This is a genomic window from Glaciecola sp. HA4-3, assembly GCF_055693685.1.
On record NZ_CM146340.1, the window covers coordinates 2,567,844 to 2,622,500 of the forward strand.

A 54,657-nucleotide genomic window follows, 5' to 3' on the forward strand; every position below is an offset into this window, starting at 1 on the left:
TGCCCTTTATAATACAAGTCGCTTAATTCTAATTCGTATAGCGCAACAAGCTCACCATCAAGGCTATAACGACTTAATTTGCCGTCGCGGTGAGTGATAAAGATTTCTTGTAATGGCGATACTTCAATTGCCCAGCTTGCTGGCATATCATCAATAAAGGCCTCTAGTGACATGCTATTATTTGAATTGTTAGTTAAAACGCCCTTATCTTCGACGCTTTGTGCTTGGCTTAAGGGAAAGACTAACAAAAGAGTCAAAAAGCATAAAATTAATACAGCCCTATTCACATCAAAGTCCTTAAATGAATTTTGGATAAATATACATCACTATATGATACATAAATTGGCACAATTAAGTTTGCTATTGTAATGTACTACGAGTAATTATTAAGCTTAATTGATACACTTATCGTATATATACCACATAGCAAAACTAACAATATAGTAGTGACATATGCCACATAATGAACAGCACAATTCAGGCCAACACTTTTCAAAAGTCCAATTGCTTATCCACTTTATTTGCGCAAGTGCTATTGCCTTTTTAGCGGCTAGTATGTTCCATTCGCAGCAAGTGATTGCTGCACTGACCGCAATCGATATTACAGTTGGATTATCTGATAGAGTGTCTATGACCTTCGCCGATATTGTTGGTTTATTGCCAACCTATGGCGCCATTATTGCAATCGGCTTTTTGATTGCTTTTAGCATCACTTTTTGCTTAAAAAAATTTACACCTGCTAAGTCTTTTCATTTGTATACCCTTGCTGGTGGCATAGCAATATTGGTTATTTTAATTGCGATGCAACCTATCTTAGGTGTTGAACTCCTTGCAGGCGCTCGCTCAACGACTGGATTTGCTTTGCAAGTGTTAGCAGGCGCAATAGGTGGATTTTGTTTTGCGCACCTTCGTAGAGCAAATTATCAAAAAGTTAATCTGTAGCGATCTAGGCTCCATGGCAAAACCAAAAGAAGTATTAGCGGTGTTGATGGTCGAACTACATAAAATATGATGATCCCAATTTGTAAATATGGTGTTAAATAGTAGTACTAAATACCTTTTACTTTTTGATGGAGCATTATATGTCTCAGGCTCACGAGCTTATCCCTTCGCATATTCATAGTCTTGCTGATTATATAGAAGATATATTCAAAAAATATACTGACTTACCCGCATACAATGCAATTGGGCAGACCAAAACGTTTAGCGAAATGGAAGCCTTATCGGGTAAGTTCGCCAACTATTTGCTTCATCATACTAACTTGCAACTACAGGCGATAGAATCGCTATCCAATTGCCTAATCTTATTCAGTTTCCAATAGCTGCTTATGGAGCACTTAGAGCCGGAATGGTTGTGGTCAACACAAACCCACTGTATACCCCAAGCGAGATGAAGCATCAATTTAATGATTCGGGTGCCAAGGCCTTGGTTATTTTAGCGGACTTCTTACCCAAACTTGACGCGATTAAAGACGATATTAAACTTGAAGATGTTATCGTAACCAGCGCTACGCAATTGTTAGATAACAAAGAAGTAGAGGGTGACTATCCTTGTTTTGCTAAAATATTCGCTATAATGCAAAGTAGTGATATTCCAAAGCGTCCTGAGACAAAGTGGGATGACCCTTGTGTATTGCAATATACCGGCGGTACAACTGGTGTGTCAAAAGGTGCTGAACTGAGCCATCAAAATGTCTTTGTTAATAGTATCCAAACGCTCAATAGACTTGGAAAAGCTTTTAAAGAAGGTGACGAGTTGGTTGTATGTCCTCTTCCCCTTTACCATATTTATGCGTTTTCAGTATGCATGATTACCTTTTTCGCAAAAGGTGGCATGGTACTGTTGATTCCAAACCCGCGTGATATTGATAGTTTTGTGCAAACCATTAAGCCACATAAATTTACTGCTTTTGCTGGCATCAATACTTTGTTCATGGGCCTTTGCCAACACCCAGAATTTAAACAATTAGATTTTTCTCGCCTTGATTTAACAATGAGTGGTGGAACCGCGCTTACATCAGGAGCAGCACAACTTTGGGAAGCGACAACTAAATGCAGTGTTACCGAAGGATACGGCCTTTCTGAAACGGCGCCTGTGTTAGCATTTAACTTACCTTAGTGAAGAACAATTAGGTACTGTCGGCCCTGCGTTATCGCACACTGATATTAAAATTCTAGATGCCAATGACCAAGCCTTGCCACAAGGTGAAGAAGGCCAAATTGCTGCCAAAGGCCCCCAAGTAATGAAAGGATATTGGCAAAGGCCGGACGAAACGGCAAAGGTCATGACTGACGATGGTTATTTTAAAACTGGTGACATAGGTCTAATTACCCCTGAGGGCGCGGTAAAAATTGTTGACCGATTAAAAGATATGATCATTGTTTCGGGCTTTAACGTTTATCCAAATGAAATTGAAGAAGCACTTTGCAAGCATCCAAAAGTCTTAGAAGCGGCAGTAATTGGTAAGCCCGACGATAAGACCCAAGAACGAGTTTGTGCATTTATCACAGTGAGCGAGCCTGTTAGCGATGAAGAACTACAAAAGCACTGTTCACAAACACTCACCGGCTATAAAATACCAAAAGAATTTAATACCATCGATGAACTACCAAAGTCCACCGTAGGCAAAATTCTGCGTCGTGAGTTACGATAATAAAATAAAGGAAGTAAAATGTTTTCAATAAAAGTAGAGCGCACCATTAATAAGCCAATCGAGGCGGTGTTTGAGGCGCTTACTGATCATGAAAATTATGAGCAATTTAAGGGGGTGGACCAATCTCGCCTTCTTACCCATGGCCATGAAGATAAAAATGGCTTAGGTGCAATCAGAGAAATAAAAGCTTCAAACTCTGTATTGCATGAGGAAATTGTCGCATATGACCCCCCAAATATGTTCGCGTACTCTATTACCTTTTCAAGCCCGCTTCCTTATGCAGATCAACGTGGTGAAGTAAGGTTGGTTGAGGATGGCGGAAAAACTCATGTAACTTGGGAATCAAAAGGTCGAATTACCACTCCCATTTTAGGTAAATGGTTTTATGATAAACAAATTCAAAAACATGGTGCGCGAGCTTTTGGTAGCATTTTAAAATTTATTGAAAACAGTGAATAGTGACTTGGTAATTCTTCAGCTAAAAATAAAAACGGTAATTGTATGCATATAGTATGTGCGCATTGTGGTGCGATTAATCGTATCCCTAAAAGTAAAAACCATCTTGATGCAAAATGCGGTAAGTGTGCTCAAAGTGTCTATTGTGGTGCGCCCGTCAACTTAGACGATAAAAACTTCTTTAGATACATAGAGAAAAATGACCTTCCGATTATCGTCGACTTCTGGGCTGACTGGTGTGGTCCATGTAAGGCAATGGCGCCTGTCTTTGAACTGGTTTCAAAACAATCTGACGGCCTTTTATTTGCCAAGGTTGATACACAAGATGCGCAGCAAGTTTCAGCAGAAGCTAACATTCGTTCAATTCCTACCTTGATATTTTTTCATCAAGGGGAAGAGCTTGACAGAGTATCCGGCGCCTTGCGAGAACCCCAACTGAAGCAATGGATTATGCAATGTCTAGGGAGAGGCTCGCTCAAACCGTAAGCCAATCGCAGTTCTATTTTTAAAGCCTTTCCAATATGTATGTTCGGGACGAAGTTTGCCATTTTCATCTACCGACCAAATTCCTTTGTTAGCAATAGGAATTAGCGTTAAATAGTCTATTGCTCTATCAGCGCTTATTACGCTGTCTGTGAACGCTAATTTACCGCCCTTTAGATGCTGTGATAACCAAGCTGTCACAAAGTGTTGAGATATATTATTCATCCTGACACTGTCCCAAACAGGGTCGGTATAATGATCACTGACGTGAATACCAATTTCAGGATCAAATACGAAAGATTCGACAGGTGCAGGCATCGGAGCGCCAGCACTATGCATTGCATTTTCAAAACTCAACAAGGCTCGCTTACTGTTAGTCAATTGCTCAAATATAGCTTTCACGCCATTTTCATAGCCTGAAACGTCATCTTTAGTTCCACTAACAAGCAGCGTCGGTAAAGTTAGATTAGATAAGCCTTTTTTTGTCCATAGTTGATTATTCTTTCCCCAAGGTGCAAAGGCTATTACCGTTTTAATTCTATCATCTGGCCTTTTCGTTTGAAGGTGCTTTTGAGTATATTGAGATAGTAATGAAAACGGCGGAGCAAACGGCGCGTCAATCAAATCTTCGTTAAGATATGCTCCTGCGGTAATTAATGCACCATATCCACCCATTGAATACCCAATAATTGCGGTGTTTTCGGTATCCACTAGGTTAAATAAGAATGATTCTGGGTCATTACTTCGCTTAGCAATAATGTCAAGAGTAGCCTCTTGATCAAGAGTACGATTTAACAAGGTTGAAGTGAAACTTGCTAATGTGCGATAGGTTGAGTCAGTATGGTCGATAGACGCGACTACATATCCTTTTGACGCAATATTTTCCGCTAAATGCGCCATTAAAAAGCGATTACTAGGGTAGCCATGGGATATAATGACAAAAGGAAAAGAAGCAGTGCCTACCGCTTTAAGTGGCTCAGCGTCTCTTATCGCTTTTCCATGAAGTGATATGACTTGTTTAGCATCTCGCATATAAGCAGAATAAGTTTGCGAACCGACTGAGTCTTCTCTGGCTGGATACCATATCTCTAGTGTCAAAGGCCTGTCGTATATTGGCAGCGATTCAGCTTGCGTCGTCTCGTTAATGCTAAGTACATCTACTTGGCCTTTATTGACAAAATCAAGTGTTTGTACACCCACTGAATACTTTCCATATGCCGCTAGCAAGGGAGCATCGGGTCGTTGAAATGAAATATCATTATGTATTTTACTATTGCTTATCTGAGTACTTTGCAGATGCACGTTAGCGACGCTTGCCACGTTAGCAGAGGCTATAAGTAATAATAAACCAATACCCGTATTCGCGCCTAGACCGAATTTTTTCTGCGTATTTTGCATATTGATTTTTTACCTTGTGAGTTTATTTATTGATACTTATGTTAATGATAGTGCATTGCCAACATCACACTAATACACCAAACTTAAACAAGCAGTGTTCACCCTTTTGCATTTTGTGCCATTGCTCATTAGTGGTTAGTGGTTGAGTACTAATCACCGTCACAATATCGTTTGGCGTCGTTTCTTTTTGGAAATCTACCGTCATTTCAGCATCTATCAAACTTGCTTTTCCAAAAGGCGCTCTTCGTGTAATCCAATGTAAATTATTAGTGCAATATGCCTGTAAATAGACGCCATCTGTTAACATCATATTGTATACGCCAAGCTCACGAATTGTGTCACATAGGGTCGCGATGTATGAAAACACAGGCTTCATATTATTTGGCTTAGCTTTTCCAAACTTTTCAAAAATGCTATCTAAAATCCAACAAAAAGCGCGCTCGCTATCAGTGTTTCCAATGGGAATATGGTATTTGATTGGCAAGGCCTTGGTATAGCCGCTTAGCTGGCCATTATGCGCAAATGTCCAGCTCTTTCCCCATAACTCTCGTGTAAAAGGATGTGTGTTTTCAAGACACACCGCTCCTCTATTAGCTTGTCTGATATGGCTAATGACCGTTTTACTTTTTATAGGATAGTCTTTAATGAGTTTAGCAATTACCGAGCTACTGCTAGGATGCGCGTCCTTAAAGTTTCGACACCCTTTACCTTCATAAAATGTAATTCCAAAACCATCTTTGTGTGGTCCAGTTCTTCCTCCACGCTCCATTAAGCCGCTAAAACTAAAACAAATATCAGTAGGCACATTTGCACTCATGCCTAACAGTTCACACATAGCTATTTCCTCGTATTTTATGTCTTATACAATATTCATTGAAATGGGCAAAGTACAGCATTACGGTGAAAATAATGTTTAATAGCGCATTAATAACTAGTACTGTCACTAAATATCACTCATTTATTTTCTAAGTATCCGTAGATTCTCACAAAGCATTAAAAGTTAAATCTACTACTTGTCGAAAAACAGTGAAGTTAATAATACGCTTATTTGTCTTCGTGATTCCATTGACAAAAATCATCACTTACCTTAACTTATGTCTTATATAAGACTTATAAATAATAGTAATGTGAGTGTAGTCATGTCAGAAAAAACGAAAAGTATACCAAGCGTCGGTTTTGGCTTGTGGAAAATTGCTAAGGAAGATTGTGCACAAGCAGTTTACCAAGCAATAAAAGCAGGTTATCGCCACCTCGATAGTGCGTGCGACTACGGCAATGAAATTGAAGTTGGCACTGGTATCAAAATGGCCATTGATGATGGTTTGTGCACACGAGAAGATTTATGGATCACCTCAAAACTTTGGAATACTTTTCATGCAAAAGAGCATGTTGAACTTGCTTTGCAAAAAACCCTCTCAGATTTACAACTTGAATATCTTGATTTGTATTTGATTCATTTCCCTATTGCGCAAAAATTTGTGCCTATTGAAACCCGTTATCCTCCTGAATGGATTTTTGATCCAACGAGTGAATCGCCACAGATGGAGCGTGCACCAGTGCCATTAAGCGAGACATGGAAAGCTATGGAAGCGCTATACGAAAAGGGCTTATGCAAACAAATAGGTGTGTGTAACTATAACTCAGGGCTGCTTCATGACTTAATGTCATATGCAACTATCAAACCCAGTATGCTCCAAATTGAGAGTCACCCGTATCTTTGCCAAGAAAAGCTAATTAGACTTGCGAAAGATTATGGATTACAAGTTACTGCCTTTTCTCCTTTGGGCGCTTTATCTTATCTTGAACTAGATATGGCAGGCGCATCAGAATCTGTATTGGAACAAGCCGTGGTTAAACGCGCTGCACAGCGACTTGGTAAAAGCCCTGCCCAAGTGGTTTTGCGTTGGGGAGTGCAACGAGGCAATGCCATTATTCCTAAAACAACACGCCCTGAACGTTTAGTTGAAAATATCAGTTTATTTGATTTTGAACTTAGCGAAGAAGAGATGGAGCAAATAAATGCGTTAAATAGCAACCGCAGATTTAATGACACTGGCGAATTTTGTGAAGCTGCATTTAATACCTTCAACCCAATTTATGATTAGGAGTATATTATGAGCCAAACTGCTTTAGAATTTGTCGACGTTCCCATGCAATTAACATGCGATGATTCTGTATTTCCAAGTGTAGTACTCAATAGCGAAGGCTTAAAAAATGCGCAAGAGTGTGAAAATTGGATTCAGACTCATCAAGACGTCTTAGAAGAACGACTAAGGGAATCTGGGGCAATATTATTTAGAGGGTTTCCTTTAGATTCCGCCGAAACATTCGACCAGTTTTCAGCGGCTTTTAATTATCCTAATTTTACCTACAAGGAATCTTTGTCAAACGCTGTTAGGATCAACTTTACCGAACGCGTGTTTACAGCCAACGAAGCCCCTAAGGATGTTGAGATATATCTACATCACGAAATGGCCCAAACCCCTATATCACCCAGCAAGCTCTTTTTCTTTTGTAAAAGCGCTGCTGAAACAGGCGGCGCAACGCCAATATGTCGCTCAGATATGCTATTTAAATCTTTACAAGAAAAAGCACCAGAACTGGCACAACAGTTTGAACAAAAAGGTCTTAAATACACAACTCAAATGCCAGCAGAAGATGACCATCAAAGTGGTCAAGGAAGAAGCTGGAAAAGTACTTTGAGCGTTAACAGTCAGCAAGAAGCAGAAGACAAACTTCGTGAGCTTGGCTATGCATGGGAATGGGTAAATGGACAAGACCTAAGGGCAACGACCCCCGTTTTACCTGCGGTTGTAAGACTTAAGAATGGAAAAAAAGTATTTTATAATCAATTGATTGCGGCATATATGGGCTGGAAAGGTGTTAAAGAAAACCCAGCCAGTGCAATTACGTTTGGTGATGGCTCACACATAAGTGCACAATCGCTAGAATTGGTGGCATCGCTAGCCGCACAATATACTTTTGATTTACCTTGGCAAGATGGTGACGTTGCATTGGTTGACAATTATATGGCAATGCATGGTCGTAAACCCTTTTCTGGAGAGCGCAAGCGTCAGGTATTAGTCGCGTTGGCGATGGATTAAGGCTTTGAGTGCCTTAAAGCAGTCCGCAGTATACAAAGATATCTTGGATATTCTTCCGGGTATTGCAGTGTCTGTTGTTGTTGGTCTAGCAGCACTGTTCTTAAGCGAACACTATGGCGCGCCAGCAATGTTGTTTGCCTTGCTTTTGGGCATCGCCATGTCGTTTATATATCAAGATACAAAATGCAAGGCAGGCATCGACTTCACCGCATGTCATATCCTTAGAATCGGCGTAGCATTATTGGGTTTGCGTATTGCCTTTAATGATTTGGCTACTATGGGATGGAAGGTTGCCATATTATTAGTGCTAGCGATTGGTTCCACTATTTTGTTAGGAATTGTACTTGCAAAAGCAATGGGATTTAAGAAGCGATTTGGCGTATTAACTGGCGGTTCAGTAGGGATCTGCGGCGCATCAGCAGCTATGGCTATTTCAGCGGTACTCCCCGACAGTAAGGATAAAGATCGAGATACCTTGCTCACTATCATTGGAGTCACAACGTTGTCTACTGTTGCGATGGTGCTTTACCCAATAATCGCAAGTTACCTTGACCTCACCGAAACACAAACCAGTTTGTTTTTAGGCGCCACCATTCATGATGTAGCCCAAGTAGTAGGCGCTGGCTACTCGGTATCAGAGCAAACGGGAGACTTAGCTACGCTAACAAAACTTGTTCGTGTTGCATTTTTGATGCCCGTTGCAGTATGTATTTTACTCGTCCTAAAATTGAACTTGTCTAAACAGAGTAAAACGCAAAATGCTAAACCACCCGGTATTCCCGGTTTTTTAATAGCGTTTGTTTGTTTAATGACGCTTAACAGTGTTATTGATATACCCGCAGCACTAACCGCAATTTCAACCGATATATCGCGATTTGCGCTTGTAATCGCAATTGCAGCGATAGGTATGAAGTCGAATCTTGCACAAGTCACGGAAGTTGGAATTAAGCCTGTCGTAATACTTGTTGCAGAAACACTATGGATAGCATTGTTAGTCTTAGTTGCGCTCTATTTCATATAAACTAACCACAAAGGCAAACCTATGAAAACGCTTATTTTTTTTAGCTCTTTTGCATTCCTGTTTTTACTATCAGTTCACTTAATTAACGCAGACGAAGATATTAATGGCCTTGTTGTTTTGAAAAGCGAATTTAGCACCCAAGAAACTGCAAGCCGCTTTGCGACCATTTTGCAAGATAAAGGTCTTCGCCAATTTGCCCTGATCGATCATGCTCAAAATGCTGATGGCATCGATATGTCTTTGCGCCCGACCTACACCTTTATCTTTGGCAATCCGCAAGTTGGAACGCCATTAATGAAGTGCCAGCAAAGTATCGCCTTAGATTTACCGCAAAAAGTATTAATTTGGCAAGATGAACACCAACAAACATGGTTAGCATATAACGCACCTGACTACCTAAAGACAAGGCATAAGGTTGAAGGCTGTGATGCAGTATTTGATAAAATTAGCCTTGTGCTACAAGCATTAGCAACGAAAGCTATTAGCTAGTTAATGAGAAATTAAGTCAATAAAAAAGGCGCTTACGCGCCTTTTCGTTGTCTAGAGATTAACTTAGAAGTTAACTCTTAATTGAATACCGAAGTGACGGTCAGCGTCTCTTGGTATTTGATAACGGAAGTTATCACCACTATAGGTAGTCACAAACTTTTCATCCGTTAGGTTTTTCGCAATCAACGAGATACGATAAGCATCATCATCAAACGAAAACGCAACACTAGCATTTAGTAAGGCATAATCCGGTAAAAATGTCACATCACAAGGTTGTGCAGACGTACCAGGACCACCTGCGTTAATATCGTCCGTATATACATAAGAGGCATTAAAGAATACATCCATATCGTCTGTTTCATAGATATATTCACCCATTAGTGAATATTTCAAATCAGGCGAAAATGGTAAATCTGCACCTGAATTGCCATCACACGTAGTCAGACCCACTGGACAACGGAATTCATCGACTACAGCATCAACTGATGCTAAACCGCCGCTTAAGACGAAGTTATCTGTTGCTTGCCACATGAAGTCAACTTCGACACCTTCGGTCGTAACCGAGCCTGCATTGGTTAAACGGGTAATGAATACGCCATCAAGTAATTCAGGGTTATTGGCTTGAAAGCCATCTATATCGGTTCGAAATGCTGCTACATTCAAAATTAAATCGTTTGTTGCGTACTTATAGCCAATCTCATAAGCATCAGACTCTTCAGGACCAATCGGCAAAGTGTCATTTTGAGACATGTTATAAAATACGTTAAATGCAGGGCCTTTATAACCTTGCGAATAAGTCGCATAGACCATACTGTCATCATTGATGTCGTATTGGCCGCCTAATTTAAAAGACAAATCAGTTTCATCTGTTTTACCATCAAAATCAGTCTCAAAGCTCCTAACACCCACACCTGTTCGACTAAATTCATCATTACTTCTTCGATTATGTGAATAGCTCACTTCATCTTTAGTATAACGAGTACCAAACAATAAACGTAAATCGTCACTGATGTGATATTTCGCATCAGCAAACAACGCCATATTTTGAAATTCTGTTTCCATAAATGCAGTAGCGCTTACAATATCATTCGCATTACAACTAAGTCCTTCACTGGCAATAAAATCATTTACCGCTTGTTCAGTTGGATTAGCTTGACCTAATACATTTTGCAAATAAGCACTAATAGCGGCTGGAAACTGACCATTGTTATTTTGACATGATGCTTCACGCGTAAAGTTACGATTTGACGTTTGATTCCACCAGAAAAAACCTGCTTGATAGTCAAATGCGCCACCAACTGGAGATGCAATACGAATTTCTTGTGATAGTTGATCCCACTCTTGCGGGCCAATATCGTGCAATTGGAAAGGTACACCAAACACAGGGAATGGTGCATCACCCGCCGTTGATGTGAAATCTCCCTCACGGAATTCAGTATTACTCCAGCTTCTGTAAGCACTGATAGAAGTAAGCGTATGCTCACCTATGTCTTTGTCAACTTGAACAGAAAATGCAGTATGCTCATCAAGCGTACGGGTCTCAAAATCATGGTCAACTTGGCGTTGATTTAAGTCTAAGTCCCCAGCTCCAGAGCTGTTTGGAGAAGCTTCTGATTGGTGACGACCGCTGGGCGCTAATTCTAAATCGGCACAACAATTATCATTAGAAGTAATACTTTCAAAAATAAATAGAATATCAGTATCATCCGCGGCGCTATAATCTAGCATTGCACGGACACCTTCTTTGTCGTAGCCATTTGTTTGTTCATTGGTAAATACATTAGTAATGTATCCATCAAACTGGCTCTTAAGAACGGTTAAGCTTCCGTTTAAATTATCATTAAGCGCACCTGAAACGCGACCACGCAAACGATATTCAGCATCTTGCATTACCGTTGCTTCAAACATGCCTTCAAACTCATCACTAGGACGTTTTGATACCATATTTACTACACCCGCTGAGGCGTTCTTACCAAACAATGTGCCTTGTGGGCCTCTTAGCACTTCGATACGTTCAAGATCATATAAATCAACAAATGCTTGACCAGAGCGACCTAATACTACGCCATCCACAACCGTCGAAACGCTTGGCTCTGCTGCGACACTAAAGGAAATCGTTCCGATTCCGCGAATAGTTAACGCTGAGTTTCGTGTCGTGTTACCTTTTCTGAAGCTAACCGAAGGCACTAAGGCCTGTAAACCTTCAATGTTTGCGGAAAATGCTGAATTTATCTGATCTTCTCTCAGTACCGATACGGCTACTGGTACTTCATTTAAGTTCTCGACACGCTTTTGCGAAGTAACGGTAATAACTTCTAAGCCACTATTTTCTGCTTCTGTTGCTTGTTCTTGCGCATTGGCAACCATACCGACACTCAAACAAGTGCTTAACGCGAGTGCACGAGCTAGGCATGTTTGTAGTTTGCTTGGTTTGAATTTCATGTTGTTCTCCAAGTGTTATTATTTTATCTCATACTCTTTGTATGTTTAGGAACATCAAATTATGTGAGGCTTGCTAAACAACGTCGCTCAATACTCGAGCAATGCAACATCATTTTACTTGCCTACTTATCTGCTGCTCATCCCTTTCCATATGATGTATATTTGTATAGCGTGTTTAATAATAGCGTGAGTGTTTTGTTTTAGCCGGAAAATTATCGAATAATAATGATCGAAGGCTCTGCTTTGCTATTTTTCCGTCATACACACTCTTATATAAGACAGAAGAATATTAAAAACTTATCTGATTTGTTAAAATTTTGCAATTAAATTGTGATTAAAATTCACACTAAAAAAAGCATTTTCGGTAAATAAACAGGTATCTTGGCCAATGATTATCATTTTGTTGCCTCTATTTGGCCATCACAATGCCGTGCGGAATCTTCTAGTAATAATAGCCATTCATCACCAAATTTATCAATAAACCACTGCCTTATGTTAACCGATGCATCTTTAAATGCTTGTTTCTCAGAAACAGAAGGTCTATATATTTCTCCACCGGCTTCTTCAAAAATTTGATATGACCTCGCCTCTTGAGTGGCAACTAGATTATTTGCCGCCGCTTGTTGCTTAATAAAACCTTGCTTAATAATCTCTTGAATGTCGATGGGTAGATCTTGCCAAACAGGCTCAGAAAACCACCACATAGTAGCCATATATGAATGCCCATCTAATACAATATATTTAAGATGTTCTTGTAACTTAGCGCCAATGATATCTTGAATACCGTTTTTGCTTCCTTCAACAACACCGGTAGCTAAAGCAGTATAAAGTTCACTCCAAGAAATAGGAGTAGGATTAGCGCCCAACGCTTTGACTAATTCTTGCTGGATTTCAGCAGGTGTTGTTCTTATTTTTTGCCCGATAAGATCTTCTGGCTTACGAATCGCTTTGTTCGTTGTCGCAAAATTTCGCCACCCGCCAGTGTTACTAACACCTATCAACCGAAGGTTGAGGTCTTTGTTTAAAACGGTAGTGCGCATTTTATCTAAAATAGGCCCATTAAGCACACATACAGCTTGTTCATCTGACGTAAATAAATAGGGCAAATCCAACACTTGGGCTTCACCAAAAAAGTTGCCTGTTCCCCCAGCGGTGCTAGGAAACATTTCTAAAACGCCTTGTTGCAAATTGCTAATACACTCAGGCACACTGGCGCAAAATTGCCCTGACGGATAAATAACAACTTCGACTCTACCTTCACTATGAAACTCGACATATTCTTTAAATGCCATCAGACCAACATAATCTTCGTCTTGCGTCGATGCTTGTATTGCAGCTTTGATAGTGAATTGAGCTTGTGAACTGCTAGAGCGCCATAAACCTATTGCACTTATGATAACGACCAAGGCATATATAGTGAGCAAAGACTTTCTTTTTGTTGACATTATTTTGCTCCTTTACGCAAAGCCGAACAAACGCGGCAAGGTCATAGTAACCGCAGGAAAATATGTGATAATAAAAATAACCGCCGCCTCTACCGCTAAAAATGGCAACATCTCCATCGCTATATTTTCGGTTTTCTCACCAGATACCGATGCTGATACAAACAGCACTAATCCCATTGGAGGCGTTGCTAAGCCTACGGTTAAATTCACACACATAATGACCGCAAAATGCAAAGGGTCAATGCCCAAGGAGATAAAAATAGGCGCTAAGACAGGGCCAAGAATTAGAATAGCGGGGCCAGCATCCAAAAACATGCCAATCCCAAACAAAAAGATATTAATAATTAATAACAGGAGAAGCACATTAGAGGTAATTTGCGCGATCTCAGTTGCTAACGTATCAGCCATCCCTGACACTGTAATGATCCATGCAAATGTCACGGCAGAACCTACTAATAATAATATTGTTCCAGATTGTACGGCAGCATTTACTAAGACCCTTGGTAAATGATTAGGCTTTAGGGTATGAGTGATAAACAAAGTCACAATTAAAGCATAAGCAACCGCTACCGCAGCCGCCTCGGTTGGCGTGAACACACCCGCTAAAATACCGCCCAGCAAAATTACAGGGGTCATCAGGGGCAAAAAAGACTGCTTGAAAGCTCTGCCTCGTTGAGGCCACGACGCTTTTTCGTTGGCCATTGGGTAATTGCGCTTTTTGGCGATACGATTAGTCACTAGCATCAGTCCTGCACATATCATCAGTCCAGGTACTATACCTGCTAAAAACATACCCGCGACCGATACATTCATGATGAATGCATAAAGGATCATGATACCAGAGGGAGGTATGATTGGCCCTATGACAGACGAGGCTGCAGTTACTGCGGCGGCAAATCGCCGACTATATCCATTTTCTTGCATCGCGGGTATCAACATTTTGCCAAGTGCAGAAGTATCAGCCACTGCGGAGCCTGATAAGCCAGCAAACAAGACCGACGATAAAATATTAACCTGAGCAAGTCCACCGCGATAATGGCCTATTAGTGTTTTACTAAATCGCACAATGGATTGGGTTATTCCGCCTTGGTTCATGATTTCGCCGGCCAAAATAAAGAACGGCACTGCCATCAAAGGGAAAGAGTTCATACCAGAGAATAAACGATTAACTAAGGCGGACAAATAGACTTCCTTTCCATCTATCATCAAGCTGACGCCCGGGCCAACTAATAAAGCAAAAACAACCGGCGTACCTGCTGTTAGCAGAAGAATAAAAATCCAAATATAACTTAATGACATCAGATACTTTCCTTTTCATTAAGGTTTGATTCTTCTTGATTTTCTGTGCCCATATTACGTTCATCATGAAAAAATACTTGTTCTAGTAAGCGCTGAACGCCTACCAGAAACAACGAGGCGAATAAATAGGGCATACACAAGTAAATATAAAACAAAGACAGGGGAACAGAAGCCGCACTAATTGAGCGACCATTTTGCAAAAAGCCTAAGCTGTAGACGAAAAACTGAGTACTTATCAATAAGACCAAAAGCGTTATCGTAATTTGTGCTACTTGCTTTAAACGCAAAGGCAAAGCATCGTGAAACATATCAATAGACACATTAAGATGTTTCAAATAAGCCCATGGTGCAACCAGACACGCAATCCACACCATCGCAAATTTAGACAACTCTTCGGTCCATGTAAGTGAGTCGTTCAATAAATACCTAAAAGCTACTTGTGCAACAATCATGCAGACCATTGCCGCTAAAAGTGTTCCGGCAGCATAGCTCCCTAGACGTGCATTAAACATATTGATGTTATTGAGCACTGTAATTAGCTTTTTTACTGTATTGAGCACTTAATATGCTCCTTTTTTATTATTTTTGTTTATCAACTCAATATTTTTAATTTTGTTGAGTCCCTACAGGTCAATGTGCGGCCAATAGCCTGCTATGACATCATCTATCTTTTTATCTTCATATTGTTTAGTCGTTTCTACACTAGGTCCTATCGGTATCTGATGATTTTTTTTAACAAAAATTGCCATTTCATCAATACCAAGTGTCAAATTAAGTAATTGATGTCCCATAAACTCCTTTTTACTAGGGAACCTAAGCCACTCTCCTTCTGGCAAGTACACATCAACATTGTTGTCTGGGTTTGTGCACGGCGCCACTAAGATACTCTCACCTAACATAAATTGCATTTCAAATTTTTGTGCAATTTTTTGTGTGGGAAACGCTAATGGCATAGCCCTCATAACAGGCAGTCCTTCACTAACGGATTGCGACATAGTTTGATAAATATAAGGGATAAGTTGATATCGAAGTTGCAAAGCCTTATTTACCGCTTTTTCAGCTTCATCGCCATAACTCCAAGGTTCTCTTTGACCAATTCCATGTAAGCGCATATGGGCGCAAAAAACACCTGCTTGTGCCCATCTCACATATAGCAAAGGGTCACGTTTATCTTTATAAAACCCACCAACATCCGTCGCATAATAAGGGGCTCCAGACATTCCCCACGATAGCGAACCACGAATACTAGCAATCAACCCACCCCAGTCTGCTTGAGGATCTCCTCCCCATTGACTTGGATATCGTTGAGAGCCAGTCCAAGCTGAGCGACTAAATAAAAATGGGCCATTTTTACTATATTTACTAGCGGCTTCGTAGACACAACGATTGTATAGCAGACTGTAAACATTATGGAGTCGCTTGCCAGAATCGCCGCTATGCGCAAGCATATTGTCATCTTCTATTTGTTCACCAAAATCTGCTTTAATCATATCGACACCAATATCAAAAAGCGGTTTGTGTGACTCAAGCCAAAACTCATATGCCTCTGGGTGAGTAAAATCGACAATGCCTGATTCAGGTAAAGGTGTTAATACGTCCGAAAATGCACTCATATCCCATTGATACCGATAGGTTTCCCCAGTGCGTTTGTCCTTAATTAACCATCCTTTATCAGACATTTCTTGAAATAGTTTGTTTTTTACGGATACCAGCGGATACTCCCATACACAAACATTAAAGTCTTGTCTCTTCAAAGATTGGATAACCGCGGCAGGATCATCGTACCTTTTTGGGTCCCATTCAAACGCAAAACGAGTATCGGTATCCTGCCATGCTCTGCCATCAATTGTAATAATATCGCATGGCATCTTATGTTCGCGAACCGCGTTTGCTGTCGATAGAAGTTCTGGTACATCTTTATAATATGCTTTAGATAGAATCACGCCTAAGGTAAATAATGGGGGTAGTGGTGCTCTTCCTGTCAGGTCAGTATATGATTTAATAATGTCGCCTCCTGATTCACCATCAAATAAAAATATATCTAATTGTTGATCTTCAAGAAAGGCGGTATAGGCACGTTGTGACCAAGGCGCATAACCTACAGAATGCGTAACTGGCGCAGGCGTATGGATAAAAGCCCCCCAACCTTCTGGGCTCCATGCAAAAGGTACATTTTTGTATGAAATCTCTGCATTAACACCTAAGGCGTCATGATTATAAGAACGTAAGAGTTCTCCTCTTTTGTCTAAACTTGACCATTTTTCACCCAAGCCATAAACCGCTTCTTGGGCGCCAAGGTCCAAACTAAATAGCCATCCTTCATCGGTTCTAGCTAGTGGTGGAAGTCGATACTGTCTAACAAAGTGTCCATCATTTGGCGTTTGCTGGATAGTTTTGACTTGTTTTCCATGCGCTTCATTTTTTGTCCATTTAAACGCAAACGGGTGTTTTTGAATAATTATTGTATATCGCTGGTTAGTGACTGTGAAAATATCTAATTCTTCATTTAAAATGACTGCTTTTTCAATACTAGGAGCGCTTAAGAGCATTTGATAATCATATGCCTGTTGCGTTTGATTGCTCTGTACGCTTCGCAAACGCATGCCATTAGAAAACAAAGAAAGCTCAAGCTCACCATGGTTAGTATCCAGTAAAATAGCTCCATTTGACGTTTCACGTACCTTCGTTACGGCACATTGTTCTATCTCGTTCCAGTTAGGCGTATTGAGTGTTAGCACTTGTCTTTAGACCTTATTCTTAGTGTTAGCGCGGTTTATTACTTATCCTTAGCGGACAAGACTATGAAGTATGTTGGCCTGCAAAGGTCCAATGATTGAATATGTCTTATATAAGACATAAGTTATATGCCTGTTAAATTTTTGTCAATCCGATTTCTTAAGGATGAGACTAACTATAGTAAAAGCAGAATAAATTGCTTGCGTTTGATTTACTCAATATTCAGAACATTGGAATAAGGCACTTAATCTGATGCATTAACACTAGACCTAGGCTTTTTATTTACATAATATCAACAATATGAACAAGACAAAGTTTGACAACAAACTCAACAAGCCCAATTTAGCATTTCAACCCTTGTATAAACAGGTTGAAGAGCATGTTAAACAACTAATTATTGAACAAAGATGGCTACCATAGGTGAAGCGCTTCCCAATGAATTTCAACTAGCTGAAGAATTTAGTGTCAGTCAAGGCACTGTAAGAAAGGCGCTCAACCAATTAACTGATGCCAAAATACTTACGCGCCAACAAGGCGTCGGCACCTTTGTGTCTGAGCATAATAAACAACAGAGTTTATATAGGTTTTTTCCTCTTATCGCCGATGGTGGAAAACCAGAGCTTCCCAAAGCACAATTAGTTTCTTTAGCACTTGAGCAGGCAAACCAAGAAGTGCAATCAAGTTTATCACTTGCCGATAACGAGCCCGTCATTCACTTTGTGCGCAAACGCTTATTAAAAGAAAAAACGTGCATGATTGAGTCAATTTATTTACCCCATAAATATTTCCAAGGGCTCGAGAACGAAACACAACTTCCGCATACGCTGTATCACTATTATCAACACACATTTAACTTAAGCGTTCAAAAAACGCAAGATAGTATTAAAGCGGTCATTGCGACCCAAGATGACAGCAATCAGATTGATGTTGCCAAGGGTGAAGCATTGTTAGAAGTCAGAAGGATTACAGAAACAATAGATGGCAAGAAGATAGAATTTAGAATCAGCCGATGCTTAAGCGACGAATACCATTACTTTGTTGAGCTTAGTTAAGTGAATAAGATAGCAAAAGAGCGACCTTACCCACAAAAAGTCATTGGTATTCTAGGCGGTATGAGTGATAGGGCCACCGTCGAATATTATACGAAAATCAATGACGCTATTAACCAAAGATTAAGTGGATGGGATATTGCCGAAACGATCATCATTGGGTGCAATTTTGGTAATATCGAGCACTTTGTTAGAAACAATCAGTGGGATATCGCTCAAGAATATCTGCTTAAAAAGGCTCAAGACGCACAAAACGGTGGCGCAGATTTACTAATTTGTATGTCAAATACTATGCATAAAGTTCTTCAAAGCATAGACTCACACATCACAATCCCTTTTATCCATATTGCTAGCCCCACTGCAAATGCAATAAAGCTGCAGGGCTTGTCCAAAGTCGCTCTATTGGGAACCAAACCCATTATGTCTGAAGACTATATGGCTAAACGCTACGTACAAGCAGGTATCGACATAATTGTACCTAGTGACGCGCAACAAAGCATAATCGACCAGATTATTTTTGATGAGTTAGTCAAAAATATTATCAGTGATGTGTCAAAGGCAAAATACATCGACATATGTCTTGATCTTAAACGTCGTGGTGCACAGGGCATAATTTTAGGGTGTACTGAAATATTCTTGCTAATAAAACCAGAAGACTTTGAAGGTCTTCCTTTATTTAACACAACACAATTGCATGTTGATGAAGTCGTTAAATTAGCACTTAGCTAGATAGAAGAATCAAAGAAAGTAGACGACAGAAATTGAAGGAAGATCTTAACACTACCGCCTGAAAAAGAGCTTATTGAGCTCTTATTTGGGAGTATCGCTTAATCTAGGAAACGCATTTAATGAATAAAATATTAATAATAATACTCAGTCTTAGCCTAATAGCCGGCTGTACCACACGCACCAGCGATATCCATCTCCCCAAAATCAATAAAGAATATCAAGCGGTTGCTATGCCCGATAAATTTGCAGCCGATGTTGCGGTCTCAATTTTAGATATGGGCGGCAATGCGGTTGATGCTGCAATTGCAGCTCAATTTAGCCTAGCGGTAACGTATCCTGAAGCTGGTAATATTGGCGGAGGCGGCTTCATGCTCACCTATATTGATGGTCAAACCGACTTTTTAGACTATCGAGAGACAGCCCCTGCACTCGCCTCTAGAGACATGTATTTAGATGCAACGGGAGAGGTCCAAACTGAACTTCCAGTTTATGGAATTTTAGCATCTGGTGTACCATGGAACGGTTGCAGGGATGTGGGAAGCACACCAAAAATACGGTACCTTGCCTTGGGAAAGATTACTTCAACCAGCCATCGATTTAGCACAAAATGGTTTTATTGTCCCCAAACAGCTCGATGAGCGGGCAAATCGATATGTAAATCATATCAATGATGTGCAAACTAAGGTTAATTTTGTTGATTACTTTGGCAAGCTAGAGGCTGGCCAATTGTTTATTCAAGCAGAGCTTGCAACAACATTAAAGCGTATTCAGTTATCTGGCAAACGTGGTTTTTATCAAGGCGAAGTGGCTGATCAAATCGTATCATTTATGCAAAATAATAATGGCTTGATAAGTCTTGATGATTTAGCAGACTACGAAGCTAAATGGCGAACGCCTATTGCCAGTGCGTGGCGCAACTATACAATTGTAAGTGCACCACCACCTAGCTCGGGCGGCATTGCGGTTTCGCAGTGGCTGCAAATGTTTGACCGAATAAAAGTTCGTACTGATACGCTTGCGCAAGATAGTCCAAAGTATATCCATGCCTTAGCCGAAATTGGTAAACGTGTTTTTGCAGACAGAGCCAAATATCTAGGTGACCCTGATTTTTATGATGTTCCTCAACAGTCATTGCTCGATCCTGTTTATCTTGATAAACGCGCCTCTCAAGTGAATCTAGAACAAATATCTGCAACTGAAAAGATTCAACCTGGTTTGAATGAAAGCCATGACACCACGCACTTTTCAATTGTTGACCGCTTTGGAAACGCCGTATCAAACACCACCACAATCAATTTAAGTTTTGGCAGTGGCATGGTAGTTTCTGGCGCTGGATTCTTGCTCAATAATGAAATGGATGATTTTAGTGCCAAGGCTGGTGTAGCTAATTCCTTTGGCGCGGTGGGCGGTGATGCTAATGCCATTGCACCTAACAAGCGTATGTTAAGTTCGATGAGTCCAACTTTTTTACTTGAAGGCAATGATATTAAGATGGTGACTGGATCGTCCTGGTGGCACCACCATTATATCATCTGTTTACATGAGCATATTAAACGTAATTGAATTCACTATGAACGCACAAAATGCCGTTGATACGCCTCGTATCCACCATCAACTTTTGCCTAAAGATGTGATTTATTATCACCCCTCACTTGATGAAAATTTGGTAAATGCGCTAACTGCCAAAGGCTATACTATGAGAGCTGGTGACTTTGGTGATTTACAAGTCATTATTAATAGTGGCGGCAAGCTGAGCGCCGCATCAGAAAGTAAAAACAGAGGTGAAGCCAGAGCAATGCGCACTGATTGGTTTGGGCAGTTATTCGGCTTAGACTGAACAAATTTGGGCCCTTGAGTTCTATTGGGCCCAAGCTTATTTATCGCTGATAGGTGATTTTACCGCCAACAATGGTCATCATGTTTTTTGCCTCTAATATTTCGGCCTCTGGGATCGTCATCAGATCTTTATCGAAAATAGTGAAATCTGCATACTTACCTACTTCAATTGAGCCTCTTATATCCTCTTGAAATGCGCCATAAGCAGGCCAAATCGTAAACATTTTTAAAGCAGTTTCTCGACTAACAGCTAACTCTGGGTGCCAGCCCTCTCCCGCCGAACCATCAAGTCTTTTTCGTGCCACCGCAGCGTAAAACTCAATGCGCGGGTCACCTACTTCTACTGGCGCATCAGAACCTCCTAAAATTATTGAGCCTTTGTCAATCAATTGCTGCCATGGATAGGCATATGCAAGCCTTTGTAGGCCTATGCGCTGGGGCGCAAAATTAAGATCCCCTATGCCATGACTAGGTTGCATCGAAGGAATAATCTCTAGAGCTACCATTCGGTCTTGCTGCTCTGGCGGGATAATCTGAGCATGTTCAAGTCGCCATCTTGGTTTGGCAACCTCTCTTTGTGATTCAGGTACCGCTATAAATGCTTCTTCATACCAATCGATAAGAGTTTTGACCGCCCTGTCACCAATCACATGTGTTTGCACTTGCAAACCTTCTTTTAGCGCTTTACGCAATATAGGCTTTAGCTCTTCTTCTGTAGTTCGATTCATAAAGCCATTGTGGGGTGCATCAGCATAGTTATCTATGAGAGCCGCTCCCCGAGAACCTAGCGTGCCGTCGATATACACTTTGATACCCCGTATATCAAACATATCGTCATCGGTTTTTTGTCTATTTCTATCAAACATCATGCTTGCTTGTTGTACGTTTGCAGCGGCATAAATACGAGTAGACATATTTCCTTCTTGGTGAATTTCTTGCATTAAATCAACATTGACAAAGGGCATCCCAGCATCTTGTGTCGCGGTCCAGCCAAGTCGAGCATTTTGCTGCATCCCCACCACAAGACTATCTTTAATATACTCTTTAGTTTTGGGCGGAATGAGGTCTCTAAATACCTGCATGGCAGTTGCCAAGATATACCCTGTTGGTTCGCCGTTTTCGTCTCTTTCAAACTTACCACCTTGGGGATCAGGCGTGGCCGAAGTGATCCCTGCAAGTGAAAGTGCTTTTGAATTTACCAGTGCAGATACGCCATCTGCTCTAGGCATAAATAAAGGTTTGTTTAGTGTAAATGGGTCAACATCGTGTTTGTTTAAAAAGCGTTGCTCATCAGTCCATTCTCGTTCTATCCATCCACGACCTTCTACCCAGCTTCCTTGTGGTACATTTTTAGCGAAGGTTTCAATAGCCTTAACAGTTTCCTCTAAACTTGTGATGCCAAATAAACTCAATGTTTTGGGTCTTTGGCCAACACCTTCTACATGTTGATGACTATCAGTGAACCCTGGGAACATTGTTTTCCCGCCCAAGGTCTATACTGTTAACGTCATCACAAAGATAGGACTTTGCTTGTGAATTGGTTCCGACAAATATTATTTTGTCTGCTAGTACTGCAACTGCTTGAGCAGTAGGCTGAGATTCATCTAGTGTATAAATTGTCGCATTATAAAGGACTAAATCTGCCTCAAAACAATGTTGCTCATGCGGTGAAGCATTTTCTTGATTGCATGCTTGTATAAGAGTAAAACTTGCTAGTAACAGTAAGATTTTCATTGCCGCGATGTGCATATGCTTTCCTTTTTTCGTTAAGTCTTTCCATATGATATTGGTATAAATAAAAATGCCGCTGTAATAACAAGCGGCATTTTATTGCTTACAAAGAACGATTATCCTTAGAAAGTGTAACGCGCTTGTACATACCAAGTCGCACCGTTAAATCCAAACGGACTTGCTTCAGAGTATAGTTGACCACTACCACCAGCACCTGGGTTTTCGTCAGGGTAGGCATCAAATAAGTTATCAACTCCTGCTACAAGCTTAGTTTGCTCATTTAATTGATAAGACACTTGTACATCAATTAGCACTTCAGCGCCAATACCATTTACGCCATTACCAGTGTCATCCCAACCACCGTAGTAATTGGCACGAACCAAAGTATTAATATCATCATGTGTATGGAACCACGACAGGTTTCCTCTGATATTAGGAAGCAAATCTTCAATTGCAGCAACTCTGCCTGCGCTAATCGGATTCACCGTACCTACGTTATCAACCTCAGTTCTATTATAGTTAGCAGCTAGGGTTAAGCGCGAGTCTCCACCCATAAAATCAAAACTATAATTACCAACTAAGTCGATACCGCTTGTAGTGGTGTCGAAACTATTAGAGAAAAATCTAAACTGCGACAAATCATCTAAGCCAATAAACTCGCTACGATTGATTGTACCATTTGCATCTAATGCTGTTAGCGCCTCAGATACCGATCCAAAGTTTGAACCTGCTCCACCGGCAAAATTAAGCGCCGCTAGGAAATCAATATTGCCACCTAAAGCAACACGGTCTGTCAATTCAATAGTATAGTAATCAACTGTCCAACTGGTTTCGCCTAAATCAAAGGCTGCACCAATAGAGAAGTTTTGCGCATCTTCTGGACCAAGTGTTGGTCTGCCATTACCTTGGCTTTCAACAAAATCTGCGGCAACCTGTCCCGCTGCAGAAAATAGAGGCAAGGTTCCTTGGTCTATTAGCACACCACCAACGTTTTGCGTGGTCACATTAGTAATGTTAGCTTGACCGGCTGTTGGTGCATGGAAACCAGTTGAAAATGCACTTCGAATTCTAAACTCATCCGTTAAATGTAAAATACCGGCAATTTTAAAATCAGTCGTACTACCAAACTCGCTAAAGTCTTCGCTTCTAACCGCTGCTTGCATCGTTAGGTTTTCAGTAATATCGGCCTCTAAATCAACATACACCGCCTTACTGTCTTGTGATGCACTTGTATTAGCAGGGAATCCACCAAAACCGTTAGAGCTTGATGAAAAGCCTTGGCTTGCCAATGGACCTAAGGCAAACGAAGCTGCATCACCAGCAAACAAGTCAAACTCTTCTTCTCTATATTCAGCACCAAACGCAACACTTAACTCTGAGTAAAGGCCTGCATCTAAAGCATAAACAAAATCAATGTTAAACAATGTCTCGGTTTGCTCTTGTCCGCCATAGGCACAAAATCTCGTGGTGTTGCAGGACCTAAAGAAGCGTTAATAGTATTTCGGATAAAAAAGTCTGTTCTATTTGAACCACGTTGCGCACTTACATCATACGACAAACCGTTACCCACTGCGACTTCACCTCTTACACCCACAGTAAAGGCCATGTCTTCGTTTGTACCACCAAATCGTGGAACAAAACCATTTGGAATGGTCTCGATGAAGGAGAAACAGTTATCATCTGCCGCAACTTGTGCAAGTAAGGTTGGGTCCGGGAATACATTGCCATTTCCACCAATAGGAATACCGTCAATACATTCACCGCCAACGCCAACGCCATCTAAGTCACCAACAAGTACAGAGTGAACACCATTAGGGTCAGATAAACCTGTTAATGGATCCACCGTTGGCCCTCGATACACACCGCCTCGTTGGCTGCCTTGGGTCACAGGGTTTCGATAAAAGAAGCCACCTGTTACTTGGCGCTCACCATAGTTACCAAACAAATAAAGCTCTGCATTATCGTTAATTTCAAACGCTGAGTTGACGAATAACTTAATGTCGTCTTCAACATCCGGCTGTCCCCAATACTGAGGAACTTCACTTGTGTACGTATTGATACCAACAAAATCATCGGCTGATATATAACCTGCTGCGACCATGCCAGCGACATCGTCTCTAACAACCGACCTCACGGTTCCATCTACTTCGCGGATTTCGGCTGTTACGTTAATAAAACCTGAATCACCTACTGCAAATCCTGCATTTGCAGAGACCGTAAAGTTATCACCGTCACCTTCAAATGTAGAACCATATCGGGCATTTACTTCAAATCCTTCAGAATCATCGCGTAAAATAAAGTTAAGTACACCTGCTATTGCATCTGAGCCATATTGAGAAGAAGCGCCATCTCTTAATACTTCAACGCGTTTTAGTGCCATCGAAGGAATTGCCGAAATATCAACACCTTGGGCGCCATCTGAAATACCACCACCTAAAAAGGAAATAATAGAACCTCGATGGCGGCGTTTACCGTTTACTAATACTAAGACATTATCCGGAGACAAACCTCGCAAGTTAGCGGGTCTCACAACGGTGGCGGCATCACTAATTGGTTGTGTATTGATATCAAAAGACGGTACCGCTGTTCGCAACATATCTTGTACGTCAGTCGAAGAGTTTTGTCTAAATTCATCTCCTGAAATAACGTCTACTGGTACCGGAGAGTCGGCCGCTGAGCGATTTGATAATCGTGTACCGGTGACAATAATCCGTTCTGCATCTGTTTCTGCATCCGACTCTGCTTCTTGTGCAAAAGTATTTGCAGAGTATGAGGTGGCTATCGATAAAGCCAAAGCGGCTGTAATAGCATTAATTTTGTGTAGCGTGTTTTTCATGTATTTCTCCCAATGTTTTTGTAAACGAACTTATCTGACGTTCTTTGTGCCACTTTCCTCAAAATAATTATTGTTATAATTGAGTTAGTCGATCTTATGTTGTAATTGGAGCAAACAAATTGAGGTTTTATTTATGTGATTTCTCTTTGGAAACATGTTCATAAATTACTCAACGCAGTCATATTTATCATATATATATTAAGAGTCAAGAAACTTCGGTAAACCGTCTCTTTTTAGATGCTTAATGGATGTATTTAGCAATCTTTAGGAAAGTTCTCACTGCAATCGGCTAGTATTTATGATAAGTTCATCGTAAGTACTTAATTACCTTATCTTATCTTTTGTCTACCAATTTCTTTGAATTTTCTGTCGCGGTCGTTGGGCCCGTCATTGTCATGATAATATTCGGTTATGGCTTGTACCGAACAAAAACGCTTGATGATAGCTTTGTCGAAAAAGCGTCAAAACTAGTATTCAATTTTGCATTACCTGCACTTTTATTCAGTACCATTAGCACAAACCCCATCCCTGGCATTAGCGATATAAAAATCATTTCTATTGGTGTTGGTGGCACTTTGATTATTTTTATTACCTTACTGGTGATGTGTCCTTTTATAGTCCATCAAAGACAAGATCGTGGCGTTGTGATTCAAGGCGCATTTAGATCAAATATGGGGATTATTGGGCTAGCTTACTGTGCGAATGCATTTGGCTCTCAGGGCCTTGCGTATGGTTCATTATATTTAGGCTCATTGACTATCGTTTATAACTTGTTATCTGTTGCAGTGTTAAACGTATATCACAATACCGAAACCTCATATAAAAAAATTCTACGCGACATCGCAAGCAATCCTATTATTTTGTCTATCATATTGGGTCTGCTCGTGTCAGCGCTTGATTTGCCAGTACCTAGCATTGTTGTGAATAGTGTTGAGTATTTTGCTCAATTAACACTCCCTCTAGCCTTACTATGCACCGGCGCAGCGCTACGGTTTTCGACAATGAAACAAAACGGCATACCTTGGCATTTTGAGTGTAAGCGTTAAGTGTATAGTTTACCCCTTGGTGTTAGTAAGCTTATCTATTTTATTTGGCGTGAGCGGCATGCCTTTGATGATCGTCTTTTTAATGGCAATCAGTCCAACGGCGGCAGCAAGTTATGTAATGGTTAGAAAAATTGGCGGAAACCATGAAATGGCTGCGCAGATAATTGCGGTGAGCACCGTGTTGTCGGTACCCACCACACTACTTGGGTATGTACTTATTCAAAGCTACGTCTAAAGCCTTTTATTTGGCGGCTCGTTCTCTGACTATTTGATCCATGAAACGAACACCCCAGCCTTGACTACCTTCAGGCGCCACATCAATCGACGAAGACAACCAATCAACACCCGCTATGTCCAAATGCACCCACTCTAAGTCCTCAGCGACAAACGTCCCAATAACGGCAGCTCCTATACTTGCCCCAGGGCTCCCTGCGCCTGAGTTTTTGATATCAGCGATTGGCGACTTAATTTGATCAAAATGATTTGGGTGAAGCGGTAAAGGCCATACTAATTCACCTGAACGTTTACCCACTTCCATCATTTCAACTGACAAATCAAAATCACGCGTAATTAACGCTGCATATTCGTCACTTAGCGCACGTGCTGCAGAGCCTGTTAAGGTGGCAATATTGACCAAAAGACTTGGGTTATATTTTTGCTGACCATAATAAACAGCATCAGATAGCACTAATCGACCTTCTGCATCAGTGCTCATTATTTCAATGCTAGTTCCTTGCATCGTCTGTAGAACATCACCTGGACGTATTGCATCGGCACTTGGCATATTTTCGGCCATTGCCATTAAGCCAACAACGTTTAATTTTTCACCTCTTTGTGCGATCGCATGCATAGTACCAGCAACTGCCGCTGCGCCAGCGGTGTCTGATTTCATCGCCCACATGCCGTCATTTCCCTTCAGGCTTATACCACCGGTATCAAAGGTTATGCCTTTACCCGCCAGCACAATAGGTGCCTGATCTTTATCTCCACCCATATATTCAACTACAATTAGTCTAGGATCATGTATAGAGCCTTTACCTACGCCTAGCAAAGCTCCCATGTTGTACTTTTCCATCGCTTCTACATCGAGTACTTTGACGTCAACCTTATCTACTCCCTTAAAGGTATCTTCGACAATATCGGCAAATAACGATGGATATAATGACTTACCTGGTTCGGTAGACAAATCTCTTGCTAAATGGACGCCCTCAACCACAAATTGAAGATCAGATTCATATAAGCTTTCTGCGACATTAGCATTTGGTGTGACTACTGTTACTTGCGACTTGCCTTCTGATTTTTTAGTTTTGTACTTATCAAAATCATAGTGGCGTAAATCATATCCTTGAGCAAGATATGCACTTGGGCCTTTAACTTGAGTTGACATATTATCAATATGAAAAGCGACATTAAGCTTTTGGCTTGTAGAAGAAAGGCCAGCTGATATCTTGCCTCCTAAATCTTGTAATTGTGGAATGCTTAAGTCAGTTTCATGGGCTGTTCCTACTACTAATAGTGATTCAGCATCACCAACGAGTTGTAGATGTTGCACATTGCCATAGGCTGCGTCAAATTCATTTAATGCCAATAATTTAGCTAGCTGTCCTTTTGATAACTCATTTAACTTGCCCGCAGCACCATCTAGATTTTCAAGATCATCCACAAAGACAACATGAGTGTTCACATTTTTTAGTTTGTTAGCTTGATTAACAAAATTAAAATCCGCACTAGCTGATGCAGCAGAGCATAGCCCTAACATAGAAAGACTCAATAGCGTTTTCTTAAATTGCATAATAAACAGTATCCTTAGGTAAATTATTATTGAACAGCGTTAAGTGTACGAATATACGAATCGAATAAAAATATTGTTTAAATTGTTTCATTGCTCTGTATTTTCGATGTTAAAAGGCTAGCGCTTCAATACTCGTTCGAACAAAAGTAATGACGCTGATTCGACAGGGGGACTAATCACTTTTTGATAAACAAAACCAAGTTTTCTAAGTAAATTTTGAGAGGCGCTATTTTTTTGCAGACAAGTGGCAAATATTGAATCAGCGTCAGTTAGCTGAGAAGTGTTGTCGATAACCAATGAGGCCGCTTGGTAAGCAAAACCTTTGTGTTGATGTTTTTCTATAATGGCAAAACCAATATCAGGACCTGATAAATATCGGCGCTTTAATAAGCCACATACACCTATTTGCTCGTGCCTTACTTTATCAACTATTAAGTATAAGCCAAAACCATGAGTGTCATAGTCCTTCATTGGGCCAGCAATTAGATACGCCTTTGCAGCATCAATATTAGTAATATTTTTATCACCGATATAATCTAACCAAGACTGCTGGTTCATCAGGTCATACATAAATTTGCCATCGTCTTTAACAAGTTTACGCAAGTAAATACTAGATGAGCTAAACACAATATCTTTATTGCTATTATGACTACTCATACAGTAAACCAAGCTGCGTAATTAAATAATACACTGCTTATGACACAAAAAATAAGCACTAATAAAACACGGACTTCAAAATACATAAGTAGAAGCAGCCCCAAAACGGCTGTTACGATAGAATGATTAGAATTGATTGCATGTGTAAAAATCGGAGAATACAGCGTCGCTGCCAACAGTCCTACTACTGCAGCATTGCTTCCCATAATAAAAGACTGCAATATTTTGTTTGAAGATATACTCTGCCATAAAGGTAACGCGAACATGAGCAGCAAAAAGCCGGGCAGAAAAATAAAAACGATGCCAACAAGTGCACCTAATGTGGCTGAGTCAGCAGTATTTTCTCCAATTAAGTACCCTAGATATCCGGCAAAACTAAACATAGGTCCAGGCATTGCTTGAGTCGCGCCATATCCTGCCATAAACGTTTCGGTATCCAACAAACCAGCAGATACTATTGATTCTTCTAACAAAGGCAAAACAACATGCCCACCACCAAATACCATTGCGCCGGAACGATAAAAAATATCAGCATGAGTTACTATATTTGGGAATGCTAAAAAAGTGATAAATAGACCAACAAACACAAGCAAGCTTAAAGTTGCTGTAAACTTTGATACAGGTATGTTTATCGTACTGACCTTTTTGTTTTGCTCAAGAGTCTTATCACGACAAAAAAGATGTAATAATAGGGACGTCAACCCCCCTGCCGTTATAAGCCCTATTTGCAAAAAAGGGCTTTGATTTAAAGTGAGTATCGCAAACACAAAAAATGCAATTAGGACGGTTGTCCGAGTTTGAGTAAGTTGTTGACTCATGCCCCACAAACCCTGACTTACAACCACAAATGCTAACAATGTGAGGCCCTGAATAATCGACACTCCCAAGGGTGAACTAAACCAAGAAAGTTGACTAGCAAATAAAATTAGCAACAGACATGTTGGCAATGTAAATCCGACAAAAGCGGCTAGCGCCCCTTTAAGTCCACCTTTGCTTAAGCCAATTGCAAACCCAACTTGACTACTAGCAGGACCAGGTAAAGTCTGACAAATCGCTACAATCTGAGCGAATTGAGCTTGTTCAAGCCATTTTCGCTTACTCACAAACTCGTTGTTAAAGTATGCAATATGTGCAATCGGCCCGCCAAAGGACGTGCAACCTAAGCGCAAAAATATCCAAAATATTTCTATTGATTTCATGACACCTTGTCTGCCTAACGATACTAGGTAGTACTATAGTCATTAAACTTTTAATATCAAATTACTAAAAATAAATACACTAAAAGTAAAATAAACTTGACATATTATTACTTAAAACTTAAGGTAAAGCTCACTTTACATAAAGTAAAATACAATTTACCTGAGGAATATTATGAAAACATCAGAGTCTAGTTATTCAAAAAGAGAAAAAGCATCTAACAAAGTATTGGCTAAATGGACAATTACGTGGTTATTTAGCACTGCGCTACTAGCGTTTGGCCCGCATTTTTTATGGGGTAATCATACTGTAATAACAATATTGTCCGTACTATTTAACCTAGTAATTGGTTGGATGATGATAAGAGCTAATATTGCTCATTTGTCAGCACTTGATGAGCTTGGCCGCAAAATCTTTATAGAAAGCGCAGCTTTGACTCTAGGGGTATTAATGGTCTTTGGTGTTTGCTATGAATTGTTTTCTTATACCAATGTGTTACTGGATTTTACACCGCGTATTTCTCACTTGTATTTTGTAATGGGAATCACTTTTATTACAAGTGTATTTCTTGGTCATAGGAAGTACAGATGATTAACAAACTTAAAGTTTTACGTGCTCAGTTTGACATGACTCAAGCAGACTTAGCACAAGAGCTAGGTGTGTCTAGACAAACAGTCAATGCAATAGAGAAAGGTAAATTTGACCCAAGTTTACCCTTGGCGTTTAAAATAGCGCGTTTGTTTAATCAACCTATTGAGCTCATTTTTGAAGATAACGGCGATTAGAAAATATAAGCAAGCACTATGCGTGCTTGCGCTTGCTCAACATTAGGCGCAAGGTTCACTTGAACACGATTGCCAGCAAAGGTTTTATTTTGGTGCCATTCCGCGCCTATTTCCAGCGATTGATCATACTGATAACGCCATGCAAGTGTTAGCCCATGCCCATCGCTAATATTGATATCTTGCGGCTCGTTATCATCTTCGCCTACATCAAACTTATCTACCCTAACTGTTATTCTATGCTGATTATGTAAATAGCTCACCGAAGCGTACCAAGCATAGAAATCAGAGTATACTTGCCCTAAGCCCATGTCAGTATCACCTATCATCAGCTGTGAAAATATCGTCCAATGACTCGAAAGCTTGTTTTGATACGCAATACTATGGAATCGAGTATGCCATGCATAAAGCCTCTCTTTATTGATTTGCTTCGAATCTGCTAAGTTGTTGTAATAATAATACCGTAGTTGATGCTGGCGCAGATAATTCAGATGCCCTCCTACATAAACACCTAGGCGTTGGTCAATTTCTTCAAATGGTCGAGTATGATTTGGCGCATAAAAAGGCGCTCCCTCGACAGTAGGGATAGGCAAGAAAGAAATAACATCATGTAATAAAGCTTGGCGGTCATGCATTGCAAAGCCTCGCCAAGACAATAATGTACCGGTTGTATCGTTTGCGCCAAATATTGCACCTGTCAGTTCCCAACTCCAGGGTGACCTGATCCGTCGGCCATTAGAAAAGAAACTAATTTCGGCACCAATGGTACGCAGCTCTTCACCAATCCACGTATTAATGGCTGATTGGGTGTAGGTGTAAGGCGACAACCAACCTTCGGCAGTATTTTCTACCGACATAGCAGGATAAAACATGCCTATTCTAGCTTTTACTTTTATTTGCTTGGGGCTAAGGGGTTTGTATTGCAAAAAAGCTTGCGTCAAACCTATATGCTTTTCGCCGTCACTATATGCGTTTGTGACCACCTGCCCGGTCCAACTAGAAGAAAATTGATGTTTTGCATGAAGAAACAACTGCTGCAACTCAACACCGTCTTGCTCAGGCCTCAAAATTCCTGCTCCTTCATTTTGAAAGGACGCTGTGTCATCCGCGCTCACTAAGCTAAGTTCAATTCTACCCTGTAAAGATGTTGACTGGGCAAATGTTAATTGTGTGCACAGAAGGAATAATGACATAGCTGTTACTGATACAATAACAAACGACTTATACCGCAGATAAATACACATAACGTTAATATTCGCCAATACCATGTACGTCATCGAATTGGCTGAGACTAGGTAATAGTTTTTTGGTTAACATCACGTTAATCACCTGCTCATCTTCATTAATGCTGAGCTCGTGAATAGCCTTGAGATCAGCTGGCGCAATCCTTGGGTGCCATATTTTTACAGTATACTCACCGCTAGGTACGATAAAACGAGCGCCAGTATCTGTACTGGTCGATGCGAAAAATGGAGATTTTGAAACGTAAATATAGCCCAACATCCAATCGTGAATATTACAGCCAAGTTCAACGATACCTGGTTTGTCAAAATTCAATGACTTTGCATTAAGCGACTCTTGAAATGAGACTTCAAAGGTTTTTGCAGGTGAAAATGAATAAACGTGGTGCTGTACGTCATCCGAATTAGGAAACGATATGTCGGTACCAGCTTGAACTGACAAAATATGTGGAACAAACATCTGATCAATTTGATCCATTTTTGCGCTTTTTAATGCCTTACCCTCAATTGCAGTGTTTAAAACATTCATATCGGTTGGCATCAACTCAACTACGATGTTAGATAAAGTTTCGCCTTGTTTATCTTTCACCACAACTTCAATTGACGCAGATAAAGAGAAACTGATAAACATTGTAAAAATCAGAACTATCGTTAAGAAATAAAGAGGCATGTGATGTTAGCTATTAATTATCAATATCAAGTGTATCGGCGAGTCCATTGCTTTCTGCAGGCTCAAACAGTGTGGTATTTAATTTACTTAATGAGCAAATTTACTAATAGTTAGCGTCATTATTATTTCTAAACGATATTGATATGCGCAAGAAGGTGAATTAATCATAAAAAACAATTACTTACATTTTTGGCATGGAGATTGATTAAAATCACTATAATCAATAAAGAGTCCGTCAAAAGATATAAAAAATTAGGAGCAAAATGTGAAACATCAATTGTTGAGCGGTATATGTATTTTTAGTGCATTAATGTTGACTTCAGGTTGTGTGATTAGTATTTCAAATGACCTAAACAATGCCAATGTAAAATTAATAGAAAACCTAGAAGTTGACGCTATAGATTTAGAGGTTTTTATCGTTGAAACAGGAAGTGGCGATATCACTATTACCGGAGTAGAAGGGCAAGAGAACATAAAGGTTACCGCTAAGATAAGGACAACTGAGGCACGCGACTACACCCTAAGTTTGTCTAAAAGGGGCGATAAAGCTTATTTGGAAGCCAGCCACGACTCAAATAATACCTCATGGAACACCTATCCTTATGTAGATTTAGAAGTATCGATGCCGGCCGCACTTGCACTTAAAGTGGAACAACGTTCGGGTGATATGTCGATTAGTAATATTAAGCAAGATGTTAGCGTTAGTGACCGCTCAGGCGATCTTCGAATTACAGATATCATAGGTAAGTTGAAAGTTGATGACCGTTCAGGTGATTTAACAATACAAAATATCTCCTCTTCCATTGTTGTTAACGATAGGTCAGGTGACATTAATATTAAAAATATTCAGGGTAATGTAAGGGTTGATGATTCATCGGGCGATATCGATATCTACGATACTTTAGGTGATGTAGAAATTAGTGATAGCTCTGGTGACATTAATGTTCATGGCGCTGAATCACTGAACGTGACGGATGATGGTTCGGGTGACATTGAATATTCGAACATCAAGTCATATATTCACACACCTGATTAAACTAATAGACAAGTAGGAGAGCGTCATGAAAAAAACACTTATTACCCTTACAGGGGGATTACTAGTCAGTATTGGCTTGTTATTTATTATCATACCAGGACCATCAATGTTATTGATTATACCTTAGCTTGATGCTGTTAAGCATAGAATACCCAATGGCAAGAAAATGGCTAAACCAATGCATGCGGCTTTTGCGTAAAACAGCCAATTGGATTGACGCGGCCATACTAAGACGTAAATACGACCGTTTCTAATCGTCTTTGTCTATTTTGGTGTGATTTGGTAAATCACATTAACTGACTTAGTTATTTCAATGGTATTAGGAATAAACGCTTGTTCGGCTCTGATGCGCGTACCAGCCACTCTCATCAATTCAATGCTTTGATTATTACCGACGCCAAAGCTTGCATAGAAATCATTGAGAACTTGGTGAGTCATTGCTGCTTATCGCATAAGGAAGTGCTAGTGTAGCACCGATACCTGAAACCATTGCTTGTGCTTTGCTATGAGCATTACTTACAGCAAGTGCGAGCACTTCTTTGTCTATTTCATCACGTCGAGAAACATCAAAAGAAGAATAAATCCCTACTACGGTTTGCTGATCAAATAACTTTTCAATTAAAGCCGCATACTTGTTAAGGGTCTTTAGTTGGATAGAAAAACTTCTAGAAAACTCATACGCAATAATTTGTCGATTATTGTAATTTTCATCTCGTTTGTAAACGGGATCTTTAGATATATCATCAGAACTAATTTGTGTATGTGGGATATCTAACGAATCCATTAATTGGAGTATCGAAACTGTTGTTTTTTCTAATTCGATATTGGCTTGTTCAGCTTTTGCATCATAGGTTTGAATACTAAAATTAATGGTAGCCATATCAGGCGACACTTTTTTAACCGCCTCACCTTTAGCAGTAACAAAAGGAAAATCAGGTAAAGGAGAAGCATTTGTTAGTGTAATAAAGCTAAGCAAGCAAATTAGCAACGCAGATTTCATTGTTAATCCTTAAACAATTATTTTTAGCTAGCTTAGCACAAAATTTTATGCAAAAAAAAGCCGCTCAATTGAGCGGCTTTTTTGATTGGGTGTGCGTTAATCTTAGTCTAAGATTTTTGCTACAACGCCCGCACCAACTGTACGACCACCTTCACGGATTGCGAAGCGTAAACCTTCGTCCATCGCGATTGGAGCAATTAGCTCTACTACAAACTTAAGGTTGTCACCAAGGCATTACCATCTCTACGCCTTCTGGTAACTCTACTGCACCTGTTACGTCTGTTGTACGGAAGTAAAACTGTGGACGATATCCTTTAAAGAAAGGAGTGTGGCGACCACCTTCGTCTTTGCTTAGTACGTATACTTCTGCTTCGAACTTAGTGTGTGGGTTGATTGAACCAAGGCTTAGCCAATACTTGACCACGCTCTACATCTTCACGCTTAGTACCACGTAGTAAAACACCAACGTTCTCACCAGCACGACCTTCGTCTAGAAGCTTACGGAACATCTCTACGCCCGTACACGTTGTCTTCGTTGTTTCTTTGATACCAACGATTTCGACTTCTTCACCTACTTTTACGATACCTTGCTCAACACGACCTGTTACTACCGTTCCACGACCTGATATTGAGAATACATCTTCAATTGGTAGGATAAACGGCTTATCGATGTCACGCTCTGGTGTCGGGATGTATGAGTCTAACGCTTCGCCTAGCTCTACAATTTTCTTTTCCCACTCTGCATCGCCTTCTAGTGCTTTTAATGCTGAGCCTTGGATAACTGGCAAGTCATCACCCGGGAATTCATATTCTGTTAGTAGCTCACGAACTTCCATTTCTACTAGCTCTAGTAGCTCTTCGTCGTCAACCATGTCACATTTGTTCATGAAAACAATCATGTATGGAATACCAACTTGGCGACCCAACAAGATGTGCTCACGAGTCTGTGGCATAGGACCATCTGTCGCTGCTACTACTAAGATACCGCCGTCCATTTGCGCCGCACCTGTGATCATGTTTTTTACATAATCAGCGTGCCCAGGACAATCTACGTGAGCATAGTGACGCTCTGGCGTGTCATACTCTACGTGTGAAGTTGCAATCGTGATACCACGCTCGCGCTCTTCTGGTGCGTTATCAATTTGGTCAAATGCTTGAGCGGCTCCACCGTAAGTCTTTGCTAGTACTGTAGTGATTGCTGCTGTTAGCGTCGTTTTACCGTGGTCAACGTGGCCAATAGTACCAACGTTTACATGCGGTTTCGTACGTTCAAACTTTTCTTTTGCCATTTTCTTTTCCTAGCAAAGTTAATAAATATTAGATGAAATCAAAGAATGGTGCTGATAGGCAGATTCGAACTGCCGACCTCACCCTTACCAAGGGTGCGCTCTACCAACTGAGCCATATCAGCAAAGTGGAGCGGGCAGCGGGAATCGAACCCGCATCATCAGCTTGGAAGGCTGAGGTAATAGCCATTATACGATGCCCGCATTCCCTAAATTCTCTGACCAACTCGTTTTATAAAATTGGTGGAGGGGGCAGGATTCGAACCTGCGAAGGCTGAGCCGGCAGATTTACAGTCTGCTCCCGTTGACCGCTTGGGTACCCCTCCAGAGATTGATGGTGCCGACTGCCGGAATCGAACTGGCGACCTACTGATTACAAGTCAGTTGCTCTACCAACTGAGCTAAGTCGGCACTACATCAAGTGAGCGCGCATTCTAGAGTAATGATTCGTCTTCTGCAAGTACCATTTAGCAAAAAAATGTGTTTTTTCTAAAAAATTTTGTACTTGCTATAAAATACAGCAATAATTGCTATTCTTTTGAACAGTTTACATATGTGTATGATTATTTGTTTTTTTCAAGTGCAATGCACGCTAGTCCAGTTAACACTGCGTTGTCGATCACCTCAGTAAATAGGCAAAAGTCTTTTAACAATGGATTGTCTCCACCACTAAGGAAAAACTTAGTTTGTTTTGCGCAGCAGTTGTTTTCTTGAATACTGGCCATTACCGCTTTTGCATAGTGAATTAAACCCAGACTTTGTGCCAATGTACCTTGAAATACACATTCAGGAGTGTCATCACCTGGTAAAGCACCTATCAAGTGTTCATCCTCAACGCTACTCTGCTTTTGCTTGTTTTGGTTTATCAGGTGATGAATGTTCATTCCATCATTGAATACTCTAGCGGTTTTAGCGCTTACTGTGTCGCTACTCATTTGTAGCCCTGGTGCTATCCAGCCTCCTTGGTGATAAAACATCTTTTGCTTGGCATCAAAGCAAACAAAATCACACGTTATCGCAGTACCAGCGTCAATTACAACGAAGTTCTCAGCTTTAGCTAAGTATGCTCCTGCAATAATTGCTAACCACCTGTCTACACCCATATTAGACACATTAGCGTATGCATTTTTGATATTTTGATATGTGGCTTGAGTAGACACTTCATGAGCCTCAACACTTTTTGCTTTGCATAAACTCAAAAGCTGTTGACTCGCAGTGTTATCTTTTACGCTGGCAAAAAAACACTTATCCGCTTGCGCTATTAAGTGTTCAATATTTATCAACTCACAAACTTCAACCGGCCCTATAAGTTGTTGAGAACTAGCATCTAACCAAGCTGACTTTATCCGAGTATTACCAATATCAAGTAGTAAACTATGCTTGTCTGACACTAATTTCACCTCCATGGAAAGCTTGAATAGTATTATCGATTTCAATCAATAGAGCACCAGCATCGTTAATTCCTCTATTGATACCTTTTACCGTTTGTTCGCCAGTCATCAAGACAACCTGTTTGTTTAAGTATAAATCACTAGACTTCCACTCATCCATAAACTCATTTAGGCCACTTTTTTCAAATACTGGCAGAGCTTTCCATAGATTTAACATCAGGGCCTGGGCAAGCTTGTTTCGACTAATATGACGGTTACTAATTTCAGATAAGTCAGTAAAAGCTTGATCAATCCCGGTAATATTATTAGGTAGATTTAAATTAACGCCAATGCCAATAACTGCAGAAATTGCATCACTGACTTGCCCCTCTACTTCGATTAAAATTCCCGCGAGTTTCTTGTCATTGCAGTACAGGTCATTCGGCCACTTTAATTGACAGTTTGAAATACCAAATTCCTTAAGTGTCTGATTAAGCACTACCCCAATCATCAAGCTCAAGCCAGACATGCTCTGATAGCCATTATTAAAACGCCATAACATACTAAAATAAAGACTACTACCAAATGGTGAAACCCATGTCCGCCCTCTTCTGCCTCTTCCAGACGTTTGTGCTTCGGCTAAACAGACCGTGCCATTTTTATAATCGAGCATGTTTTGCTTAAGAATATCGTTTGTTGACGATACGATATTCTTAACAATCACTTTTATTTTTTCATCATTTGTTAAATTTTGCGTAACACTAGTATGTGACAATAATTCAAGCGCGGATGAAAGCTTATACCCTCTGCCTTTTACACTGTAAATATCGATACCTAGATCGCATAAAACTTTTATATGATTCGATATTGCTGCACGACTAAGTGAAAACTCTTTTGCTAAATCTTCGCCAGAATGAAAGGCTTGGTCATTAAGCCGATTTAATATTTCACTTCTTAGTTGTTCTGTCGCTTTCATTATAAATCTACTAGTCCTTTGCCGCCGATTAGTCTTACTTCATTTTCTAGCGTGATCCCAAAATGTGCTTTGACACTTGCGACGATATCCTTAGCCAAAAACAATACATCATCGCCTGTTGCATTTCCTTTATTAACCAATACTAAAGGCTGGTGAATATGACATGCAACACCGCCTACTTGTTTGCCTTTAAACCCTAGGGTATCAATTAACCAAGCCGCAGGAATTTTGACTGTATGTGGTGTGACCGGAAAACTCGGTACGTCTTGATAATTTGCTTTGATAGTGTCAAACAAGGTTTTTGAAATAACAGGATTTTTGAAAAAGCTTCCAGCATTACCTAGTTCTTTTACATCAGGCAATTTGGATTGACGAACTGACATTACTGTTTCAAACACTTTGGTTGCACAAGGTGATTGTATTGATTGTAAGGGACCATAATGTGTTTTTAACGCATAGCTTTTTGGAAGACGAAACTCTACAAAGCAGACGATACGATGATTAGTCTCTTGCTGTTTAAATATACTGTCACGATACCCAAACTGACAGGCCTTATTATTAAACACGTCAAATATGTTTTTATGTGTATCATAAAAATGCACCTGCTCAATAAAGTCTTTTATTTCGACGCCATAAGCGCCGATATTTTGAATTGGCGATGCACCAACTGTACCTGGTATTAGTGCTAGATTCTCAAAGCCACCGATGCCGTGCTCCATGCAGTAAACGACCACTTGATGCCAGTTTTCGCCTGCGCCAACTTTGAGCACGTAATATTCTGGCTCTTCGCTGACATGAATCCCTTTAATCTGATTGAGCAAAACAATACCATCGTAATCATCGACAAATACCGTATTACTTCCTTCCCCTATTACCATGTAATTTTTATCTGACAGCCCCTCAATAAGGGACATTAAACTATTTGGCGAGTCAAAGGTCTTAATATCACGACAAGTCGCGTTTAACGAGAAAGTATGCAAAGGTTGTAGTTGCACTAAATTTAACCACTAGTCAATTAACCAACAAGTGGTACTATTGTTACAGAAAAGAAGAGCAGTGTATAAACCTTTATCTTTAATTTAGTCACGTAGTACGCCAAAACAAAAATAACGAATAATGTTACTGAGCAAAGTCAACAATATGACATCATACAGCGCTCCGGCAAATCCTTGGACTAGCATATCCAGCATGCTTGTTTTGCTTTTATTTATGTTGGTTAGTCAAACGGCGCTTGGATATACTGATTTAAAATCGGTACCTTATCGCAATACCACCACGGCTATCCAGTCAGATGGTTTACAATCGCTTTCGTTTACCAATTTCATCGAGCAGTCAAAAATCGATCGCACCTTATTGCAAGCTGTTGATACGCAAGTGCTAACACTTATTAGAAACGGACAATTGTTTGAAGCAAGGGAGCTCATTTCAAGTGTAATTGATGCACAAAACGTGACAAACCAATCAACTTTGCTGATGAATAGACTGCTGATTAGGGCTGCTATTGACCGGCAAGTAGGTGCGAATATTAGTGCGCTACAAGACTTACAGTTTGCACTTCGCCTCGCTTCAAATACTGAAAATGAAGTTCTTATGGCTAATATTGCCTATGTTATTGGCAGTATTCACCACGCTCGTAATGAGCATTCTATTGCACTTAGCTACATCGAAATCGCATTGCAATATCACCTTAGCGTGCCTCAATCAGATGAGCAGATACAAAGCCTACTACTGGCTATCTCAAGTTATTTAGCGACAAATCAAAATAACTTTGCCTTAGAGTATTTGGCCCGCGTGCGACCGCTCATTGTAGAGGCAAATATATTTTCATTAAGTGCACAGTACTATCTATTTTTAGGGGAAGCGCAACTTAACAATGAAGATATCTTAAAAAGCATTACTTCTTTGTCAGCATCCTTAGCGCTTGCCAATAGTGAAGATTACTTACATCTTACTAATACTCACTTGCTGTTAAGCAGGGCCTTTGCCAGCATTAATGAAACTGACACAGCGATTGAGAATCTCGTATTGGCATTTGATTTGGTAGAAAAAACAGAAGTACCTTATCAGTTAACCCAAGCACTGCATTTACATAGAGCTGAATTATTGGCGTACCTTAATGAATATGAAGAAGCGTATAATGCCGCAAAGACAGTATTGTCGTATCGCGAATTTAATCAACCTGTTGAAGAAATAAAACAAATGTTAGATATGCATGCTAACTTTCAGTTAGCACTGCAACAACAAGAGAATGCTGAATTAAAAGCTGAAAATCAGGTTCAAAGTAAAGAAATCAAGAGCAAGCAGACTTTAAATAGACTGTATTTTTTAGTGATTGCCTTGTTATTTTTGCTCTCTTGCCTTTTATTGTTGATGTTTATCCGAGGCAAAAAGCATCGCGAGAAGCTTGAGCATATCGCCCATACTGATGCCCTAACAGGCCTATGTTCACGAAAACGGTGTTTAGAGTTATTATCTCATCATCAACATCTATTTGAACGTTCCAAAGAGTCATTTGTTGTTGCTATCGTCGATTTAGATCATTTCAAAAAGATTAATGATACCTATGGCCATCCAACAGGTGATAGAGTATTGCGTCGATTTGGCGAAATAGCAATGGCCCATCTTCGCAAATCCGATATTATTGGCAGAATTGGAGGTGAGGAGTTTTTAATTGTGCTGCCTAATACTCCATCGAATAAAGGAATCGACGTTTTAAAGCAACTCAATAATAGGCTTATTGATATTGGTAAGGAATTAGAATTGAAGCAGGCAACTACCGCTAGTATCGGCATGGTATCGCCACATATACAAGAAAAAACCAACGACATCGTTAAGCGCGCAGATATGGCGCTTTATGCAGCAAAACAACACGGTCGCAATTGTGTAATAGACGGTAATAATCTTGCTGCTTTACAACACGCATAAACTAAGATTTACTAAACTTACTTAACTAGATAAAGGCACTCGTATTGTCACAAGCAACTTCTCACAACGATGATAAAGCACACAGAAATGATACAACTGAACAAGAAGTATCAAAATCAAGACTCGATGAATTCACCAATAATGTTCAAAGTGTAGAGGGGCTTGATACTCAAGCCATGCCACTAACTGCATTATCACCTAAATACCGTAAGTTAAATATTGTAATGTCTTTGATAAAGGGTGCTATTGGATTGGCGATCGTATTTGTGCTAAGTACTGGCTGGTTTTTTGACATCCCATTAGACAAAATGTTTATTTCTTACATCGCATATACCTTGGTGGGAGTCTATATCGTGCTTACGGTTAGCTATCATTATTATGCCGACCCTCTAAAAGAATATGCATTACGAGAGCATGACCTTAATTTCAAATCTGGGCTATTTTTCCGTAGCTTGGTTAGCCAACCAATTTTGCGTATTCAACATATCGAAATTAAACACGGGCCAATTGAAAGAAAGGTAGGATTAGCCAACTTACAAGTATTCAGTGCTGGTGGTTTTTCCTATACGTTTTATATACCTTAGCCTAGAACATGATGATGCAATAAAGCTACGACAATTTATTTTGGACCATAAGGATTTAGCATCAGATGTCTGAGGTAGAAAAAATATCAAAAGACACAATTGCGGAATTAGAAGACAATATTGCGGCAAAAGATTGGTCTAGAGTATCGCCCTTAGCGATATTACACTTTTTCACTAGCACAATTTATTTTCTTGTGAGCAATGTATTAATTTATTCGATTCCTGCGTTCGCTGTCCTAAAAGATGAAATCAGAGAACATCCTTGGATTTTAATAGCTATTATCTCGTTTTTTGTCTTACTTGTTCTAATTAGTAGCATTCTCAAATATTGGTTTTATCAATATAAATTCGCCAACAATCGCATTGAGATAAAACAGGGCGTCTTCAAAAAGTCCAATCTGGACCTGCCATTCAAAAAAATACAAAACGTCAAGATTGTAGAGCCTTTTTATTATCGTAGTTTTGGCTATTCATATATCGAATTAGATACTGCAGGTTCAGCCTCACAAGAAGCTAAAATCGTGGCATTACCAATCACCCTTGCCGAGAGTTTCAAAAAGCTTATTCTTGAAATTCACTCTGAACAGACCTTGACACAAAGTGTTCACACATCGCTTGATAATACTGAGTCAGCTCAATCGAATGAAGAAATTACATTAAACGAAAGAAGCATAAAAGATCTCATTATTCATGGTATTTCAAATAATCGAGTGTGGATTATTCTTGGATTTTTAGCACCTTTTTATAACACTATTGCCGAGAATATTGGAGGCTTCTTAGATCTCATAGGTTTGGATCTTGCGGCGTATCTTGACTATCAAAGCCAAAGCATTGGAATGTTTATACTCCATGTGATGTCACTGGTAATGTTTATTATGCTCTTGATAGTGTCGTTCTCGGTCTTGGGATCGATTTTTGTATTTTATAAATATAGATTAAGTCGTTTTGGTGACCGGTATATTCGACGAAGTGGCCTACTCACGAAGCAGGAAGTGAGCATGCGCTTAAGCCGCATTCAAATAGCTGTTCAGCAACAAGATTGGCTAGATATTGTTATTGGACGAATGAATCTAAGGTTTGAACAAAATACCAGTGGTCTTAATACTGCAGGTCAAGCAAATACCATTAGTGATGCTAGTAAACTCATTGTGCCATCTGTTACACCAAACGAATCCATGTCACTGATTCAAGATGCATTTGATGTTGATGACTTTCGAACACTTGCATTTAACGCAGTTTCAAAACGTTTGATGATACGATATTTTCTTTTCCCTATTGCGCCATGTTTGGCCTTTGCTGTGGGTCTTGCGCTAGTAAGCAAGGCTGCTCTTAGCGCTTGGATATCGGTGGCTTGTTTTGCGCTTGTGATATCAGCTCTTGCTTATTTAAGGTGGCGGCGCTGGGGTTACTGCTTTACCGACAAGTACATTTATATTCGAAAAGGATTATTAGGTGTCAATTATTATGTGTTTCCAATTGGCAAAACGCAGCAAATTAGCTTCAAGCAATCGGTATTAATGAAGGCTCGTCAATTAGCAGATATACAATATGTGTTAGCATCTGGCGCCCACACCATTCCCATGCTCCCTGAAAGCCTAGTAAAGGAACAGTGCGACTTTGCGCTTCTTAATGTTGCGAAATTCAAACCAGCTTGGATGTAAACACCCATTGGCCGTCGGTATTGATTTCGCGAGTAAATTCACCGTTAAAATATAAATAATTTAAATGAGAAAGCCCTTCGGCAACCGCAAAAAACATATTGTGTTGATTTAACTCTCGTTTAAATAGTATTGGCAAGCAGTCAGAAACTGTCCTTGAGGTTTCACAAAATGTGCGTAAGTTGTCTAAATGTGTATGGTGATGAGCGATTAATTCATTGACGCGAGTATGCAAGCCAACAAAAGGTTGCCTATGTGACGGCAATACTAATGTATCTGAAGGCAATGATAAAAACTGGGGCAAGGTTTCTAGGTATAATTTTAGCGAATCTGCATTTGGCTCTGTACTATAAACACCAATATTGGGGGATATTTGAGGTAAAACTTGATCGCCAGAAATTAATACATTCTGTTGGGAATTGAATAGGCAAACATGCTCCGGAGAATGTCCTTTGCCAACCATAATATCCCAATCATGACGACCTATTCGAATAGTGTTACCCGCAACTAATCGCTCAAACTGCAACGGGATCGGTTTAATAACCGCGCCTACTCCTTTACCAGAAGCTCTGGCTTTTTTTGCGCTAGCAATATAATCGTTTGTCATACCACATTTAACTAGGTAGTCATCATCTTGCCAATCTGATGCGCCCCTAGAGCCCGCGCTAAGCGAACGAGCGACAAAATACTCAGCATGACTCATATACAAAGCAACTCGGCATTTATCGACCAAATACCCTGCCATACCGATATGATCAGGATGCATGTGGGTAACAATTACCTTACTAATGGGCTTGTTAAGGCGCGTTAGTATTTTATCCCACAAATCTTGTGTCTTTTGCACGCCAAAGCCTGTATCCAAAATCGCGTAAGCTTCGCGCTCATCACTGCTGTCGTCGATTAAATAAAGATTGATATGATCTAATTCAAATGGCAGTGGCATTCTAATCCAATAGATACCGTCGCTTACTTTCAGATAAGAACCTAGTTCGGGTGCTTGTGTATCTATATACTTAATGGTCATCAGCGGTGTTCCAAAATCATAAGTTTGCTTATTAGACAAAATCACCAAATAAATTACGAAGCACTATTTTTAATGTGTAAGTATTAGTCAGCTTAATCCCTTTTTAGGAGATTCCACAATAGAGGACATAACGGACTAGTCGCTATGTAATGCATCGATAGGATTGAGCTTACTAGCCTTTATGGCTGGAAACACACCAAACCCAACACCAACCAACATACAAATACTTAATGACAATAGAATTGCGATCATAGACCAACTAACAGCCCAGCCTGAGTAAAACCCAATAATTTCAGACAAGGCTAAACCAAATACAATCCCTAAAATTCCACCCATCACTGAAATAGTGAAACTTTCTGCAATAAATTGTTGGCGAATGTCATTTTGCGTTGCACCAACGGCACGCAGTAGGCCAATTTCTTTTGTTCGTTCCATTACGTTTGCCAGCATAATGTTCATGATACCAATTCCTCCAACTAACAAGGATATACCCGCAACACATGCCATCACAATATTGAAAATTTGTTGAGTTTGTTTTTGTTGTTCAAGCAAAGCAGCCGGAATAATTAACTCGTAGTCATCAAGTCCGCCATGGCGCAAATTAATAAGACTGTTTATTGCTTTTGCAGCCACAACGGGATCCGTTTGTTTGGCAACGTTAAGTTTAATGCTATCAAGTTCACTGGCAAGTAAGTCGCTAGAAAACTTATGAATGCTGGTGTTGAGCGGTACAAAAATCCTGTATCGATCTCCCCCTATTTGCACGCCTTGAAACTCGTTTTTGTTACCAGCAGGAGCTTCTAAAATCCCTACTACTTCAAGCCAGACATGGTTGACCTTAATAAATTTACCAAGCATTTCTTCGCTCGTCAGCCCACTATTAGCAAACAACTCGCTTGCTGCATCTGAACCAAGCACAGTAGTCTGCGCAAGGCGATTATTGTCTTGTTCGGTCAAAAATCGGCCAGCATCTAGTGTCATATTAGCGTTGCCAAAATAACTAACGGTAACACCCATTGCTTTTGCTTGGCTTTTATTAAAATCACTGTAAATATCGTAGGAATCGATGTTTTTTGAAGCACTATAACCTTCAATAAACGGCAAGGTTGCCAAGGCTGCACTTACATCACCTAAATTTAAGCCGAGACTTTCTTCTCTTATTTCTGCAAGCTCTTCTTTTTCGTATGTCTTAGCATTAACAATAATATTATTAACACCCATTGAGTCTATTAACTTAAGTGCTTCATTTTCTGCACCTTCACCAATATTGAGCATCGCTATAACGGCGCCAACACCGAAAATCATGCCTAAAAGAGTAAGAAATGTTCGTAATTTTTGTCCAAGCAATTCTGCAACCGCATCTTGTATCAGCGTTATATATTTCGCGAGCATTAGCTTTCCTGTATCTGTTGTTTTTCTGGCACACTCAATGCAATTACATCACCGTTAGACAAACCCTCGGTAATCTCAACAAGGTATAAATTTTTTCGACCACTAGTAACATTCTGCTTTGTGAAGCCTGAACCATCTTGCATGTAGACATACGAACTCCCATCTTCAAAATGAAGGGCTTGAAGGGGCACCACTAATTTTTCTGTTGGCGACTTTACATCGATCTTTGCGGTGAGTTTACGCCCGGGCTGCATCATCGTTTTATCTTGTTCTAATAGTTTCACAACAATTTCAAAGTAAGTAACTGGATTACCCCTCTCAATGCTTCTAGGAAAACCTGACACGTTCACTATCTCCCCTGCAAATAACTGTTCAGGAAAGGCATCCAAACGAATATTGACCGATTGTCCTTGAGCCAAATCAATCGCATCATTAGCTTGAACAAATAGACTAGCTTGCATATCGTCAAGATTGGGTATCTGTGCAATGGGTCTACCGGGAAATACTGTTTGCCCAATTGCTGGTTTTTCACCTCTGCGATCTTTTTCATAGACTAAAAGCCCTGAGTAAGGCGATACTACCTCAAGTGATGACAAGGCTTGTTGATGCTGATGGAATTTAGTTTCAACCCCACTTTTTCGAATGTCTAACACAGCCATTTCATTTGTATGTTGCTCTACTACGCTGCCTTCTTTCCACTCTAGAAAACCGTCTTTCGCCTCTAAAAAGTCTCTGTTTGCGAGGGTATCAATGATTTCCAACTGTGAATAAATACGCAAATCATCTATGGCAAAACGGTCGGTAAAATCAAATTCGTACTTTACAAAACTTTGGTCAGAATCAATGTCTTGCTTGACTTGATTTTGCTGCGCATTGCTCTTGACGATGTCCTGCTCTAATAGCATCAGCTCAAGCTCTTCACTTCGACTATCCTTTAGGATTTGCTGGGCGTCAAAAGTTGCAATGATATCTCCTTTTTCAACGTACGTATTTTCGTCTTTAAGCCATGAGATTGTCATCGGACGGCGGCCCGGTGTCATTATCTTTTGTGATTGTGCCGCTTCGATTTCTCCAAAACCTTCCACTTCGATTGAAAATGCTGACGGCTCGACCGTATATAATGGTATGTTGGATTGCTCAACTTCGGCACAAGCTGTTAGCAAAAGAAAAACCGGAGTCAAGATTAAACATTTTGTATTCATATAAGTCCCTCAATGACATCAACGGTGGCTTTCATTCCTAGTCGCATAATACTAAGATCTAGCTCATCTAAAACGACCCAAGCATCAAACACAACCTTTTGGTTATTCGTTGATTTAGTTCGATAAGACTGTCCTAATTCTGTTATTTTGCCAGTAAATGGCCTCTCAGGAAATGCATCCAGGGTGACTCTGACACCATCACCCATATCGATTTGTGACGTAAATGATTCATCAAATTCGACTTTAACCGCAATCATATCAAGAGAGGGTAAGGCGATAAGTCTGCGTCCCATAAATACTGTGTCACCTATAGCTGGCTTCTCATCATCACCATCGGGAACTAAAACAACCATTCCGTCTTTTGGCGCTTTTATCTGGAGTTTTTGTATGCTCTCATTTAGCTCGTCAACTTGTGATTGTGCCTTAGAAATCTTAGCTAATTGGACTTGCTCATTAACTTGCATGGCAATTCTATGCTGTTCTACTCGCTGGACTGCTTGAGTATGAAGCTCACTTGTAATTTTTAATTCGGCTTGTTGCTTTCGTCTTTCAATATCCGAACGTGACACATCGGTAATCTCCACTTTCCTTTTTGCAATGTCCTTGTTCTTTTTTGCTTCGGCTAAGTCAAGCATTAACTCTTCGAGCTTTGCTTCGTTTTCTAGCTTTTTTTGCTCAGCTTCCTTTGTTGCTGCATCCAAATCGCTTCTTCTGCTTAGCATGTCGTTACGCAATCGTTGACCATCAAATTTAACTAATAAATCACCCTCTTTGACGATGGTATTTTCACGAGCTATAAATTCAATCTTATATTCCCACATCCGCCTTATACTAGGTGGAGTGATTGAAATCTCTTGCAATGATACTAGCTCTGCAGGCGCAGAAACGATTACGTCACTGCTTGATTCGACTTGTTCGTTTACAAGGTCTGATTGCGAACATCCATATAAGCACACTAGTGCAAGCAAAGTAACTAATCTTCTAAACTTATGCATCAGTTTCATCTCCTTTGTTGAGGTGAACGCGGACACTCATCCTAAGGCAATAAATTGATGTTTGGTAATTCATCAAATGAAATAATAGCTGGAAAATACGCACTTTTACTCCAAAGTGCCTTACGTTCACTTTGCCTAGATAGATTAGCTAATTGACCTTTAAAGACCTTATTAGGGTATGCATCAAATACTATGTCGACTTTAGTATTTTCGGTCAGATCAACAGCATCTATTTCATGTATCCAAGTTTCTATTTGGAAGTTATCGGTTGATTGTACATCTAATACCTTCCAACTAGGTCTAACATTCATACCTGCACTGAGCTTAGTTCCAAACCAAGGGTGAATTGAGTAAGTCACAGGTCCGGTGACTTGTGCCATTACATTTAATCTTGACAAAATGTCTTGAAGATAAGCGATCTCTTCTTCGACACGTAAAATATTGACTTCTTTTTTGGTTAATTCAGCTTGTTGTTCCTGCTGTGCTCGAACCAATGCCTCTTCTGCCTTCACCTGCTCTAACAAGGCTCTTTGTAATGCAAGTTCAAACTGACCTTTTTCATAAGCGGCAACTTGACCATCTGGCACCGATGCTTCGATTCTGGCTTGATCGGCTCGCATTTTAGCTACTTTCAATCGACCTTGCGCATCTATTACATTTTGTGACTGTTGTATTTTAAGCTCTTCAAACTCTAATAATAATCGGTCTAAGTTCTCTTCATTTTGAGTCAATTGCCCTTGCTCTGCAGCCCCATCAAAAACCACTACGGGAGAGCCTTTCTCAACTATTTTGCCTTCCTCTTCCATCCACTGGATTTGCACTTGCCAGCGACTTCCTTGGGGTGCGTTGACAATTTGTTTGGCTGATGAACTAATTTGTCCTGTCAAAATCAATTGCTGTGCAGCATTGATAGGAAATACGCCTACCATGAAAAGGCATATCAATACCTTTATAGACTTCATTATTGTTCTCCTGTTACTTGGCCGTCTTTCATCGTGATCACTCTTTGGGCATATTTCGCAATGTCATCTTCATGTGTCACCATCACAATCGTTTGACCTTGATTATGTAGCTCCGTTAAAAGGTCCATAATTTCTATAGAGGTTCTTGAGTCTAGATTTCCAGTTGGCTCATCAGCCAGAATAACACTTGGGTTATTGATAAGTGCTCGGGCAATTGCTACACGTTGACGTTGCCCACCTGACATTTCAAAAGGAGTATGATGCTTACGATGAGACAGACCAACACGCTCAATAAGTGCAAGTGCACGACTGTGCGCTTCATCATCGCTAATTATAGAATACCGCAGTGGAAGTTTAACGTTTCCAACAACATCGAGTTTTGATAACAAATGGAAAGTCTGAAAAATAAAACCAATATTTCGATTTCGTATTTGGGAAAGTTCGTCGTCGCTCATGCTTGCAACATCTTGCCCATCTAATTTATAGACACCAGAATTAGGCGTATCTAGGCAACCTAGCACGTTCATTAGTGTAGATTTCCCCGAACCTGAACTTCCCATTATTGCGACAAATTCATTCTCAGCTATTTCGATACTGACATTATTTAAGGCGGTGACCGTTTCTTCACCGTTTTGAAAAGATTTACATATATTCTTAAGTGATAACATGCTTATTATATTTTTTGAGTAGCATTTTATTAGATATCTTTACTGTATTCACAATATAAAAGATTAACTGACTAAGCTAAAGTTTAATTAAATAAATGCAATCTTGAACAATAAAATACAAATGAGTACGTGACTAAGAGTGTAGCGCATCAATTAACAAAATGCGTACTAACTACGAATGGATAGAAGAATAGAAAACGCCTTGTATCGACAAGACGTTTGTTGGAGAAATTTTAAATTTTTTATCTAGACCGTGTACTCTTCACCGTTGGGTGAAGTAAAAACTCTTTGTGTTTGCACCTCAATTTGTACGTCTTGGATGCCGGCATTACTGAATTTTCCGCGACTTCCGTTGCGATCAAACACAATTTCCGTATGAAGGCCATTATTCAGTAAAACGATAGACTCAGGTGCTTCTTTGTGGCCAGTTAAGGCAACGAACTGCTTTGGTTGGGCTAAACCACAATGTGTTCCATCAACAAAAAAGGCCATGATATGCCTAAAATATACTAAATATTGCTTCACATCAGCATGCGTTCCTGTTTCTAGCGGAAATTCTTCATCCAACATGTTGACAATATTCTCTGCACGGTCGGTTGCATCAAATGCACTATGCCAACGCACATTATTCACCAGCATATTAGTTGCTTGTGAAAAAGAATTGTTTTGAACGTCTAGTTCTTTCATTTCAATAACTGGCATATTCATGATGATGTGTCTCCACTATTGAGCTAATTAATTGCTCTAAAATTTAATACAGTAACAATAAAGTTGTTTTACTATCGAGTGATTAATATCGCTAATCACATGCAACTGATAGTAGTCTATTTTTTTGACAAATTTCACAAAGAAAATTACACACTGTAAATTTTACAAACAATTTTACTTAAGTAGTATTTTTGCGTTTAAATAAAAACTACTGAGTAAGCCTTAGTAAGAAAGTAAAAAAATCGAATCATATACAGCATAGAGTCAGTTAAGCATCAAAAAAGTCCAACATGTCTGCCCAAAGTTGACTTATTAATAACATCTATTTAACTATAATCTTTCGTAAAATGAGGTGAGAACTAACATGCTATATCAAGAACAAACCAACATTGCTTTTTATAAGAAGATAATTGTCTTTTTTTTAATGGTGCTAGTGAGCGCTTGTACCGAAGTATCAAACAGCGACGAAGTACAAGATAAGGTGGATACGCTTACATTCAATCCTTATCTTAATGGCCAATGGATAGGACTAGGAATTGCTTATGGTCCATATAGGGACGGTCAAAGCCCAGGCAAATCTAGCGTACCAAGTGAGGATGAGATCCTAGAAGATCTATTGTTACTCAGTAACAATGACCATGTTAATTGGCACTTAATACGACTATACGCAGCCGATGGTGCCAGTGAGCAAGTACTTAAAACAATTACAAAGCATCAATTACCCATCAGAGTTATGCAGGGAGCATGGTTAAGTAGTAGAGAGGACGGAAATTACAATGAAAATCAAATAAAGGAAGTAATTAGATTAGGTCAAGAATACAAAGACATCATAGTCGCTATAAACTTAGGAAATGAAATTTTTGTAGATTGGTCTTGGCATGGTTTTACAAACGATAAAACACCCCAATATATAAAATGGATTAAACAAGTAAGAGACGCAACAGGACTCCCTATTACACTTGCTGATGATTATAATTTTTGGAATAAACCTTGGAGTCATCAAATTGCAAAAGAAGTAGACTTTATTGTGCTTCATGCTTATGCAATGTGGAATTCACAGACATTGGAAAACGCGCTTAGTTGGACACAGAAGATATTGGCCGACATACAAGCAATGCACCCTAACAAACAAATAGTGTTGGGTGAGTCAGGTTGGGCAACGAGTAGCATTCAATCAAATGGTGACGAAAGACTTATCATTGCTCAAGCAAGTGAACAGGCACAAAAAATATTTTTTAAACAGTATTATAACTGGCTCAAAGAAAACAAAATTGCTTCTTTTTATTTTCAAGCGTTTGATGAAAAATGGAAAGGAGGGGATGACAAACCAGACGGTATTGCAGAAAAAAACTGGGGCTTATATAAATCTGATAGAACACCAAAGTTAGTAGCAGCACCAGAAGGCCAGTCCAAATAAGGTAGTTTGTATGTCGATGTAGTTAACAAAATGACTACATTAGAAACCAAAAAACCCGCAGCGATTGCTACGGGTTAGTATGGGAAGTCTGGCGATGTGCTACTCTCGCATGGGGAATCCCCACACTACCATCGCCGCTAATACGTTTCACTACTGAGTTCGAGATGGAGTCAGGTGGGACCGTATCGCTATTGTCGCCAGACAAAAAGGTCAATTCAAAAAAGCCAATAAACATTCAATATTCAACCAGAGTCGCTACTCTTTCTCACACATTAGTCTACTTGTCATACCTACTACACAACACATTAATACACGCTAAATGCATTAGGTGTTGTATGGTTAAGCCTTACGGGCAATTAGTACAGGTTAGCTTAACGCCTTACAACGCTTCCACACCCTGCCTATCAACGTCGTCGTCTCCAACAACCCTTCAAAGAGATTAAATCTCTAGGGATGACTCATCTTTGGGCCGGCTTCCCGCTTAGATGCTTTCAGCGGTTATCCGTTCCGAACGTAGCTACCGGGCAATGCCTTTGGCAAAACAACCCGAACACCAGCGGTTCGTCCACTCCGGTCCTCTCGTACTAGGAGCAGCTCCCATCAATCATCCAACGCCCACACCAGATAGGGACCGAACTGTCTCACGACGTTCTAAACCCAGCTCGCGTACCACTTTAAATGGCGAACAGCCATACCCTTGGGACCGACTTCAGCCCCAGGATGTGATGAGCCGACATCGAGGTGCCAAACACCGCCGTCGATATGAACTCTTGGGCGGTATCAGCCTGTTATCCCCGGAGTACCTTTTATCCGTTGAGCGATGGCCCTTCCATACAGAACCACCGGATCACTATGACCTACTTTCGTACCTGCTCGACGTGTCTGTCTCGCAGTTAAGCTGGCTTATGCCATTGCACTAACCTCCTGATGTCCGACTAGGGATTAGCCAACCTTCGTGCTCCTCCGTTACACTTTGGGAGGAGACCGCCCCAGTCAAACTACCCACCAGACACTGTCCACAATCCCGATAAGGGACCAATGTTAGAACATCAAACATACAAGGGTGGTATTTCAAGGGCAGCTCCACACCATCTAGCGACGATGCTTCATAGCCTCCCACCTATCCTACACATGTAGGGTCAATGTTCAGTGCCAAGCTGTAGTAAAGGTTCACGGGGTCTTTCCGTCTAGGTGCGGGTACACTGCATCTTCACAGCAATTTCAATTTCACTGAGTCTCGGGTGGAGACAGCGTGGCCATGGTTACACCATTCGTGCAGGTCGGAACTTACCCGACAAGGAATTTCGCTACCTTAGGACCGTTATAGTTACGGCCGCCGTTTACCGGGGCTTCGATCAAGAGCTTCGCTTACGCTAACCCCATCAATTAACCTTCCGGCACCGGGCAGGTGTCACACCGTATACGTCATCTTTCGATTTAGCACAGTGCTGTGTTTTTAATAAACAGTCCCAGCCACCTGGTCACTGCGACCCCCAGCCGCTTATGGAGCAAGTCCAATCACAGACAGGGGCGTACCTTCTCCCGAAGTTACGGTACAATTTTGCCGAGTTCCTTCACCCGAGTTCTCTCAAGCGCCTTAGTATTCTCTACCTGACCACCTGTGTTGGTTTGGGGTACGGTTCATATAGCAATACGCTTAGAAGATTTTCCTGGAAGCCGGGCATCAACTGCTTCACTCCCGTAGGAGCTCGTCTCGTGTCTCAGGTTTAATGTTCGACCGGATTTACCTAATCAAACGCCCTACGCACTTTCACATGGACTACCAACGCCATGCCAGCCTAGCCTTCTCCGTCTCTCCATCACTCACTATATAAGTACAGAAATATTAATCTGTTTCCCATCGACTACGCGTTTCCGCCTCGCCTTAGGGGCCGACTTACCCTGCCCTGATTAGCATGGGACAGGAAACCTTGGTCTTCCGGCGTGGGGGTTTTTCACCCCCATTATCGTTACTCATGTCAGCATTCGCACTTGTGATATGTCCAGCAAACCTCTCAGTTCACCTTCATCCACTTACACAACGCTCCCCTACCCATTATCCTAAGATAATGCCGCAGCTTCGGTATATTGCTTAGCCCCGTTACATCTTCCGCGCAGGCCGACTCGACTAGTGAGCTATTACGCTTTCTTTAAAGGGTGGCTGCTTCTAAGCCAACCTCCTAGCTGTCTTAGCCTTCCCACATCGTTTCCCACTTAGCAATATTTGGGGACCTTAGCTGGCGGTCTGGGTTGTTTCCCTCTCCACGACGGACGTTAGCACCCGCCGTGTGTCTCCCGGATAGCACTCATCGGTATTCGGAGTTTGCAAAGGGTTGGTAAGTCGGGATGACCCCCTAGCCT

Annotated in this window: 46 protein-coding genes, 4 tRNA genes, 2 rRNA genes and 4 pseudogenes (2 of these 56 running past the window's edge); 20 read left to right on the forward strand and 36 right to left on the reverse strand. The window is 40.4% G+C overall.

The features are described 5' to 3' along the window. A protein-coding gene (locus ACZ1G6_RS12260; protein ID WP_472616549.1) for a PQQ-dependent sugar dehydrogenase crosses the window boundary here: on the reverse strand, positions 1–287 show its start. 889 nt of this gene lie to the left of the window's left edge; only the first 287 of its 1,176 coding nucleotides appear in the window; the start codon lies at positions 285–287; its stop codon lies off the left edge, out of view. A gap of 166 nt (positions 288–453) precedes the next feature. Between ACZ1G6_RS12260 and ACZ1G6_RS12265 the strand changes: the two genes are divergently transcribed. The 4 genes and pseudogenes from ACZ1G6_RS12265 to trxC all read left to right on the forward strand — a co-directional run bounded on the left by ACZ1G6_RS12265 (position 454) and on the right by trxC (position 3,596). Then, entirely contained in the window at positions 454–942 is a 489-nt protein-coding gene (locus tag ACZ1G6_RS12265; protein ID WP_472616550.1) for a hypothetical protein, read from the forward strand. 140 nt (positions 943–1,082) lie between these two features. After that, positions 1,083–2,654, forward strand: a pseudogene (locus ACZ1G6_RS12270) (AMP-binding protein). 18 nt (positions 2,655–2,672) lie between these two features. Beyond that, positions 2,673–3,113: an SRPBCC family protein gene (locus tag ACZ1G6_RS12275; protein WP_472616551.1), complete on the forward strand. Its 441-nt coding sequence runs from the start codon at positions 2,673–2,675 to the stop codon at positions 3,111–3,113. 42 nt (positions 3,114–3,155) lie between these two features. After that, positions 3,156–3,596, forward strand: a complete 441-nt coding sequence (gene trxC / locus ACZ1G6_RS12280; RefSeq protein ID WP_472616552.1) for a thioredoxin TrxC — start codon at positions 3,156–3,158, stop codon at positions 3,594–3,596. Here the strand turns inward: trxC and ACZ1G6_RS12285 are convergent. Beyond that, positions 3,570–4,991, reverse strand: coding sequence for an alpha/beta hydrolase family protein (locus ACZ1G6_RS12285; RefSeq protein WP_472616553.1), 1,422 nt, complete (start codon positions 4,989–4,991; stop codon positions 3,570–3,572). The genes trxC and ACZ1G6_RS12285 overlap by 27 nt on opposite strands. A gap of 64 nt (positions 4,992–5,055) precedes the next feature. Further along, positions 5,056–5,826 carry a class II glutamine amidotransferase gene (locus ACZ1G6_RS12290; protein ID WP_472616554.1) on the reverse strand — a complete coding sequence of 257 codons (771 nt, stop codon included), beginning with the start codon at positions 5,824–5,826 and terminating at the stop codon, positions 5,056–5,058. A gap of 304 nt (positions 5,827–6,130) precedes the next feature. Here ACZ1G6_RS12290 and ACZ1G6_RS12295 point away from each other — a divergent pair, with 304 nt between their 5' ends. Genes ACZ1G6_RS12295 through ACZ1G6_RS12310 form a run of 4 tightly spaced genes read left to right on the forward strand, consistent with a single transcriptional unit; the run spans position 6,131 to position 9,605 of the window. Continuing rightward, positions 6,131–7,096: an aldo/keto reductase gene (locus tag ACZ1G6_RS12295; protein ID WP_472616555.1), complete on the forward strand. Its 966-nt coding sequence runs from the start codon at positions 6,131–6,133 to the stop codon at positions 7,094–7,096. 9 nt (positions 7,097–7,105) lie between these two features. Next, on the forward strand, positions 7,106–8,095 hold the full coding sequence (locus ACZ1G6_RS12300; RefSeq protein ID WP_472616556.1) for a TauD/TfdA family dioxygenase: 990 nt from the start codon (positions 7,106–7,108) through the stop codon (positions 8,093–8,095). Between the two features lie 4 nt (positions 8,096–8,099). Further along, complete coding sequence (locus tag ACZ1G6_RS12305; protein WP_472616557.1) at positions 8,100–9,116, forward strand: YeiH family protein; 1,017 nt, start codon at positions 8,100–8,102, stop codon at positions 9,114–9,116. Positions 9,117–9,137: 21 nt separating this feature from the next. Further along, on the forward strand, positions 9,138–9,605 hold the full coding sequence (locus ACZ1G6_RS12310; protein WP_472616558.1) for a DUF302 domain-containing protein: 468 nt from the start codon (positions 9,138–9,140) through the stop codon (positions 9,603–9,605). Positions 9,606–9,668: 63 nt separating this feature from the next. On the opposite strand, the gene ACZ1G6_RS12315 is transcribed toward ACZ1G6_RS12310, so the two are convergent. The 5 genes from ACZ1G6_RS12315 to ACZ1G6_RS12335 all read right to left on the reverse strand — a co-directional run bounded on the left by ACZ1G6_RS12315 (position 9,669) and on the right by ACZ1G6_RS12335 (position 17,529). Continuing rightward, entirely contained in the window at positions 9,669–12,047 is a 2,379-nt protein-coding gene (locus ACZ1G6_RS12315; protein ID WP_472616559.1) for a TonB-dependent receptor, read from the reverse strand. Positions 12,048–12,442: 395 nt separating this feature from the next. Next, positions 12,443–13,492, reverse strand: coding sequence for a TRAP transporter substrate-binding protein (locus ACZ1G6_RS12320; RefSeq protein WP_472616560.1), 1,050 nt, complete (start codon positions 13,490–13,492; stop codon positions 12,443–12,445). 12 nt (positions 13,493–13,504) lie between these two features. Beyond that, positions 13,505–14,791, reverse strand: a complete 1,287-nt coding sequence (locus ACZ1G6_RS12325; RefSeq protein WP_472616561.1) for a TRAP transporter large permease — start codon at positions 14,789–14,791, stop codon at positions 13,505–13,507. Further along, a complete protein-coding gene (locus tag ACZ1G6_RS12330; protein ID WP_472616562.1) occupies positions 14,791–15,351 on the reverse strand; it encodes a TRAP transporter small permease in 561 nt (186 codons plus the stop codon). The genes ACZ1G6_RS12325 and ACZ1G6_RS12330 overlap by 1 nt, the downstream gene beginning before the upstream one ends. Positions 15,352–15,414: 63 nt before the next feature. Next, on the reverse strand, positions 15,415–17,529 hold the full coding sequence (locus tag ACZ1G6_RS12335) for a glycoside hydrolase family 31 protein (RefSeq protein ID WP_472616563.1): 2,115 nt from the start codon (positions 17,527–17,529) through the stop codon (positions 15,415–15,417). A 298-nt stretch (positions 17,530–17,827) separates the two neighbouring features. On the opposite strand from ACZ1G6_RS12335, the pseudogene ACZ1G6_RS12340 reads away from it, so the two are divergent. The 3 genes and pseudogenes from ACZ1G6_RS12340 to ggt all read left to right on the forward strand — a co-directional run bounded on the left by ACZ1G6_RS12340 (position 17,828) and on the right by ggt (position 21,142). Further along, positions 17,828–18,579: pseudogene (locus ACZ1G6_RS12340) on the forward strand (GntR family transcriptional regulator). After that, positions 18,580–19,305: an aspartate/glutamate racemase family protein gene (locus ACZ1G6_RS12345; protein WP_472616564.1), complete on the forward strand. Its 726-nt coding sequence runs from the start codon at positions 18,580–18,582 to the stop codon at positions 19,303–19,305. 119 nt (positions 19,306–19,424) lie between these two features. Further along, positions 19,425–21,142, forward strand: a pseudogene (ggt, locus tag ACZ1G6_RS12350) (gamma-glutamyltransferase). A gap of 40 nt (positions 21,143–21,182) precedes the next feature. On the opposite strand, the gene ACZ1G6_RS12355 reads toward ggt, so the two are convergent. The 4 genes from ACZ1G6_RS12355 to ACZ1G6_RS12370 all read right to left on the reverse strand — a co-directional run bounded on the left by ACZ1G6_RS12355 (position 21,183) and on the right by ACZ1G6_RS12370 (position 25,708). Next, positions 21,183–22,616 carry an amidohydrolase gene (locus ACZ1G6_RS12355; protein WP_472616565.1) on the reverse strand — a complete coding sequence of 478 codons (1,434 nt, stop codon included), beginning with the start codon at positions 22,614–22,616 and terminating at the stop codon, positions 21,183–21,185. Continuing rightward, positions 22,597–22,890 carry a hypothetical protein gene (locus ACZ1G6_RS12360; RefSeq protein ID WP_472616566.1) on the reverse strand — a complete coding sequence of 98 codons (294 nt, stop codon included), beginning with the start codon at positions 22,888–22,890 and terminating at the stop codon, positions 22,597–22,599. Before ACZ1G6_RS12360 ends, ACZ1G6_RS12355 begins: the two co-directional genes overlap by 20 nt. Positions 22,891–22,994: 104 nt before the next feature. Beyond that, a complete protein-coding gene (locus tag ACZ1G6_RS12365) occupies positions 22,995–24,296 on the reverse strand; it encodes a TonB-dependent receptor domain-containing protein (protein WP_472616567.1) in 1,302 nt (433 codons plus the stop codon). Further along, entirely contained in the window at positions 24,266–25,708 is a 1,443-nt protein-coding gene (locus ACZ1G6_RS12370; RefSeq protein WP_472616568.1) for a TonB-dependent receptor plug domain-containing protein, read from the reverse strand. The genes ACZ1G6_RS12365 and ACZ1G6_RS12370 overlap by 31 nt, the downstream gene beginning before the upstream one ends. 395 nt (positions 25,709–26,103) lie before the next feature. Between ACZ1G6_RS12370 and ACZ1G6_RS12375 the strand changes: the two genes are divergently transcribed. Both ACZ1G6_RS12375 and ACZ1G6_RS12380 read left to right on the forward strand, forming a co-directional pair. Then, a complete protein-coding gene (locus ACZ1G6_RS12375; RefSeq protein WP_472616569.1) occupies positions 26,104–26,754 on the forward strand; it encodes an AEC family transporter in 651 nt (216 codons plus the stop codon). 58 nt (positions 26,755–26,812) lie between these two features. Further along, the gene (locus ACZ1G6_RS12380) at positions 26,813–26,989 is read left to right on the forward strand and encodes a hypothetical protein (protein WP_472616570.1); all 177 of its coding nucleotides are present in this window, start codon (positions 26,813–26,815) and stop codon (positions 26,987–26,989) included. Positions 26,990–26,995: 6 nt separating this feature from the next. Here the strand turns inward: ACZ1G6_RS12380 and ACZ1G6_RS12385 are convergent, their stop codons facing one another. The 3 genes from ACZ1G6_RS12385 to chrA form a co-directional block, all read right to left on the reverse strand. Further along, positions 26,996–28,546, reverse strand: coding sequence for a leucyl aminopeptidase family protein (locus ACZ1G6_RS12385; protein WP_472616571.1), 1,551 nt, complete (start codon positions 28,544–28,546; stop codon positions 26,996–26,998). 117 nt (positions 28,547–28,663) lie between these two features. Next, positions 28,664–29,203: a GNAT family N-acetyltransferase gene (locus ACZ1G6_RS12390; protein ID WP_472616572.1), complete on the reverse strand. Its 540-nt coding sequence runs from the start codon at positions 29,201–29,203 to the stop codon at positions 28,664–28,666. Continuing rightward, on the reverse strand, positions 29,200–30,402 hold the full coding sequence (gene chrA / locus ACZ1G6_RS12395) for a chromate efflux transporter (protein WP_472616573.1): 1,203 nt from the start codon (positions 30,400–30,402) through the stop codon (positions 29,200–29,202). The genes ACZ1G6_RS12390 and chrA overlap by 4 nt, the downstream gene beginning before the upstream one ends. Positions 30,403–30,574: 172 nt before the next feature. Between chrA and ACZ1G6_RS12400 the strand changes: the two genes are divergently transcribed. After that, positions 30,575–30,991: a hypothetical protein gene (locus tag ACZ1G6_RS12400; RefSeq protein ID WP_472616574.1), complete on the forward strand. Its 417-nt coding sequence runs from the start codon at positions 30,575–30,577 to the stop codon at positions 30,989–30,991. Next, the gene (locus ACZ1G6_RS12405; RefSeq protein WP_472616575.1) at positions 30,988–31,185 is read left to right on the forward strand and encodes a helix-turn-helix transcriptional regulator; all 198 of its coding nucleotides are present in this window, start codon (positions 30,988–30,990) and stop codon (positions 31,183–31,185) included. The genes ACZ1G6_RS12400 and ACZ1G6_RS12405 overlap by 4 nt, the downstream gene beginning before the upstream one ends. Here ACZ1G6_RS12405 and ACZ1G6_RS12410 read toward each other — a convergent pair. Next, on the reverse strand, positions 31,182–32,375 hold the full coding sequence (locus ACZ1G6_RS12410; protein ID WP_472616576.1) for a hypothetical protein: 1,194 nt from the start codon (positions 32,373–32,375) through the stop codon (positions 31,182–31,184). The genes ACZ1G6_RS12405 and ACZ1G6_RS12410 overlap by 4 nt on opposite strands. Positions 32,376–32,430: 55 nt before the next feature. Further along, positions 32,431–33,093: a methylamine utilization protein gene (locus tag ACZ1G6_RS12415; protein ID WP_472616577.1), complete on the reverse strand. Its 663-nt coding sequence runs from the start codon at positions 33,091–33,093 to the stop codon at positions 32,431–32,433. Positions 33,094–33,358: 265 nt separating this feature from the next. Between ACZ1G6_RS12415 and ACZ1G6_RS12420 the strand changes: the two genes are divergently transcribed. Beyond that, positions 33,359–34,129 (forward strand): DUF4097 family beta strand repeat-containing protein, encoded by a 771-nt coding sequence (locus ACZ1G6_RS12420; RefSeq protein ID WP_472616578.1) that lies wholly within the window; start codon positions 33,359–33,361, stop codon positions 34,127–34,129. 264 nt (positions 34,130–34,393) lie between these two features. Here the strand turns inward: ACZ1G6_RS12420 and ACZ1G6_RS12425 are convergent, their stop codons facing one another. The 10 genes and pseudogenes from ACZ1G6_RS12425 to murB form a co-directional block, all read right to left on the reverse strand. Beyond that, the gene (locus ACZ1G6_RS12425) at positions 34,394–34,567 is read right to left on the reverse strand and encodes a hypothetical protein (protein WP_472616579.1); all 174 of its coding nucleotides are present in this window, start codon (positions 34,565–34,567) and stop codon (positions 34,394–34,396) included. Next, positions 34,545–35,129, reverse strand: a complete 585-nt coding sequence (locus ACZ1G6_RS12430) for an SIMPL domain-containing protein (RefSeq protein WP_472616580.1) — start codon at positions 35,127–35,129, stop codon at positions 34,545–34,547. The genes ACZ1G6_RS12425 and ACZ1G6_RS12430 overlap by 23 nt, the downstream gene beginning before the upstream one ends. Positions 35,130–35,231: 102 nt before the next feature. After that, positions 35,232–36,418 (reverse strand): annotated as a pseudogene (gene tuf, locus ACZ1G6_RS12435) (elongation factor Tu). Positions 36,419–36,464: 46 nt separating this feature from the next. Beyond that, a tRNA-Thr gene (locus ACZ1G6_RS12440) sits at positions 36,465–36,540 on the reverse strand. A gap of 4 nt (positions 36,541–36,544) precedes the next feature. Next, positions 36,545–36,619 (reverse strand) — tRNA-Gly (locus ACZ1G6_RS12445). A 37-nt stretch (positions 36,620–36,656) separates the two neighbouring features. After that, positions 36,657–36,741: transfer RNA gene (locus ACZ1G6_RS12450), tRNA-Tyr, on the reverse strand. Between the two features lie 9 nt (positions 36,742–36,750). Further along, positions 36,751–36,826 (reverse strand) — tRNA-Thr (locus ACZ1G6_RS12455). Between the two features lie 152 nt (positions 36,827–36,978). Further along, positions 36,979–37,806, reverse strand: a complete 828-nt coding sequence (locus ACZ1G6_RS12460; RefSeq protein WP_472616581.1) for a type III pantothenate kinase — start codon at positions 37,804–37,806, stop codon at positions 36,979–36,981. Then, positions 37,790–38,761 carry a bifunctional biotin--[acetyl-CoA-carboxylase] ligase/biotin operon repressor BirA gene (gene birA, locus ACZ1G6_RS12465; RefSeq protein WP_472616582.1) on the reverse strand — a complete coding sequence of 324 codons (972 nt, stop codon included), beginning with the start codon at positions 38,759–38,761 and terminating at the stop codon, positions 37,790–37,792. Before birA ends, ACZ1G6_RS12460 begins: the two co-directional genes overlap by 17 nt. Further along, positions 38,761–39,756: a UDP-N-acetylmuramate dehydrogenase gene (murB, locus tag ACZ1G6_RS12470; protein WP_472616583.1), complete on the reverse strand. Its 996-nt coding sequence runs from the start codon at positions 39,754–39,756 to the stop codon at positions 38,761–38,763. The genes birA and murB overlap by 1 nt, the downstream gene beginning before the upstream one ends. 145 nt (positions 39,757–39,901) lie before the next feature. Here murB and ACZ1G6_RS12475 point away from each other — a divergent pair, with 145 nt between their 5' ends. The 3 genes from ACZ1G6_RS12475 to ACZ1G6_RS12485 all read left to right on the forward strand — a co-directional run bounded on the left by ACZ1G6_RS12475 (position 39,902) and on the right by ACZ1G6_RS12485 (position 43,931). After that, entirely contained in the window at positions 39,902–41,686 is a 1,785-nt protein-coding gene (locus ACZ1G6_RS12475; protein ID WP_472616584.1) for a GGDEF domain-containing protein, read from the forward strand. 44 nt (positions 41,687–41,730) lie between these two features. Next, on the forward strand, positions 41,731–42,270 hold the full coding sequence (locus ACZ1G6_RS12480; protein ID WP_472616585.1) for a PH domain-containing protein: 540 nt from the start codon (positions 41,731–41,733) through the stop codon (positions 42,268–42,270). A 65-nt stretch (positions 42,271–42,335) separates the two neighbouring features. Then, positions 42,336–43,931: a PH domain-containing protein gene (locus ACZ1G6_RS12485; RefSeq protein WP_472616586.1), complete on the forward strand. Its 1,596-nt coding sequence runs from the start codon at positions 42,336–42,338 to the stop codon at positions 43,929–43,931. Here ACZ1G6_RS12485 and ACZ1G6_RS12490 read toward each other — a convergent pair. The 7 genes from ACZ1G6_RS12490 to ACZ1G6_RS12520 form a co-directional block, all read right to left on the reverse strand. Further along, on the reverse strand, positions 43,912–44,952 hold the full coding sequence (locus tag ACZ1G6_RS12490) for an MBL fold metallo-hydrolase (RefSeq protein ID WP_472616587.1): 1,041 nt from the start codon (positions 44,950–44,952) through the stop codon (positions 43,912–43,914). The two genes, ACZ1G6_RS12485 and ACZ1G6_RS12490, sit on opposite strands and share 20 nt — an antisense overlap. A 135-nt stretch (positions 44,953–45,087) precedes the next feature. Next, on the reverse strand, positions 45,088–46,344 hold the full coding sequence (locus tag ACZ1G6_RS12495) for an ABC transporter permease (RefSeq protein ID WP_472616588.1): 1,257 nt from the start codon (positions 46,342–46,344) through the stop codon (positions 45,088–45,090). Continuing rightward, on the reverse strand, positions 46,344–47,546 hold the full coding sequence (locus tag ACZ1G6_RS12500; protein ID WP_472616589.1) for an efflux RND transporter periplasmic adaptor subunit: 1,203 nt from the start codon (positions 47,544–47,546) through the stop codon (positions 46,344–46,346). The genes ACZ1G6_RS12495 and ACZ1G6_RS12500 overlap by 1 nt, the downstream gene beginning before the upstream one ends. After that, positions 47,543–48,541 carry an HlyD family secretion protein gene (locus tag ACZ1G6_RS12505; protein ID WP_472616590.1) on the reverse strand — a complete coding sequence of 333 codons (999 nt, stop codon included), beginning with the start codon at positions 48,539–48,541 and terminating at the stop codon, positions 47,543–47,545. Before ACZ1G6_RS12505 ends, ACZ1G6_RS12500 begins: the two co-directional genes overlap by 4 nt. 41 nt (positions 48,542–48,582) lie before the next feature. Further along, positions 48,583–49,503, reverse strand: a complete 921-nt coding sequence (locus ACZ1G6_RS12510) for an HlyD family secretion protein (RefSeq protein ID WP_472616591.1) — start codon at positions 49,501–49,503, stop codon at positions 48,583–48,585. Next, positions 49,503–50,171 carry an ABC transporter ATP-binding protein gene (locus tag ACZ1G6_RS12515; RefSeq protein WP_472616592.1) on the reverse strand — a complete coding sequence of 223 codons (669 nt, stop codon included), beginning with the start codon at positions 50,169–50,171 and terminating at the stop codon, positions 49,503–49,505. Before ACZ1G6_RS12515 ends, ACZ1G6_RS12510 begins: the two co-directional genes overlap by 1 nt. A 246-nt stretch (positions 50,172–50,417) precedes the next feature. Beyond that, positions 50,418–50,879 carry an aldolase/citrate lyase/malate synthase family protein gene (locus ACZ1G6_RS12520; RefSeq protein WP_472616593.1) on the reverse strand — a complete coding sequence of 154 codons (462 nt, stop codon included), beginning with the start codon at positions 50,877–50,879 and terminating at the stop codon, positions 50,418–50,420. Positions 50,880–51,243: 364 nt separating this feature from the next. Between ACZ1G6_RS12520 and ACZ1G6_RS12525 the strand changes: the two genes are divergently transcribed. Then, positions 51,244–52,296, forward strand: a complete 1,053-nt coding sequence (locus tag ACZ1G6_RS12525; RefSeq protein WP_472616594.1) for a glycoside hydrolase family 17 protein — start codon at positions 51,244–51,246, stop codon at positions 52,294–52,296. 86 nt (positions 52,297–52,382) lie between these two features. Here ACZ1G6_RS12525 and rrf read toward each other — a convergent pair. Then, a 5S ribosomal RNA gene (rrf, locus tag ACZ1G6_RS12530) occupies positions 52,383–52,498 on the reverse strand. Positions 52,499–52,631: 133 nt separating this feature from the next. Then, positions 52,632–54,657: ribosomal RNA gene (locus tag ACZ1G6_RS12535) — 23S ribosomal RNA — on the reverse strand (it continues 866 nt past the right edge of the window).

Bases quoted from the DNA above. Each gene is read 5' to 3' on its own strand.
- ACZ1G6_RS12265 (WP_472616550.1), top strand. From the start codon at position 454: ATGCCACATAATGAACAGCACAATTCAGGCCAACACTTTTCAAAAGTC.
- ACZ1G6_RS12275 (WP_472616551.1), top strand. From the start codon at position 2,673: ATGTTTTCAATAAAAGTAGAGCGCACCATTAATAAGCCAATCGAGGCG.
- trxC (WP_472616552.1), top strand. From the start codon at position 3,156: ATGCATATAGTATGTGCGCATTGTGGTGCGATTAATCGTATCCCTAAA.
- ACZ1G6_RS12285 (WP_472616553.1), bottom strand. From the start codon at position 4,991: ATGCAAAATACGCAGAAAAAATTCGGTCTAGGCGCGAATACGGGTATT.
- ACZ1G6_RS12290 (WP_472616554.1), bottom strand. From the start codon at position 5,826: ATGTGTGAACTGTTAGGCATGAGTGCAAATGTGCCTACTGATATTTGT.
- ACZ1G6_RS12295 (WP_472616555.1), top strand. From the start codon at position 6,131: ATGTCAGAAAAAACGAAAAGTATACCAAGCGTCGGTTTTGGCTTGTGG.
- ACZ1G6_RS12300 (WP_472616556.1), top strand. From the start codon at position 7,106: ATGAGCCAAACTGCTTTAGAATTTGTCGACGTTCCCATGCAATTAACA.
- ACZ1G6_RS12310 (WP_472616558.1), top strand. From the start codon at position 9,138: ATGAAAACGCTTATTTTTTTTAGCTCTTTTGCATTCCTGTTTTTACTA.
- ACZ1G6_RS12315 (WP_472616559.1), bottom strand. From the start codon at position 12,047: ATGAAATTCAAACCAAGCAAACTACAAACATGCCTAGCTCGTGCACTC.
- ACZ1G6_RS12320 (WP_472616560.1), bottom strand. From the start codon at position 13,492: ATGTCAACAAAAAGAAAGTCTTTGCTCACTATATATGCCTTGGTCGTT.
- ACZ1G6_RS12325 (WP_472616561.1), bottom strand. From the start codon at position 14,791: ATGTCATTAAGTTATATTTGGATTTTTATTCTTCTGCTAACAGCAGGT.
- ACZ1G6_RS12355 (WP_472616565.1), bottom strand. From the start codon at position 22,616: ATGTTCCCAGGGTTCACTGATAGTCATCAACATGTAGAAGGTGTTGGC.
- ACZ1G6_RS12360 (WP_472616566.1), bottom strand. From the start codon at position 22,890: ATGCACATCGCGGCAATGAAAATCTTACTGTTACTAGCAAGTTTTACT.
- ACZ1G6_RS12370 (WP_472616568.1), bottom strand. From the start codon at position 25,708: ATGAAAAACACGCTACACAAAATTAATGCTATTACAGCCGCTTTGGCT.
- ACZ1G6_RS12375 (WP_472616569.1), top strand. From the start codon at position 26,104: ATGATAATATTCGGTTATGGCTTGTACCGAACAAAAACGCTTGATGAT.
- ACZ1G6_RS12380 (WP_472616570.1), top strand. From the start codon at position 26,813: ATGCCTTTGATGATCGTCTTTTTAATGGCAATCAGTCCAACGGCGGCA.
- ACZ1G6_RS12385 (WP_472616571.1), bottom strand. From the start codon at position 28,546: ATGCAATTTAAGAAAACGCTATTGAGTCTTTCTATGTTAGGGCTATGC.
- ACZ1G6_RS12390 (WP_472616572.1), bottom strand. From the start codon at position 29,203: ATGAGTAGTCATAATAGCAATAAAGATATTGTGTTTAGCTCATCTAGT.
- chrA (WP_472616573.1), bottom strand. From the start codon at position 30,402: ATGAAATCAATAGAAATATTTTGGATATTTTTGCGCTTAGGTTGCACG.
- ACZ1G6_RS12400 (WP_472616574.1), top strand. From the start codon at position 30,575: ATGAAAACATCAGAGTCTAGTTATTCAAAAAGAGAAAAAGCATCTAAC.
- ACZ1G6_RS12405 (WP_472616575.1), top strand. From the start codon at position 30,988: ATGATTAACAAACTTAAAGTTTTACGTGCTCAGTTTGACATGACTCAA.
- ACZ1G6_RS12410 (WP_472616576.1), bottom strand. From the start codon at position 32,375: ATGTCATTATTCCTTCTGTGCACACAATTAACATTTGCCCAGTCAACA.
- ACZ1G6_RS12415 (WP_472616577.1), bottom strand. From the start codon at position 33,093: ATGCCTCTTTATTTCTTAACGATAGTTCTGATTTTTACAATGTTTATC.
- ACZ1G6_RS12425 (WP_472616579.1), bottom strand. From the start codon at position 34,567: ATGACTCACCAAGTTCTCAATGATTTCTATGCAAGCTTTGGCGTCGGT.
- ACZ1G6_RS12430 (WP_472616580.1), bottom strand. From the start codon at position 35,129: ATGAAATCTGCGTTGCTAATTTGCTTGCTTAGCTTTATTACACTAACA.
- birA (WP_472616582.1), bottom strand. From the start codon at position 38,761: ATGAAAGCGACAGAACAACTAAGAAGTGAAATATTAAATCGGCTTAAT.
- ACZ1G6_RS12475 (WP_472616584.1), top strand. From the start codon at position 39,902: ATGACATCATACAGCGCTCCGGCAAATCCTTGGACTAGCATATCCAGC.
- ACZ1G6_RS12485 (WP_472616586.1), top strand. From the start codon at position 42,336: ATGTCTGAGGTAGAAAAAATATCAAAAGACACAATTGCGGAATTAGAA.
- ACZ1G6_RS12490 (WP_472616587.1), bottom strand. From the start codon at position 44,952: ATGACCATTAAGTATATAGATACACAAGCACCCGAACTAGGTTCTTAT.
- ACZ1G6_RS12495 (WP_472616588.1), bottom strand. From the start codon at position 46,344: ATGCTCGCGAAATATATAACGCTGATACAAGATGCGGTTGCAGAATTG.
- ACZ1G6_RS12500 (WP_472616589.1), bottom strand. From the start codon at position 47,546: ATGAATACAAAATGTTTAATCTTGACTCCGGTTTTTCTTTTGCTAACA.
- ACZ1G6_RS12505 (WP_472616590.1), bottom strand. From the start codon at position 48,541: ATGCATAAGTTTAGAAGATTAGTTACTTTGCTTGCACTAGTGTGCTTA.
- ACZ1G6_RS12510 (WP_472616591.1), bottom strand. From the start codon at position 49,503: ATGAAGTCTATAAAGGTATTGATATGCCTTTTCATGGTAGGCGTATTT.
- ACZ1G6_RS12515 (WP_472616592.1), bottom strand. From the start codon at position 50,171: ATGTTATCACTTAAGAATATATGTAAATCTTTTCAAAACGGTGAAGAA.
- ACZ1G6_RS12520 (WP_472616593.1), bottom strand. From the start codon at position 50,879: ATGAATATGCCAGTTATTGAAATGAAAGAACTAGACGTTCAAAACAAT.
- ACZ1G6_RS12525 (WP_472616594.1), top strand. From the start codon at position 51,244: ATGCTATATCAAGAACAAACCAACATTGCTTTTTATAAGAAGATAATT.